At 69.3% G+C, this 42,924-nt stretch carries 48 protein-coding genes, 1 tRNA gene and 1 pseudogene; 21 read left to right on the plus strand and 29 right to left on the minus strand.

Annotated elements, in window-relative coordinates; translation table 11 throughout:
* The 5 genes from QMK34_RS33270 to dusB all read right to left on the minus strand — a co-directional run.
* Window positions 1–507, minus strand: a 507-nt coding sequence (locus QMK34_RS33270; protein ID WP_326418639.1) for a cytosine permease, incomplete at its 3' end; no start/stop codon positions are given.
* Window positions 508–567: 60 nt separating this feature from the next.
* Window positions 568–1,491 carry a PfkB family carbohydrate kinase gene (locus QMK34_RS33275; RefSeq protein WP_326418640.1) on the minus strand — a complete coding sequence of 308 codons (924 nt, stop codon included), beginning with the start codon at window positions 1,489–1,491 and terminating at the stop codon, window positions 568–570.
* The gene (locus tag QMK34_RS33280) at window positions 1,488–2,510 is read right to left on the minus strand and encodes an ADP-ribosylglycohydrolase family protein (protein WP_326418641.1); all 1,023 of its coding nucleotides are present in this window, start codon (window positions 2,508–2,510) and stop codon (window positions 1,488–1,490) included. The genes QMK34_RS33275 and QMK34_RS33280 overlap by 4 nt, the downstream gene beginning before the upstream one ends.
* Window positions 2,507–3,220 (minus strand): GntR family transcriptional regulator, encoded by a 714-nt coding sequence (locus QMK34_RS33285; RefSeq protein ID WP_326418642.1) that lies wholly within the window; start codon window positions 3,218–3,220, stop codon window positions 2,507–2,509. The genes QMK34_RS33280 and QMK34_RS33285 overlap by 4 nt, the downstream gene beginning before the upstream one ends.
* Before the next feature lie 279 nt (window positions 3,221–3,499).
* Window positions 3,500–4,636 carry a tRNA dihydrouridine synthase DusB gene (gene dusB, locus QMK34_RS33290; RefSeq protein ID WP_326418643.1) on the minus strand — a complete coding sequence of 379 codons (1,137 nt, stop codon included), beginning with the start codon at window positions 4,634–4,636 and terminating at the stop codon, window positions 3,500–3,502.
* 290 nt (window positions 4,637–4,926) lie between these two features.
* Here dusB and QMK34_RS33295 point away from each other — a divergent pair, with 290 nt between their 5' ends.
* Together QMK34_RS33295 and uppS are read left to right on the plus strand one after the other, a co-directional pair.
* The gene (locus QMK34_RS33295) at window positions 4,927–6,705 is read left to right on the plus strand and encodes a DUF2339 domain-containing protein (protein WP_326418644.1); all 1,779 of its coding nucleotides are present in this window, start codon (window positions 4,927–4,929) and stop codon (window positions 6,703–6,705) included.
* A gap of 90 nt (window positions 6,706–6,795) precedes the next feature.
* Window positions 6,796–7,563: a polyprenyl diphosphate synthase gene (gene uppS, locus QMK34_RS33300; RefSeq protein WP_326418645.1), complete on the plus strand. Its 768-nt coding sequence runs from the start codon at window positions 6,796–6,798 to the stop codon at window positions 7,561–7,563.
* On the opposite strand, the gene QMK34_RS33305 is transcribed toward uppS, so the two are convergent.
* Window positions 7,547–8,125 (minus strand): superoxide dismutase, encoded by a 579-nt coding sequence (locus QMK34_RS33305; protein WP_326418646.1) that lies wholly within the window; start codon window positions 8,123–8,125, stop codon window positions 7,547–7,549. The genes uppS and QMK34_RS33305 overlap by 17 nt on opposite strands.
* Window positions 8,126–8,210: 85 nt before the next feature.
* Between QMK34_RS33305 and QMK34_RS33310 the strand changes: the two genes are divergently transcribed.
* Window positions 8,211–9,149, plus strand: coding sequence for a DMT family transporter (locus QMK34_RS33310; RefSeq protein ID WP_326418647.1), 939 nt, complete (start codon window positions 8,211–8,213; stop codon window positions 9,147–9,149).
* A complete protein-coding gene (locus QMK34_RS33315; RefSeq protein WP_326418649.1) occupies window positions 9,146–9,604 on the plus strand; it encodes a DUF6328 family protein in 459 nt (152 codons plus the stop codon). The genes QMK34_RS33310 and QMK34_RS33315 overlap by 4 nt, the downstream gene beginning before the upstream one ends.
* On the opposite strand, the gene QMK34_RS33320 is transcribed toward QMK34_RS33315, so the two are convergent.
* Window positions 9,594–9,803, minus strand: coding sequence for a hypothetical protein (locus QMK34_RS33320; protein ID WP_326418650.1), 210 nt, complete (start codon window positions 9,801–9,803; stop codon window positions 9,594–9,596). The genes QMK34_RS33315 and QMK34_RS33320 overlap by 11 nt on opposite strands.
* A 43-nt stretch (window positions 9,804–9,846) precedes the next feature.
* A complete protein-coding gene (locus tag QMK34_RS33325) occupies window positions 9,847–10,011 on the minus strand; it encodes a hypothetical protein (RefSeq protein WP_326418651.1) in 165 nt (54 codons plus the stop codon).
* A gap of 87 nt (window positions 10,012–10,098) precedes the next feature.
* Here QMK34_RS33325 and QMK34_RS33330 point away from each other — a divergent pair, with 87 nt between their 5' ends.
* Both QMK34_RS33330 and helR read left to right on the plus strand, forming a co-directional pair.
* Window positions 10,099–11,931, plus strand: a complete 1,833-nt coding sequence (locus QMK34_RS33330; protein ID WP_326418652.1) for a LamG-like jellyroll fold domain-containing protein — start codon at window positions 10,099–10,101, stop codon at window positions 11,929–11,931.
* Window positions 11,932–12,024: 93 nt separating this feature from the next.
* Complete coding sequence (gene helR, locus QMK34_RS33335) at window positions 12,025–14,205, plus strand: RNA polymerase recycling motor ATPase HelR (RefSeq protein ID WP_326418653.1); 2,181 nt, start codon at window positions 12,025–12,027, stop codon at window positions 14,203–14,205.
* Window positions 14,206–14,268: 63 nt separating this feature from the next.
* Here the strand turns inward: helR and QMK34_RS33340 are convergent, their stop codons facing one another.
* Window positions 14,269–14,766, minus strand: a complete 498-nt coding sequence (locus QMK34_RS33340; RefSeq protein ID WP_326418654.1) for an Lrp/AsnC family transcriptional regulator — start codon at window positions 14,764–14,766, stop codon at window positions 14,269–14,271.
* Window positions 14,767–14,954: 188 nt separating this feature from the next.
* The gene (gene lysA, locus QMK34_RS33345) at window positions 14,955–16,298 is read right to left on the minus strand and encodes a diaminopimelate decarboxylase (RefSeq protein WP_326418655.1); all 1,344 of its coding nucleotides are present in this window, start codon (window positions 16,296–16,298) and stop codon (window positions 14,955–14,957) included.
* 229 nt (window positions 16,299–16,527) lie between these two features.
* On the opposite strand from lysA, the gene QMK34_RS33350 reads away from it, so the two are divergent.
* The gene (locus QMK34_RS33350) at window positions 16,528–17,589 is read left to right on the plus strand and encodes an RNA polymerase subunit sigma-70 (RefSeq protein ID WP_326418656.1); all 1,062 of its coding nucleotides are present in this window, start codon (window positions 16,528–16,530) and stop codon (window positions 17,587–17,589) included.
* Window positions 17,590–17,711: 122 nt separating this feature from the next.
* Here QMK34_RS33350 and QMK34_RS33355 read toward each other — a convergent pair whose 3' ends face one another.
* From QMK34_RS33355 to QMK34_RS33365, 3 genes are read right to left on the minus strand one after another with little or no spacing between them, the layout of a single operon-like run.
* Window positions 17,712–17,870 carry a DUF6307 family protein gene (locus tag QMK34_RS33355; RefSeq protein WP_326418657.1) on the minus strand — a complete coding sequence of 53 codons (159 nt, stop codon included), beginning with the start codon at window positions 17,868–17,870 and terminating at the stop codon, window positions 17,712–17,714.
* Entirely contained in the window at window positions 17,867–18,061 is a 195-nt protein-coding gene (locus QMK34_RS33360; RefSeq protein ID WP_326418658.1) for an RGCVC family protein, read from the minus strand. The genes QMK34_RS33355 and QMK34_RS33360 overlap by 4 nt, the downstream gene beginning before the upstream one ends.
* 12 nt (window positions 18,062–18,073) lie before the next feature.
* Window positions 18,074–19,123 (minus strand): fatty acid desaturase family protein, encoded by a 1,050-nt coding sequence (locus QMK34_RS33365; protein WP_326418659.1) that lies wholly within the window; start codon window positions 19,121–19,123, stop codon window positions 18,074–18,076.
* Window positions 19,124–19,640: 517 nt separating this feature from the next.
* On the opposite strand from QMK34_RS33365, the gene QMK34_RS33370 reads away from it, so the two are divergent.
* Window positions 19,641–20,546 carry an SAM-dependent methyltransferase gene (locus QMK34_RS33370; protein WP_326418660.1) on the plus strand — a complete coding sequence of 302 codons (906 nt, stop codon included), beginning with the start codon at window positions 19,641–19,643 and terminating at the stop codon, window positions 20,544–20,546.
* 178 nt (window positions 20,547–20,724) lie between these two features.
* Here QMK34_RS33370 and QMK34_RS33375 read toward each other — a convergent pair whose 3' ends face one another.
* Window positions 20,725–21,630 carry a dihydrodipicolinate synthase family protein gene (locus QMK34_RS33375; protein ID WP_326418662.1) on the minus strand — a complete coding sequence of 302 codons (906 nt, stop codon included), beginning with the start codon at window positions 21,628–21,630 and terminating at the stop codon, window positions 20,725–20,727.
* Between the two features lie 230 nt (window positions 21,631–21,860).
* Here QMK34_RS33375 and QMK34_RS33380 point away from each other — a divergent pair, with 230 nt between their 5' ends.
* A complete protein-coding gene (locus QMK34_RS33380; RefSeq protein ID WP_326418663.1) occupies window positions 21,861–22,586 on the plus strand; it encodes a DUF5753 domain-containing protein in 726 nt (241 codons plus the stop codon).
* Window positions 22,559–22,804, plus strand: a complete 246-nt coding sequence (locus QMK34_RS33385; RefSeq protein WP_326418664.1) for a DUF397 domain-containing protein — start codon at window positions 22,559–22,561, stop codon at window positions 22,802–22,804. The genes QMK34_RS33380 and QMK34_RS33385 overlap by 28 nt, the downstream gene beginning before the upstream one ends.
* 117 nt (window positions 22,805–22,921) lie before the next feature.
* Here QMK34_RS33385 and QMK34_RS33390 read toward each other — a convergent pair whose 3' ends face one another.
* Together QMK34_RS33390 and QMK34_RS33395 are read right to left on the minus strand one after the other, a co-directional pair.
* Complete coding sequence (locus QMK34_RS33390; protein ID WP_326418665.1) at window positions 22,922–23,692, minus strand: CoA-transferase subunit beta; 771 nt, start codon at window positions 23,690–23,692, stop codon at window positions 22,922–22,924.
* Window positions 23,689–24,609: a CoA transferase subunit A gene (locus tag QMK34_RS33395; RefSeq protein WP_326418666.1), complete on the minus strand. Its 921-nt coding sequence runs from the start codon at window positions 24,607–24,609 to the stop codon at window positions 23,689–23,691. Before QMK34_RS33395 ends, QMK34_RS33390 begins: the two co-directional genes overlap by 4 nt.
* 88 nt (window positions 24,610–24,697) lie before the next feature.
* Here QMK34_RS33395 and QMK34_RS33400 point away from each other — a divergent pair, with 88 nt between their 5' ends.
* On the plus strand, window positions 24,698–25,591 hold the full coding sequence (locus tag QMK34_RS33400; protein WP_326418667.1) for a LysR substrate-binding domain-containing protein: 894 nt from the start codon (window positions 24,698–24,700) through the stop codon (window positions 25,589–25,591).
* Window positions 25,592–25,772: 181 nt separating this feature from the next.
* Here QMK34_RS33400 and QMK34_RS48010 read toward each other — a convergent pair whose 3' ends face one another.
* Window positions 25,773–25,901, minus strand: coding sequence for a hypothetical protein (locus QMK34_RS48010; protein ID WP_442785266.1), 129 nt, complete (start codon window positions 25,899–25,901; stop codon window positions 25,773–25,775).
* Between the two features lie 59 nt (window positions 25,902–25,960).
* Here QMK34_RS48010 and QMK34_RS48015 point away from each other — a divergent pair, with 59 nt between their 5' ends.
* Together QMK34_RS48015 and QMK34_RS48020 are read left to right on the plus strand one after the other, a co-directional pair.
* Window positions 25,961–26,251: an MFS transporter gene (locus QMK34_RS48015; RefSeq protein WP_442785267.1), complete on the plus strand. Its 291-nt coding sequence runs from the start codon at window positions 25,961–25,963 to the stop codon at window positions 26,249–26,251.
* The gene (locus QMK34_RS48020) at window positions 26,185–26,841 is read left to right on the plus strand and encodes a hypothetical protein (protein ID WP_442785268.1); all 657 of its coding nucleotides are present in this window, start codon (window positions 26,185–26,187) and stop codon (window positions 26,839–26,841) included. Before QMK34_RS48015 ends, QMK34_RS48020 begins: the two co-directional genes overlap by 67 nt.
* Here QMK34_RS48020 and QMK34_RS33410 read toward each other — a convergent pair.
* Together QMK34_RS33410 and QMK34_RS33415 are read right to left on the minus strand one after the other, a co-directional pair.
* Window positions 26,773–27,249, minus strand: coding sequence for a heme-degrading domain-containing protein (locus QMK34_RS33410; protein WP_326418668.1), 477 nt, complete (start codon window positions 27,247–27,249; stop codon window positions 26,773–26,775). The genes QMK34_RS48020 and QMK34_RS33410 overlap by 69 nt on opposite strands.
* A gap of 115 nt (window positions 27,250–27,364) precedes the next feature.
* On the minus strand, window positions 27,365–28,597 hold the full coding sequence (locus QMK34_RS33415) for a M20 metallopeptidase family protein (RefSeq protein WP_326418669.1): 1,233 nt from the start codon (window positions 28,595–28,597) through the stop codon (window positions 27,365–27,367).
* 76 nt (window positions 28,598–28,673) lie between these two features.
* On the opposite strand from QMK34_RS33415, the gene QMK34_RS33420 reads away from it, so the two are divergent.
* From QMK34_RS33420 to QMK34_RS33435, 4 genes are all read left to right on the plus strand, one after another.
* Window positions 28,674–29,156: a tRNA adenosine deaminase-associated protein gene (locus tag QMK34_RS33420; RefSeq protein WP_326418670.1), complete on the plus strand. Its 483-nt coding sequence runs from the start codon at window positions 28,674–28,676 to the stop codon at window positions 29,154–29,156.
* Window positions 29,157–29,161: 5 nt separating this feature from the next.
* On the plus strand, window positions 29,162–29,623 hold the full coding sequence (locus QMK34_RS33425) for a nucleoside deaminase (protein WP_442785269.1): 462 nt from the start codon (window positions 29,162–29,164) through the stop codon (window positions 29,621–29,623).
* A 98-nt stretch (window positions 29,624–29,721) separates the two neighbouring features.
* Window positions 29,722–29,928 carry a CsbD family protein gene (locus tag QMK34_RS33430; RefSeq protein ID WP_326418671.1) on the plus strand — a complete coding sequence of 69 codons (207 nt, stop codon included), beginning with the start codon at window positions 29,722–29,724 and terminating at the stop codon, window positions 29,926–29,928.
* 61 nt (window positions 29,929–29,989) lie between these two features.
* Window positions 29,990–30,080 (plus strand) — tRNA-Ser (locus QMK34_RS33435).
* 132 nt (window positions 30,081–30,212) lie between these two features.
* Here the strand turns inward: QMK34_RS33435 and QMK34_RS33440 are convergent.
* The 3 genes from QMK34_RS33440 to QMK34_RS33450 form a co-directional block, all read right to left on the minus strand.
* Window positions 30,213–30,437, minus strand: a complete 225-nt coding sequence (locus QMK34_RS33440) for a type II toxin-antitoxin system HicA family toxin (RefSeq protein WP_326418672.1) — start codon at window positions 30,435–30,437, stop codon at window positions 30,213–30,215.
* Window positions 30,434–30,646, minus strand: coding sequence for a type II toxin-antitoxin system HicB family antitoxin (locus QMK34_RS33445; RefSeq protein WP_326418673.1), 213 nt, complete (start codon window positions 30,644–30,646; stop codon window positions 30,434–30,436). The genes QMK34_RS33440 and QMK34_RS33445 overlap by 4 nt, the downstream gene beginning before the upstream one ends.
* Before the next feature lie 298 nt (window positions 30,647–30,944).
* Window positions 30,945–31,136, minus strand: a complete 192-nt coding sequence (locus QMK34_RS33450) for a hypothetical protein (protein WP_326418674.1) — start codon at window positions 31,134–31,136, stop codon at window positions 30,945–30,947.
* 131 nt (window positions 31,137–31,267) lie between these two features.
* Here QMK34_RS33450 and QMK34_RS33455 point away from each other — a divergent pair, with 131 nt between their 5' ends.
* The 3 genes from QMK34_RS33455 (at window position 31,268) to QMK34_RS33465 (ending at window position 32,924) form a co-directional block, all read left to right on the plus strand.
* On the plus strand, window positions 31,268–31,390 hold the full coding sequence (locus QMK34_RS33455) for a hypothetical protein (RefSeq protein ID WP_326418675.1): 123 nt from the start codon (window positions 31,268–31,270) through the stop codon (window positions 31,388–31,390).
* Window positions 31,391–31,463: 73 nt separating this feature from the next.
* On the plus strand, window positions 31,464–32,390 hold the full coding sequence (locus tag QMK34_RS33460) for a TauD/TfdA dioxygenase family protein (protein WP_326418676.1): 927 nt from the start codon (window positions 31,464–31,466) through the stop codon (window positions 32,388–32,390).
* Between the two features lie 93 nt (window positions 32,391–32,483).
* Window positions 32,484–32,924, plus strand: a complete 441-nt coding sequence (locus QMK34_RS33465; protein ID WP_326418677.1) for a limonene-1,2-epoxide hydrolase family protein — start codon at window positions 32,484–32,486, stop codon at window positions 32,922–32,924.
* Here QMK34_RS33465 and QMK34_RS33470 read toward each other — a convergent pair.
* From QMK34_RS33470 to QMK34_RS33480, 3 genes and pseudogenes are all read right to left on the minus strand, one after another.
* Window positions 32,921–33,142 carry a hypothetical protein gene (locus QMK34_RS33470; RefSeq protein ID WP_326418678.1) on the minus strand — a complete coding sequence of 74 codons (222 nt, stop codon included), beginning with the start codon at window positions 33,140–33,142 and terminating at the stop codon, window positions 32,921–32,923. The two genes, QMK34_RS33465 and QMK34_RS33470, sit on opposite strands and share 4 nt — an antisense overlap.
* A gap of 303 nt (window positions 33,143–33,445) precedes the next feature.
* On the minus strand, window positions 33,446–34,777 hold the full coding sequence (locus QMK34_RS33475; RefSeq protein WP_326418679.1) for a BNR-4 repeat-containing protein: 1,332 nt from the start codon (window positions 34,775–34,777) through the stop codon (window positions 33,446–33,448).
* A 37-nt stretch (window positions 34,778–34,814) separates the two neighbouring features.
* Window positions 34,815–35,860 (minus strand): annotated as a pseudogene (locus QMK34_RS33480) (CapA family protein).
* A gap of 126 nt (window positions 35,861–35,986) precedes the next feature.
* On the opposite strand from QMK34_RS33480, the gene QMK34_RS33490 reads away from it, so the two are divergent.
* On the plus strand, window positions 35,987–38,485 hold the full coding sequence (locus tag QMK34_RS33490) for an endonuclease/exonuclease/phosphatase family protein (RefSeq protein ID WP_326418682.1): 2,499 nt from the start codon (window positions 35,987–35,989) through the stop codon (window positions 38,483–38,485).
* Window positions 38,486–38,565: 80 nt separating this feature from the next.
* Here the strand turns inward: QMK34_RS33490 and QMK34_RS33495 are convergent, their stop codons facing one another.
* From QMK34_RS33495 to QMK34_RS33510, 4 genes are all read right to left on the minus strand, one after another.
* Window positions 38,566–39,831 (minus strand): MFS transporter, encoded by a 1,266-nt coding sequence (locus QMK34_RS33495; RefSeq protein ID WP_326418683.1) that lies wholly within the window; start codon window positions 39,829–39,831, stop codon window positions 38,566–38,568.
* Window positions 39,831–40,511, minus strand: coding sequence for a TfuA-like protein (locus QMK34_RS33500; RefSeq protein WP_326418684.1), 681 nt, complete (start codon window positions 40,509–40,511; stop codon window positions 39,831–39,833). The genes QMK34_RS33495 and QMK34_RS33500 overlap by 1 nt, the downstream gene beginning before the upstream one ends.
* On the minus strand, window positions 40,508–41,719 hold the full coding sequence (locus QMK34_RS33505) for a YcaO-like family protein (protein ID WP_326418685.1): 1,212 nt from the start codon (window positions 41,717–41,719) through the stop codon (window positions 40,508–40,510). The genes QMK34_RS33500 and QMK34_RS33505 overlap by 4 nt, the downstream gene beginning before the upstream one ends.
* 16 nt (window positions 41,720–41,735) lie before the next feature.
* Window positions 41,736–42,924 (minus strand): TfuA-like protein (locus tag QMK34_RS33510; RefSeq protein ID WP_326418686.1); only part of this gene is annotated, 1,189 nt, incomplete at its 5' end.

Consider the following 42,924-nt stretch of genomic DNA (forward strand, 5'->3'; position numbering starts at 1 on the left):
GACGATCAGCGCGGCCACCACGACCAGCGCGATCACCTTGGTCGAGGTGCCGCCGCCCCAGCCGAGCCGGTCGAACACCGTCGCGGTGGCCATGGTCGCCAGCGCGGTCAGCACGGTCTCCCAGCCGACGGTCAGCATCCAGGAGATGGCCGAGGGCAGGTGGTTGCCGCGCACGCCGAACGCCGCGCGGCTGAGCACCATCGTCGGGGCGGAGCCGCGTTTGCCGGACACCGCGATGAAACCGCAGAGCAGGAACGAGAAGACGATGCCGATCGTGCCGGCGACGAGCGCCTGCCAGAACGAGATGCCGAAGCCGAGCGCGAACGAGCCGTAGCTCAGGCCGAGGATCGACACGTTCGCGCCGAACCAGGGCCAGAACAGGTCACGGGGGCGGCCGCGCCGGTCGGCGTCGCTGATGACCTCGATGCCCTGCGTCTCCACCTTGAGCTGCTTGCGTGCCGGGGTCGTCGCGGGTCCGGCCACCGGCTTCTGACGCGTCTCGGTCATGACGCCGCCTTTCTGAACCTGTTCATACCTGTTCACTCAGACGTTAGGTTGCCCGAGTGGCTACGTCAACGCTTTGACGAGCTCATCGATTTCCTCGCGGCCCGGTGCGGTGGCCGGCCCGTGCCTGGTCACCGAAAGGGCGGCGGCCGCGTTGGCCCGCAGCGCCGCGTGCTCGACGTCCGCGCCGCGCAGCAGTTCGGCGGCGAGGACGCCGCAGTGGGTGTCGCCCGCGCCGTTGGTGTCGACGGCGACGACCGGGAATCCCGGGATCGTGACGGTGCTGTGCTCGCGATGCAGGAGGCAACCCGCCGGTCCGTCCCTGATGACCACGGTGGCGGCCGCGGGCAGCATCGTGGCCAGCGCCCTGATGGCGGAGTTCGTCGTCCGGGTTCTGGTGATTTCCGTCGCTTCGCGGGCATTGCAGCTCAGAATGTCCACTGTGGACATGACAACGCGGAAGGTCTCGAGGTCGATCTCGCTTGCCAGCGGGCCGGGGTCGAACAGCACCGGGGAGCCCGGCAGCCGGGGCAGCCAGGACAGCAGGGCTGCCCGGTTCGACTCGTGCAGCAGGCTGTAACCCGTCACGTAGACGAGATCCCCGGCGGTCGCTTCGACGGCGTCGAGCTGGTCCTCGCGCAGCTGTCCTTCCGCGCCCGCGCCGGTGACGAAGGTGCGTTCGCCGCTCGCGTCGACGAGCGCGACGACGACACCGGTGTCCATCCCGCCGCTGGGTTCGTGGGCGACCGCGACGCCCTCGGCGGCCAGCGCGGCGCGGACCGTGTCGCCGAAGCCGCCGATGCCGTGGACACCCGCGTACAGCACGTCGGCGCCGGAGCGGGCGGCCGCGGACATGACGTTGAAACCACCACCGGGCAGCAGGTTTGTCGAGGTCGCCAGTACGTCGCCGCCCGCCGGGGGCAGCGCCGGGACGGTCATCACCAGGTCGAGCACGGCCTGGCCGGTGTGCACGAGACGGCCGGTCATGGGCGTGGCCTCGTGTTCGCGTTCGTGCTCGCGTTCGCCCGGAGGGCGAGGAGGCCGTCGACGAGCGGTTCGAGCTCCAGGCCGTTCACCTTCACCACGGTCTCGGCGAGTTCGGCCGGGATGCCGTCGATCCCGTGGCAGGCGCCGAGCATCGCCCCGCACATCGCGGCCACGGTGTCGGTGTCGCCGCCGATCTCGGCCGCCAGCCGCAGCGCTTCCCGGGGATCGTCGCCGAGGGCCTCGGCCAGCGCGAACGCGGCGACCACCGATTCCTGCGCCGCCACCGAGGTGCCGATGACCAGGTCGACGGCGTCCGCGAGAGTGGACCTGTCCATACCTGTCACCCAGCCGCGGGCCCAGTGGATCCGGGCCGCGATGTCGCCTCCGGCGCTCCAGTAGCCGCGCCGCGCGCCGATCGCCGCGGCGCGCTCACCCGCGTCGAGGGCTTCGGTGAGGCTCGCGCCTTCGATCCCCGCCGAGACCGCCGCCGCGACAGCTGACGCGGCGGCGATGCCCAGGCTCGTGTTGTGGGTGACGCGCGCGGTCGCCACCACGGCGTCGACCAGCGCGTCCAGGTCGCTGGCGGGGGTGGCGACTCCGATCGGCGTGACGCGCATAGCCGCACCGTTGGTGGTTCCGGTCCGCCCGGCCTCCTCCGGCGGGACCCCGGCTTCGAGCAGCGAGAGCGCGCGTTTCGTCGACGGGCCCAGCAGGTCCGCCGAGCCGCGGCGGACCATGTCCGCTTCCCAAGCGACCAGCGCGTCGGCGAACTCGCGTGGGTCCACGACGCCGTCGCTGTCGATCAGCAGGTGAGCGAGCAGAATCGCCTGCTCGGTGTCGTCGGTGATGGACCCGGCGGGCATCGATGGAGCGATGGGCTGGTCCGCGATCGCGTCGACCAGTCCTAGTACCTGTCCGTACCTGTTCGCAATCTGGGCCCGGGACATCGACTGGGTGGGCATCCCGAGCGCGTCCCCCACGGCGAGGCCGATGAAGGCGCCGAGCGCGCGGGCCCTCACGGGGTGCCGAACGTGAGGTGAAACTGGAACCGGGCCGGGTCGAGCAAGCTGATGACGTGCTCGACCAGTTCGCCCTGTGCGTCGACCGAGGTCCGGACCGAGCGCAGGAACTGCTCGCGGGGACCCCGGCCGAGCAGCTGGGCCGCCTCGTCGTCGAGCTGCTCGGTGGAAATCCACTGGTAGCCGCTCACGGCGTGCCGCCCGGCGACTCGCAGGGTTTCGGTGAGGGAGTCGTCGACCAGGCCCCGCGTGGGCAGATCCGCCAGCTCGCCGAGGCCGGGGACGAGTGCTTCTTCTAGCGAGATGCCCACGCCTACCTCGTCGCGGCGCAGCCTGCGCACGGAGATGAACCCGCGCACGCCATATCGGTCGGACAACAGCTCGTCCACGACCTTGCTGATGCTGATCAGCTCGGTGGTCACCTGCGAGCCGCTGTCGGCGAGGGCGCGGGCCCAGCCAGTCTGCTGGTCGAGGGTCACGCCGTCGAAGGTGACGAACGAGCCGACGCCGGTCTGGGTGTCGATCAGCTCCTGGCGCTGGAGCTCCGACAGTGCGCTGCGGACGGTGCCGCGGCTGACCTGGTACCGCTCGGCCAGCTGGTTCTCACCGGGCAGCCGGTCACCGTTGGCGAGCCGCCCGGTGTGGATGAGCTCGGTGAGGTCACCCACGAGCCGCTGTTTCTTCCCGCCCACTTTCTGGTACATGTACATACCTGTACACCCAAGTTTGGGCGTATGCAAGATGATCAGGATGTCGATTTGGGGAGCCCGCGTGGCACCGAACGGAAGGTCAGGGTCCTCGTGTTCGACGGGACCAGGCAGGAGAACATCCTTTCCTGCGTCGAAAAAACGGTGGCCGAGTTCGATCTCGAGCGGTCCGTTCGCTTCGGTGCCAAACGCACTGTGTTCACCAGCGGCGGCACTACCGCACCACCTCAGCGCGGGAGCAAGGGACCTTTACTGCCGCCGCCGCCATGCCGCGGAAGCCGCTCAGCCGCCGGAGTGCATGTCCTCGGTCTCGGGGACGCAGTCGTCGTCGGGGTCGTTGAGCCAGCCGTGCGGCAGCGTGACCTTGCCGGGCGAGCCCTGGCGGCCGCGTGGCCCGTCCGCACCGGCGGGGAAGGGTGCGTCGTGATCGAGCCTGGCGAGCAGGTCGTCGAGCTCGGTGAGGCTGGAGATCATCGCGAAGGCGCGGCGCAGCTCGGAGCCGACGGGGAAGCCCATTAAGTACCAGGCCATGTGTTTACGCAGGTCACGCAGGGCCTTGTCGGCACCGTCGTGCTCGACGAGCAGCTCGGCGTGGCGCCGCAGCACCCGCGCGACCTCGCCCAGCTTCGGCCCGGCGGGCACCGGACGTCCGGCGAACGCGGCCTCGAGCTCGCCGAACAGCCACGGCCTGCCGAGGCAACCGCGCCCGACGACCACGCCGTCGCAGCCGGTCTCGGCGACCATGCGCAGGGCGTCGTCGGCGCTGAAGATGTCACCGTTGCCCAGCACCGGGATGCTGGTGACGGCTTCCTTGAGCGCTGCGATCTTCGACCAGTCCGCCTGGCCGGAGTAGCGCTGGGCGGCCGTGCGCGCGTGCAGCGACACCGCGGCGGCGCCCTCGGCTTCGGCTATCCGGCCCGCGTCGAGGTACGTCAGGTGGTCGTCGTCGATCCCGACCCGGAACTTGACCGTGAACGGCACGCCCGCCTCGGCCGCGGCGGCGGCGGACTCGCGCACGATGTCGGCGAACAACCGCCGCTTGAACGGCAGCGCCGCGCCCCCGCCCTTGCGGGTGACCTTACTGACCGGGCAGCCGAAGTTGGAGTCGATGTGGTCGGCGATGTTCTCGCCGATGATGATTTTGACGGCTTCGCGCATGGTCTTCGGGTCTACGCCGTAGAGCTGCATTGACCTGGGCTTTTCATTCGCCGCGAAGGTCATCATGTGCATGGTCCCGGGATGCCGTTCGACGACGGCGCGGGCGGTGATCATCTCGCAGACGTAGATCCCGGCGCCGTACTCCGCGCAGAGCTGCCGGAAGGCGACGTTGGTGATCCCGGCCATGGGCGCGAGCACGACCGGCGGATCGACCTCGTACGGGCCGATCTTCAGGATGGGCTTGCTCAGCGTGGCGGTCACGACTCCATTGTCCCTGGTGGTGCCGGTCACGTCGACCAGGGGCTCACCGAGGCCGCATCGTCACGGAGAAGGCCTGCGCCCTGTTCTTGCAGGTCGGCGCGTCGTCACACTGGGCGCCTTCCAGTCGTCGAGGCTGATCTTGAAGGTCGCGTTGCTGTCCAGCACGGTCTTGTCTCGACGAGGGCAGGCACGTCTCCGGGGTGCGTTTCGGCTGGCCGGGACCGGATTGTCACCTGGGTTGAGTAGTGCTACGGATCCGTTCTGGGCCCGCCGCGGCCCATGCTGGGCGCATGCCCACCGATGGAGATGTGCTCCTCAAGCTTGCCGGGGAGATCGACGACCTCGGGCGCCGCCTCGGACAGGTCGGCGCCGAACTGCGGACGTTCCGGTCCGGGCAGCAGCCTGAACAGGCCGCGCCGGCACCGATGCCCCAGCCGATGCCCCAGCCCGGATACGGGTGGCAGCAGCCGCCGGTCCAGCAGTGGCACCCGCCGCAGCAGCAGTGGGCCCCGATGCCCGCGCCGATCCCGCCCGTCCCGCGCCGGTCGCTCGCCGAGAAGCTGGGGCAGGAGGGCGCGGGCAGCAGGCTGCTCGCGTGGGTCGGAGGGGCGGTCACGCTGCTCGGCGTCGTGCTTTTCCTGGTGCTGGCGATCCAGCGGGGCTGGCTCGGTCCGCTGCCGCGGGTGCTCGTCGGCGCCGGGCTCGGCGTCGGCATGATCGGGACCGGGCTGTGGCTGCACCGCAATCCGGCCGGGCGGACGGGGGCCTTCGCGCTGGCCGCCACCGGTATCGCGGTGCTCTACCTGGACGCGATCGCGGCGACGACGCTCTACGACTTCCTACCGTCGGTCGCCGGTCTCGCGGTCGGCCTGGTGGTCGCTGTCGGCGGGCTGTTGCTGGCTTCGCGGTGGGATTCGGCCCTGCTGGCGACGGCGGTGGTGATCGGGTGCGCGGTGTGCGCGCCGATGATCACGCCGGGCTTCACGCCGGAGCTGGTCACCTTCCTGCTGATGGTCCAGCTTGCCACGATTCCCTTGCAGTTACGCAAGGAATGGACGTCGGTCGCGATCGCGGCGGGTATCCCGCCGGTGCTCGCGTCCGTGATCAGCACGGCGGTGGCTGGGCTTCCCGGCAACTGGGCGAACACGGCCGCCGCGTTGGGCGCCGGTGTCGCCGGCGTGGGTGTCGCGCTGATCGTGACGCGTCGCCGTCCCACGGATCTGGCCGCGTTGTCGCTGCTCGCGATCGCTGTCGTGCCGTCGTTGTTCGCCGCGTTGCTGCTGCCGAAGGCGCAGGCCGTGCCGGTTGCGGCGGGGGTGGGCGTGGTCCTGCTCGGGGTGTGGGCGGTGAGCCGGTGGTTGCCGGGACACGCGGGTGACGTCGCCGGGGCGGCCGGGCTGATCGCCGTGCTGCAGGCGACCGTCGTCCAGTTCGATGGTTCGGCCCGGTCGGCAATTCTGCTCGGTGAGGCGGTTCTGCTGGCGGTCGTGGCGTTGCGGACCCGGCGGAAGGTCGCCATGCGCGGCTCCCTGGGTTTCGCGGTGCTCGGCGCGGTGTTCGCGCTGGCAGGGGATCTCCCGCCGGTGCTGCTGCTGGTGTTCCGGAGCCGCCCGACCGGTGAGATCGCCGGTGCCTGCCTGGTCGCCGCGCTGCTGCTGGTCGTGTCGGTGACGCTGCCTTGGGTGGCTTCCCGGCTCGGCGCGCTGCGTCAGCCTTCGGCGAACGTCGTGCCCTGGCTCGCCGCCGGGATCGCCGCGCTCTACGGTGCCGCCGGGGTCGTGCTGTGCGGTTCGCTGCTGGTCCAGCCGGGGCGGTCCGGGTTCCTGCTGGGCCACGTGCTGATCACTATGTCGTGGACGGTGGTCGCGCTGGTGCTGCTGATCCGTGGGATCGGTGTGGTGGCGCTGAGGGTGATCGGCCTGGTGCTCGTCGGCGCGGCCGTGGTCAAGCTGGTCCTGTTCGACCTCTCGGCGCTGGACGGGATGGCCAGGGTCGCCGCGTTCCTCGGCGCCGGACTCATCCTGCTCGCCGCGGGCACCCGCTACGCACGGTTGGTGTCCTCACGCTAGGACGCGGTTGCCCCTGAAGGCCACCATGACGGCGTTAGACGCCGTCATGGTGGCCTTCAGGGGCAGTTAGGCCGCGCTACGTTGGGCTGTATGGGTGTCAAGAATCTGGTGCTCCGGGCCTATCAACGGCGACTTCGGGCGCGGGTGCTGCGCGGCGCGGTGCCTGGTCACGTCGCCGTCATCGTCGACGGCAACCGCCGCTGGGCGCGCGGGATGGGGTTCGAGGACGTGCGGCTGGGGCACAAGCACGGCGCCGAGCACATCCTGCGGCTGATGAGCTGGTGTGAGGACCTCGGAATCGGGCGGGTGACGGTCTTCCTCGCCTCGGTCGACAACCTGTCCAAGCGCGCGTCGCCCGAGATGACCTACCTCATGCAGGTGATCGAAGACCTCGTCACCGAGCGGCTCTCCGGCCCTTCGGCACGCTGGCGGGTCCGCCCGGCGGGACGGCTGGACCTGCTTCCCGCGTCGACCGCTGCCGCACTGAAGAACGCGGCGGAGGACACCCGCGGGCTGTCCGGCCCCGAGTTGACGTTCGCGATCGGCTACGGCGGACGGGAGGAGGTCGTCGACGCGGTTCGCTCGCTACTGATCGACGGAGCCGTCGCCGGGCGGTCGATGGCGGAGATCGCCGAAACCGTGTCGACGGAGGAGATCTCGGGGTACCTGTACATACCTGATCAGCCTGATCCCGACCTGATCATCCGCACCAGCGGGGAGCAGCGGCTGTCCGGTTTCCTGCTGTGGCAGTCGCCCAAGTCCGAGCTGTACTTCTCCGACGTCTACTGGCCCGGTTTCCGTTACGTCGACCTGCTCCGGGCCGTTCGCGCGTACGGGGGTTCTAGAAGCCGACGTTGACGCAGGCCAGCCGCCCGCCGGCGGTTCCGGCGTGGCCGGGATCGGTGTGCGTGTGCATCTCGTGGATCACCACGGAGTGCGCGCGCCGCTCGCCGAACGCCCAGTCCACTTTGGACAGCGCGAAGCCGCTGCCGGCGCGGTCGGTGGTGAAGTCCAGCCAGATCTCGTTGTCCGGGTTCGCGTACGCGGGGTCGACCGAGGGCTTCACCGGGTCCGGTGTGTGCTGGAAGTGCGGCCCGGCCGCGTCGCCGAGCACGCCGCACGGCTGTGCGTGCGCGTGGGCGCCGTACTCGTGCTTGGGGAGCAGGCCCGAGACGACGAGCGCGGTGGCCGTGCCCACGGCCGCGCCGGAAACGCCGAACACCTGCACGCGCGCGCCGGTGGGCACCAGTGCGGGGTTGTAGGTGACGGCCGTGGTGCCGGGGGTGTACGCGGCGGCGAACCTGCCGTGCGCGGTGGTCACGTGCAGGGGCGACTCGGCGGCCTGGCCCGTCCCGGCGGCGGCGAATGTCGCGGCGGAGGCGAACAGCAGTGCGGAAAGGACCGTGGGGACGATGCGCATGATCGTTGTCTAGTCAGCTTGACGTGGATCACGCCAGACCCGTCACCCCAAAGAGTGAAATCTTCCCAGATCGTAGGCTGATCGAGTGACTTCCAAGACCGCAGACCGTACCTGGCTGGTCGCCGCGGCCGCCGCACTCTGGGGCACCGACGGCCTGCTCCGGCTCCCGCTTGCGGAGGCCCTCCCGGCGGCCACGGTCGTGTTCTGGGAGCACCTCCTGGTGGTCGCCGCGCTGAGCCCGTTCATCCCGCGCGCGGTGCGGGCGCTGCGCCGCTGCGGGCCGCGCGAGTGGCTGGCGGTGCTGGTGATCGGCGGTGGTTCGTCCGCGCTGGCCACGGCGTTGTTCACCGCGGCGTTCCAGCTCGGCGACCCGGTGACCCCGCTGGTCCTGCAGAAGCTTCAGCCCATTTTCGCGGTGATCGCGGCGTTCTTCGTGCTGGGCGAACGGATCCGGCCGGGATACGCCCTGTTCGCGCTGCCCGCACTGGCCGGGGCCTGGCTGCTGGCGTTCGCCGATCCGCTGCACATCCAGGTAGCGGCGGTGAAGGCCGCGCTGCTCGCCATCGGCGCCGCGGTGCTGTGGGCCGCGGGCACCGTACTCGGCCGGTTCGTCTCCACGGAACTGGAGCCGCGCGACGTCACCGTCCTGCGGTTCACGGTCGGGCTGCCGGTCGCCGCCGGGATCGTCGGTGTCCAGGGCGTGTCGTTCGCCGTCGGCTGGAGCAACGCGCCGGGCCTGGTGCTGCTCGCGTTCGTGCCGGGGCTGCTCGCGCTGAGCCTGTACTACGTCGGCCTGCGGTCGACACCCGCCGCGCGAGCGACGCTGGCCGAGCTCGCGTTCCCGGTCACGGCCGCGGTGATCGGCGTATCTTTCCTGGGCGCGCAGCTGTCCGGCACGCAGTGGCTCGGGCTGGCGATCGTGGTCGCTTCGGTGACCGCGCTCGGCTGGCACGAGAAGGTCCGAGGTGTCCCGATGGTCCTGGAGCCCGCGATGAACCCACCCGCCGTCGAGTCCGGCCGATGAGCGAAAACACCGGCGAGACCGAGAACCAGCGCCTGACCCGCAACGTGAGCGAGCTGCTTCAGGAGCTTCGCGTCGCGCAGGCCGGGGTACAGATTCTGTTCGGGTTCCTGCTCTCGGTGGTGTTCACCGAGCAGTTCCGTGCCGCCAGCGGGTTCGAGAAGGCCCTGCACCTGACGGCCGTGTTGCTCGCGGTGGCGGCGACGGCGCTGCTCACCGCGCCCGCCGCGTGGCACCGGCTGCTGTTTCGCACCGGGCGTCGCGAGGAGATCCTGGTCGCCGGGAACCGTACGGTGCTGGCCGGGCTGGGCTGCCTGGCCGCCGCGATCACCGCGACCGTCACGCTCATCGCCAACGTCGTCTACGGCCCGATCGCGATGATCGTGGCCGGTGTGCTGACTGCGGCGCTCTTCGGCGGGCTCTGGTACTTCGTGCCGAAGCGGCTGCTCAAGGGCTGATCGGCGCGCTGTCCGTGAGGCCGAACGCCGCCCTGTCCACCGAGTCCGGGTCGTCCGGTGAAAAGCCCCGCAGCACGGCGGCGGCGCCTGGCGCGGTGAACAGCCGGTTGACCGACGCCTGCAGTCCGGCGCCGTCTTCCGCGTAGTCGATGTGGGTGACCCGGTAGCCCTCAGTCGCGGGCGAAAGGATGAACACCATCGGGTCGTAGCGGACGCAGGACGCGGTGATGCCGACGACCAGGTCAGTAGCCCGCCGAGGGCAGCCGCGCGTCGATGATCGGCACTGCCTTGTCCTCCAGCGCGCTGTCGACGTGTGGCGCGGTGAGCGGCCAGAGCAGGTACCAGCCGAGCGAGCCCGCGACCACCGTCCCGATCGCGGTGTACACCAGCACCCGGCGTCTCCCCATGGGACCAAGCTACCGAGCGGGGCGAAGTTCATCAGCGGTTTCGCCGCCGTTGCCCGCCGGGCCGCCGGACGCCCGTAGCTTGCGCCCGTGACTGACTCTTCCCGCCGGACCTTCCTGCGCGGCGCCGGGCTGCTCGGCGCGGGCGCCGCGGTGTCCGCACTGCCCGCCGTGCTCGCCGCTCCCGGTGCCGCCGCCTCCGGCCACCACCACGATCCCGACGTCGACGACCCCCGGTTCACGGTCGTCGTCCTGCCGGACACCCAGTACCTGTTCGACACCGACCGTGGTGACTCCGCGCCGCTCGACGCTTCGCTGCGGTACGTCCTCGACGAGTGCGATGACAACGTTGTCTTCCTCTCTCACCTGGGAGATCTCACCGAGCACGGGCTGCCGGGCGAGTTCGCCGGGATCAGCCGGTCGTTCCAGGCGCTCGACCGCCGCCGCTTCCCGTACAGCACGCTCGCTGGCAACCACGACATCGACTCGTCGACCGATGACCAGCGCGGCCGCACGCCGTACCTCGACGCGTTCGGCCCGCAGCGGTTCCGTAACTCGCCGTCCTATCGTGGCTCCACAAAGGACGGTTACAACAGCTACCACCTGTTCCGCGCGGGCGGCCGGGAATGGCTCGTGCTGGCGCTGGACTGGCGGCCCTCGGCGGGTGGCCTGGCCTGGGCGCGGTCGGTGCTCGCGCAGCACCCGCACACCCCGGCGATCCTCACCATCCACGAGCTGGTGGATTCCGACGGCCAGGGACAGGCGCACCTGTCCGCGTTCGGGCAGCAGGTCTGGGACCAGCTGATCGCGGGCAGCGACCAGATCTTCCTGAGCCTCAACGGGCATTACTGGCCACCGGGTCGCACGGTCGAGAAGAACACCGCCGGGCACGACGTCCACCTGCACCTGACGAACTACCAGGACCGGTACTACGGCGGCAGCGCGATGATCCGGCTGTACCGGTTCGACCTGGCGCGCGGCGTGATCGACGTCCGGACGTTCTCGCCGTGGCTGGCCGAGCGTGAGCCGCGGCTCAGCGAGCTGGAGCGCCAGGAGGTCGAGCGCACCGGCTCGGCGGACTACTTCAGCCTGGAGATCGACTTCGACCAGCGGTTCGCCGCTTTCGCACCGATCCCGGTGCCGCCCGCGCGGCCGGTCGGCCGCCAGCTCGTGCCGGGCACCGTCGCCTACTGGCGGTTCGAGGGCGGCAAGGACGGCGTCCCGGTGCCCGAGGGCAAACCTGTACAGGACCTGTCTGGACAGGGCAACCACCTGACCCGCGTCACCTTGCCGGGTAGCGGCGCGGCCACTCTGACGTTCTCGTCGGAGTTCTCGCCCCGACAGCCGTCCAGGGCGAGCCTGCGGTTCGACGGTGGCAAGAAGCCCGCGCGTGGCGCGTATCTGCGCACGGTGGACTCGGCGCCGCTCAACGTCGCGACCTTCCCCCGCGGGTACACGATCGAAGCGTTCGTGAAGCTGCCCGCGGACTTCAAGGGTGACCAGCACGCGTGGTGCGGCCTGTTCGGCAGGCTCGGCACCGGTGGGCAGGCGGGCAAGACCGGCGACGATCCGAGTGAACCGGCCGCGACGCTGTCGCTGACCGACGGCGCCGGGTTCCAGTGGGCGGTGTTTCCGGTGAACCAGCAGGGGATCTCCACCAACTGGGGCCACGAGATGGCCGTGGGCCGGTGGTGGCACGTGGCCGTGGTGAACGACGGCCGTCACACCACGATGTACGTCGACGGCTGCCCGGTGCTGCGGAATCCGGCGACCCCGGCGACCGGCATCGCGAATCCCGGCGGCAGCTGGGCGCTGGGCGCCTACGCGTACGGCAAGGTGGTCGAACAGGGCTTCTACGGCAGCCTCGGCGATGTCCGCGTTGTCGAACGCGCGCTTTCCCCGCGGGAATTCATGCTCGACTGAGCTTGACACGTCCCGCATAATAGAAAATCGGCCTGTTTCCCGAAATGGAAACAAAGCCGATTATGCTGGCAGTCTAACAGCCGTGAGGGGCGCTTGTCAAATAACGGGGAATTGCGGGCAGAACGGGCGTACGTCGACGCTCTCTACGAAAAATTGGAGACCGAGCGGAGCGGCGCCGCGGCCATGCTGGCGCGGTCCGCCAAGGGTGCCGACACCCTGCTGGAGCGGGACGCGGCGATCGACTTCTGGTCGAAATCCTTGTCCCGCTTGAATATCGCGGACAACGGCCTGTGCTTCGGCAGGCTCGACCACGAGTCGGGGGAGCGGGTGTACGTCGGCAGGGTCGGGCTCTTCGACGACGATGGGGACGGCGAGGCGCTGCTGATCGATTGGCGTGCGCCGGTGGCCAGGCCGTTTTACTGCGCGACCGCGGTGAATCCGCTGGGAATGGCCCGGCGCCGCCGGTTTCGCACGCTCGGCAGGCGGCTGGTGGATTTCACCGACGACCTGGCGGCGGCGCACGGGGAAAACGCGGGTGATGCCGCGTTGCTCGCCGCGGTGAACGCGCCGCGCGGTGCCGGAATGCGCGATATCGTCGCCACCATCCAGGCGGAACAGGACGAGATCATCCGGCTGGACCACGACGGGGTCGTGGTCATTGAGGGCGGGCCGGGCACCGGCAAGACCGTGGTCGCCCTGCACCGGGTCGCGTACCTGCTCTACACGCGACGCGAGCGGCTGGCCCGGCGCGGTGTGCTGGTCGTCGGCCCGCATCCGGGATTCCTCGACCACATCGCGCGGGTGCTGCCGTCGCTGGGGGAGACCGACGTCGTGTTCGCGACGGTCGGCGACCTGGTACCGGGCCTGTGCGCCGAAGCCGAGGAGGATCCCGAGGTCCAGCGGGCGAAAGGCGCCCTGGCGATGCTCGACGTGCTCGCCAAGGCCGTCGCGGATCGCCAGGAGTTGCCGCCGGACCCGATTCCGGTCGCGCTCTCGGACGTCCCGGTCGAGCTCGACGCCGAGCTCGCCGGTGCGGCCAGGGAGCGTGCTCGTGCCACGGGGCTCCCGCACAACGAGGCCTGCGAAGTCTTCCGCCGGGAGGTCGCGCACGGGCTCGCCGAGCGGGCGGTCGACCAGATCGGCGAGGGCTGGCTGGAGGCCGGGGACACGCAAATGCGCGCTGAGCTGCTGGCAGACGTCCTCGAAGAGCTGGGCGAGGGCTCGGAGCTCGACGCCGAGATCGACCGCCTGTGGCCGCGCCTGACTCCGGGGCAGCTGCTCGCGGACCTGTTCGGTTCGGTCGCGCGGCTCGCCTCGGCTGGCGGCGATCCGGTGCTGTTCCGCGCGGACGGCGACGCGTGGACGGTGTCCGACGTGCCGTTGCTCGATGAGGCCGTCGAGCTGCTGGGCGTCGACCGCTCCGCCGAACGCCTGGCGGAGCTGCGGAGGCAGGCGGTGGCCGAGTACGCGGCCGGGGTGATGGACGTGCTGAACACCGACGCGATGGACGACGACGATGAGACGCTCCGCGCGATCGACCTGATCGACGCGGGTGAGCTGTCCGAACGGCACGTCGAACGCGACCACCGCGAACTCGCCGAGCGGGCGGCGGGCGATCGCGAATGGACCTACGGGCACGTGGTGGTTGACGAGGCGCAGGAACTGTCCGAAATGGACTGGCGGGTACTGATGCGGCGGTGCCCCAGCCGTTCGTTCACGATCGTCGGCGATCTGGCGCAACGACGTTCGGCGGCCGGTGCCACCGCCTGGGGCCCGATGCTTTCGCCCTACACCGGCGACCGCTGGGCCTCTCGCGCGCTGACCGTCAACTACCGGACGCCCGCCGAGATCATGACCGTCGCGGGCGCGGTGCTGGGTGAGTTCGCGCCGGACGTCCGGCCGCCCGAGTCGGTGCGGGCGTGCGGCGTCCTGCCGTGGGCTCGGCGCGTGTCCGGGCGGAATCTCGCGGGGGCGTTCGTGGACTTCGACCGCGACGAAGGGGGCCGCGAAGGGACCTTCGCGGTCATCGGGCCCGAGGGGATGGCTGGCGTGCTCACCCCGGCAGCCACCAAGGGGCTTGAGTTCGACGCCGTCCTGATCGTCGAGCCGGACCGGATCCTCGCCAAGGGCCCGCGCGGCGCTTCGGAGCTCTACGTGGCCCTCACCAGGGCCACCCAGCGACTCGGCGTGCTGCACGCGGCTCCGCTGCCGTCCGTGCTCGCCGGGCTCAAAGCGGGGCGGCGGGTTCCGGACTCGTTCCTGCGCTGTGTGTGAATGTCCCTGAAGGCCACCTTCACGGCGTAAAACGCTGTGAAGGTGGCCTTCAGGGACAGTGTTCTAGGTCGTGAGGCTGTCCCAGACGTAACTCTGTTTGGCGAGCTTGAGGTAGACGAACGTCTCTGTGCTCACCACCCCGGGAATGGTCCGGACCTCGTCGTTGAGCACCCGCAGCAGGTGCTGGTCGTCCCGGCAGATCAGTTCGACGAGTACGTCGAAACTGCCGGCGCACAGGACGACGTAGTGCACGTCGGCCAGCGCGGACAGCCTTTCGGCCACCACGTGCAGGTCGCCGCGGACGGTGATGCCGACCATCGCCTGCCGGGCGAGGTCGACGTCGAGTGGATCGGTGACCGCGACGATCTGCATGGTTTCGTCGCGCAGTAAGCGTTGTACCCGTTGGCGTACCGCTCCCTCGGACAGCCCGACAGCCTTGGCCAGCGCGGTGAACGAGGCCCGCCCGTCACGTTGCAGCAGCGAGATCAGCGTTCGATCCGTGCCGTCGAGCAGTCTTGGGGTGCGTTGTTCCTCGGTTCTGGCGCGTGGTTCAACCTCCATGCCGTCCCTCCCTGTGTTTCGGCATGTGATTACTAGCTGCGCAGCGTATCCACCCTCCCCGACAAAACCACTGGTTAAAATCCACGTCCGCTTGATCCACTGCACAGACCACGTCTGACAGTGGAATCAGTGGTCAGAGGCCCGTCCGGCGGATCTTTCCGAGGTCGCCAGCAGTGAAGACGCCGAGGTCAGCCCAGGTCGCGGGCGAGGAGGTCCTCCTCGGTCTCGCGGCGCACCAGCAGGGTGGCGACGCCGTCGCGCACGCCGACCAGCGGGGGACGGCCGATCAGGTTGTAGTTCGACGCCAGCGAGTGGTGGTAGGCACCCGTGCACGGGACGGCCAGCAGGTCGCCGACGTGGAGGTCGTCCGGCAGCTGGAGGTCGTCGGCGAGGATGTCGCCCGATTCGCAGTGCCGTCCGACGACCGTCATCGGCCGCCGGGCCGCTCGCGAATGACGCCCGACCAGCCGCGCGGTGTACTTCGCGCCGTACAGCGAGGGGCGCGCGTTGTCGCTCATGCCGCCGTCCACCGCGACGAACGTGCGGCTGCCGCGTTTGACCGCGCAGACCCGGTAGACGGTGATCCCGGCCGGGCCGACGATCGCGCGGCCTGGCTCGATCGTCAAGCGGGGCAAGGGAAATCCGCGCGAGGAGCATTCGTAGCCCAGCGCCACCCGCAGCCTGCGGACGTAGCCGTCGAGGTCGAATCCGGCATCCACGGGCAGGTAGCGGACCGCGTGCCCGCCGCCGAGGTCCAGCTCCCGCAGCGTGACGCCGTAGGTGTCACGCACATGGGCGAGCACCTCGACCATTTTCCGGGCAGCCTGTTCATACCTGTCCACCCTCGTGACCTGCGAACCGAGGTGACAGTGCAGCCCGACGAGGGAGAGGCTCGGCTGCGTGAGCACGGCCGCCACCGCCCGGTCGAGGTTGTCGCGGACGCCGTCCACCAGGGAGAAACCGAACTTCTGGCCCTCGGTGCCGGTCGTGATCGCCGCGTGCGTGTCGCCCGTGACGCCGGGGGTCACGCGGATCAGCACCTGCTGCCGGTGGTGCGCGAGCGCGCCGAGCTGCTCGATCTCGTCGAGCGAGTCCAGCACGATCCGGCGGACGCCGTACTCGAGTGCCGCTTTGAGGTCCTCCGGGGTTTTCGCGTTGCCGTGCAACAGGATTCGTTCGGCCGGGAAGCCGATCGACCTGGCCACCGCGATCTCGCCCGCCGAGCAGGTGTCGAGTGACATGCCCTCCTCGGCGACCCAGCGCAGCACGGAACGTGTGCACAGCGCCTTGCTCGCGAAGGCGACTTCGGCGTCTGGCAGCGCGTGGCGGTACGCGCGGGCCTGGGCGCGGACCTCGGCCTCGTCGATCAGGTAGGCCGGGGTCCCGAAGCGGGCGGCGAGGTGGCTCACCGGCGCACCCGCGAACATCAGCTCACCGTCCCGGCCGAGACAGGTGCTCCTCGGCCAGACACCCGGTTCGAGGTGGTCGGCGGCTTCGCAGCCGAGGCTGGGAAGGAGCTCGCTGAGCGTCACGGTTACCTCCGTGCTTCACGGTTGTTTCGGACACTGTCAGCACAGCGCGGTTTCGCCGTCCCGGCCGCCGCGGAAACGTCCTCCTGACGTTTCCGCCCAGCGCGCTGACGTCTTATTTACGGGCGGGTAACCTCCGCCACACCCCGGTTGACCTGCACGGTGATGAGTTTTCCGGCGACCGCCCGTCATATCGGTCATGGTGAACACAGCGATAGTCGGAGGTCCGGTCATGCAGAGCGCCGAAGCTGAGGACAAGGCGGTGGTCGAGGCGGCCCGCGCCGGGGACGAGGCGGCGTTCGCCGGGCTCACCGAGCGGTACCGGCGTGAACTGCGGGTCCACTGCTACCGGATGCTGGGCTCGTTCGACGAGTCCGAAGACCTGGTCCAGGAGACCTTGCTGCGGGCTTGGCGAGGACGGGAGACCTATCAGGCGCGGGCCACGTTCCGGGCCTGGCTCTACCGGATCGCGACCAACGCGTGCCTCGACTTCCTCGACCACACCGTCCGCAAGCCGTTACCGACCGAGTTGACCCCGGCCGCGAGCGGGTATCTCGCGCCGCTGCCCGCGGTGGCCGTTCCGTGGCTGCAGCCGTACCCGGACAAGCTCCTGGAGCCCGCCGCGGCCCACGACCAGGAGCCGCCCGCGCTGGCTGTCGCGCGCGAGACGATCGAGCTGGCGTTCCTCGCCGCGATCCAGTACCTGCCGCCGCGGCCGCGCGCCGCGCTGATCCTGCGTGACGTGCTCGGCTGGTCGGCCAAGGAGACGGCGCTCCTGCTGGAGACGACGACGGCTTCGGCCAACAGCGCTCTGCAGCGGGCCCGTGCCCAGCTGAAGGAGCACCTGCCCGCGCGCCGGGCGGACTGGGGACCGGCGACCGATCCCAGCGAGGAGGAACGCGTGATCCTGCAGCGCTACATGACGGCCGTCACCTCAGCCGACGACGCCGCGATCGGCGCGTTGCTGCGCGACGACGTCCGGTGCAGCCACCAGCCCGGCGCCGGTGGGCACGACGGCCCCGAACCGACCTGGTACAGCGGCCTCGACACGGTCCTCGCCGGATGGGAGCCCGCGTTGCACGGCCCGCACGCGCTCGCGTTCCGGATGCTGCCGACCCGCGCGAACGGCCATCCCGCGGTCGCGACCTACATCAAGTGGCCGTCCGAGTCGGGCGAGTTCGCGGCCTTCACGCTCAACGCGCTGCTCGTCGTGGAGGGCAAGATCGCCGAGGTGGTCAACTTCGTGCCCGCGGTCTTCGAGTCCTTCGGCCTGCCGAAGACCCTGCCCGCCTGACCCTGCCCGCCCTGAACTGCCCCTGAAGGCCACCATCACGGCGTAACACGCCGTGATGGTGGCCTTCAGGGGCAGTCGAGGTCGGGCCTGTTGCCGGAGGCCCTGTTGTGGAGAAAAGTGGATCAGCGAACGGATTCGGGGACCGTGTCGATGGCGTGCACCATGTGCACGGCCAGCGCGTGGGCCGCCTCCTTGTCGAGCTTCGAGTGCTCCATGACGATGGCTTCGACCTTGTCGACCCGCATTTCGTAGCGGGAGACGTGGTGGGTGTCGGCTGTCATTTCTGTCCTTCGGTCGGGTCTGAGAAGACCTTCCCCGCGCCACACACGCAGCCACGGCTGAAGCCGCCTGCTGAGGTCGCGGTACAGAACCGCTGTGCGATCACGTCATGGGAAGACCGGGTGTGGGGACAGCTGGGGCACTGGTCCTCGGCGACCGGGGTGGTCGCCGGGCTGGTCTCGGCAAGGTTCATGTCGTTCCCCTTTCAGGGGGAAGCGGTGGCGCCGGCACGCAGGGGCGCGCCCACGGAGTGCAGGTGCTCCAGTACGTAGCCGTACGAGCGCATCCAGCCGCATTCGGCGTAGTCGATCTGGTGCCGCGCGCAGAACTCGCGGACGATCACCTGCGCGTGCTTGAGGTTGGGGCGGGCCATACCGGGGAACAGGTGGTGCTCGATCTGGTAGTTCAGGCCGCCCAGCGCGAAGTCCGTGACCGGACCGCCGCGCACGTTGCGGGAGGTCAGGACCTGCTTGCGCAGGAAGTCGAGACCGTGGCCGTCGGACAGCATCGGCATGCCCTTGTGGTTGGGCGCGAACGAGCTGCCCATGTACACGCCCCAGAGGCCCTGGTGCACCGCGATGAACGCGATCCCGGTCAGCGGTGAGAGCACGACGAACACCGCGGTGAGGTAGGCGGTGACGTGGGCCAGCAGCAGCGCCGACTCCAGGATCCGGTGCTTGACGTCGCGCTTCATGATCGCCTGGATGCCGGAAACGTGCAGATTCAGGCCTTCGAGCAGCAGCAGCGGGAAGAAGATGAACGCCTGGTACTTCGCCATCCAGCGCAGGAAACCGCGTTTGCCGTGACCCTGCGCGCGGCTGAAGGCCAGCGCGGCGATGTCGACGTCAGGGTCGGAGTCCTCGTGGTTCGGGTTGGCGTGGTGCTTGGTGTGGACGCTGACCCACGAGCCGTAGCTCATCCCGACGAGCCCGCCGTGGAGGAAACCGGTCGCGTTGTTGGCGCGGTGGCTGCGGAAGATCTGCTTGTGGCCCGCGTCATGGCCGATGAACGAAAGCTGCGTGAACATCATGGCGAAGAACGCCGCGAGGAGCAGCTGCCACCAAGAGTTTCCCAGATGGACGAAAGCTACCCAGCCACCCGCGAAGGCGAGTAGATTTAGCGAGATCCTCACCAGGTAGTAAACCCGCCTTCGCTTCAGAAGGCCCGCTTCCTTGATCAACTTGGTCAGCTCGGCGAACTCTGTGCTGTGTCGCAGCGGTGTAGCCACCGTGTCGGAGGGTCTGGTTGAGGTCATGGGTTACCCCGCTCTGGTTCGTACGAGAGGCTTGTCCAGCAAGGGGAAATCCGGCCACCGACGGGGTCCGGTTTCGGCGGAGAGAGGCACTGGGGCCGCAAGACGTCGCGGTAACTCCGCGATCTGCCTCTAGGGTCTCATTGGTCTGCTGGGAAGGCAAACCTCACCATGACGCCGGATCCGGCGTAGAGTCGCACGCATCGAGGGAAACAGCGTCGGCCAGCGGGTCGGCGTACCCCCGGTTCCGTCCGGTCGCGTTGTCCGATCGGAGACAGGAGCACCGGCCCGACTCCGGGCCAGCTTCGTCGTACGTGGTCCTACCGGCCAGTTCGGCCGGCGAGCCGCTGCCGGCCTCGTCCTTGACGACGCCCGAGGCGCCCACGTGGGCCGTGCCGAAGCGAACCCGGTGGCCTCGACCCATGATTCTGTCAACCGGGCCGATCACTCCGTAGCAGGAGTGGTCGGCCCGGCTTGGTTTCCGTCCCCGTCGCGGTGGTCGCTGTGCGAAGATCCACTGATGGAACAGGCTGGCCCGGGGGTCACCGAAGGTGTGGGGCTGACGGCGCTGATGGTGGCCTCGGCCCGGGCCATCGAGACCCACCATCGTGACAGTCTCGTGGCCGATCCCTACGCCGAGCACTTCGTCCGTGCCGCCCAGGTGAGCACCCCGCTGCCCACGCGTATCGAGGATGTCCCCGGCGGCGACGCCGATCCGGTGTGGGGCCGCGGTGGCCGTTACTACGGGCTGCGGACGCGGGTGTTCGACGAGTTCCTGCTCCGGTCCGCGCACGCGGGCGCGCGGCAGATCGTCCTTTTCGGAGCCGGTTTGGACACGCGGGCGTTCCGGCTCGACTGGCCTGTGGGCACGGTCGTGTTCGAGCTCGACCTGCCGAGCGTGCTGGCGTTCAAGCAAAGCGTCTTGGCTGGGCTGGACGCCGTTGCGAAGGTGGCGAATCACCGCCTCGGCGTGGATCTGCGCGAAGGCTGGGTGAGTGAGCTGACGGCCGCCGGGTTCGACCCGGCCCTTCCGACCGCCTGGCTGGCCGAAGGGCTGTTGACCTACCTCCCAGCCGCCGTCGAGGAGCGGCTGCTGGCGAGTGTGGACAGCCTGTCGGCCGCGGGAAGCGCCCTGTCGTTCGAGATTCTCCTTGACCAGGACACTGCCGAAATCCGTGAGGACACGATCTACGAGAACACCGAGGACGAGCTCGGCGTCAACCTGCCGAGTCTGTTCGACCCCGACCCCCGGCCGGATTCCGTGGCAGCGGTGGCCGCGCGCGGCTGGTCGGTGACGAGCCACACCGCGTTCGAATTCACACGGCAGTACGGACGCGGCCCGGAACCCGAGGTGCGGGACGCCCTCGCGAACTCGCGCTGGATTTTCGCGACCAAGCCCCAGACCGACCGGCTTGGTTGCCTCTGAAGGCCACCATGAGGGCGTCTAGGTCCCTCATGGTGGCCTTCAGCGCACGCTGAAATCGGGGACGGAGGATGCACCAAGGTGACCCTTCGCTTATTAGAGGTCCCTGAAGGCCACCATCACGGCGTTAGACGCTGTCATGGTGGCCTTCAGGGGCAGCTGTGCGGGTTCGGGAGGTTTGTCAGGGAAGGCCCCAGGAGCTGAGTAGGGCGAAGAGTTGTTCGCGCTGTGGGCCTGTCAGCAGCGTGCTGGGCGGGCGCACGTTGGGTAGGCAGAGGCCCAGTTGTGCCAGCGCGTCCTTCACCACGCTGACGTTGTTCGCGTTGCCGTTCGCCGCGCGCATTTCCTCGAACGGCCTGATCAGCTCCCAGACCGTCATCGCCCCGGCGAAGTCGCCGGTGGAGAGCGAGCGGAACAGACTCAGCGAGAGCTCCGGCGAGACGTTGACCAGACCCGACGTGAAGCCGGTGGCCCCCAAGGCGAAGTAGCCGGGGGCGGACAGCTCGGCCAGCCCGGCGATCCAGACGAACCTGTCCATACCGGTATCCCGAGCGACCGAGCCGAACCGCACCGGATCCGCCACCGCGTACTTGACCCCGACGACGTTGGGGCTCTCGTCGCCGAGCCGGGCGAGCTGCTCGCCGCCGATCGCCGAATTCCGCACATAAAGCACGACGCCGAGCTCCGGCACCGAGTCCGCGATCGCGCGGTGGTAGTCGACCCAGCCGTCGGCGGAGAGGTACGGGTGCACTGGCTGGTGGATCATGATCATGTCCGCACCTGCTTCCCGCGCGTGCCGTGCCGCGCGGATCGCCGTGCCGACGTCATGGCCCACCCCCGCGAGCACACTCGCGCGCCCCGCGACGGCCTCGACGGTCACTTCGAGGCAGAGCCGCGCCTCCTGCTCGTCGAGCGCGTAGAACTCGCCGGTGTTGCCGTTGGGCGTGACGACCTCGATGCCGCCGGTGACCAGCCGGTCCACCAGCTTGCCGCAGGTGCCGGGGTCCACGACCCCGGTCGAGTCGAACGGGGTGATCGGGATGGCCACGACCCCGGAGAGCCGCCGGGCCTGTTCATCGAAGCTCATCGCGTTGGTCCGATCTGATATACGATGTTTCATACGAACTTATCACTGTGGACCGGTGACGTCGTGCGTGCTCGCACGGGGTGAGTCCTTTGCGGTGAAACCGCCGTGGCGTGACTGTGCGCGGTCGCGTCGGCGTTCTAGCGTGAAGGCATGAGCGGACAGGCCCGACCGGTGTTCACGGCGCGAGCACGCGAAATGGGCGAGGAACTCAGGCGACGACGGAGGTGGACGTGGCGGCGTACCTCGCCGCGTGCGGCCCGCTGCGGCATCCGGACTACGAGCGACTGGTGGCGCTGGCGGCCGAGCCCAACGACGGCTACTGGGTACGCCCCCACGGCCTGGACCTGTCGAAAGAGCTTCGATCGTTGATCGTTCAGGAAAGTCTTGCCCGGACGATCACCGAGTACGAACCACTGGTCGTGCCCGGCCTCTTGCAGTGCGACGCATATGTCCGGGCAATGTTTCGTTGGGGTTCCACCCGCCCTGCTGACGAAATTGAGTTGAGGGTGCAGGCGCGGCTGGCCCGCCAAGGCCTGCTGCATCGCGCTGAGCCGCCCATCTGCACCTTCTACCTGCAGGAGCACGCACTGCGGACGGTGATCGGCGACGCTGAGGTGATGGGTGAGCAACTGCTGTATCTGATGCTGACCGGAGCGCAGGAACACTGCACGCTGTGGGTGGTACTCGACTCCGCAGGGCCGTTCGGGGCGTGGGGAGGTGGCTACCGCGTAATGGACTATGAGCGGTACACGCCGTTGGCCTATGCCGAGAGTCTCAACGTCGGAATTTTTCTTGAACAACCCGAAGACGTAGCTACCTATCGCGGCATGTTGTCAAGACTCAACAGAGCGGCCTTGAGTGAGGGAGAATCGCGGGCATGGCTTGCCGACCTGGCAAGTGCCTACGATCGAGCGGAGGCCACACCCGCATGCCCACCCCCGAGCAAACCGGGCTGACCTGGCACAAGAGCAGTCACAGCACGGTCGAAGGCAACAACTGTGTCGAGGTTGCCTGGCACAAGAGCAGCTACAGCAATGCCAATGGCAACGACTGTGTCGAGGTCGCGACTGACCTGGCCGTCACGGCGGTCCGAGACTCGAAGGCTCCCGAAGCCGGGCATCTCACCGTTGCCCCGTCAGCCTGGCGAGAGTTCCTGGCGGCTGTGACGCCCTGATTTCCAGTCCCGGGTGGGCAGATGCGCGTGCAGATGGCTATGCCGGTGCAAAGTCCCTTGGGGCGAAAGGAAGTTGTCCACAGGAGTTGTCCACACGTGGACAACTCCTGTGGAAGGTCAACGCAAGTACACCCGGCCCGGGTCGACCTCGTGGCGAAGCCGGTCGAGTTCCGCCTCCGTGGGTGGCGCGATGACGGCGATCTCGGCCGCCGTTTCCAGCTCCCAGCCGGTAGCTGTTCGTACCTGTTCAACCGTTACCCCGGGATGGGTCGCGACCAGGCGCAATGGCTCGCCGACGCCGTCCCTGGCGAGGATGCCGAGGTCGGTGATCACTCGGGTCACGCCGATGCCGAGCGGGCGGATGCCCTCGGCCAGCGCGCGGTCCGGACCGGGTGACGTGCAGAAGTCCAAAGTGTCCACAAAGGACCTTGGATCGTGGCGGCGCATCACCACGAAGACCTCGCGGGCATTTGCCATCACCTCCATCGCGCCACCGGGCCCCGGCAGCCGCACCGCGGGGTTCTCCCAGTCGCCGATCACCGACGAGTTGAGGTTGCCCCAGCGGTCGATCTGGGCCGCGCCAAGGAAACCGACGTCGATGTGCCCGCCCTGGAGCACGTAACCGAACAGCGCGGGCATCGAGAGCACGGCTTCGGCGCCGGTGATCAGCACGGCGTCGGCGATGGTCTCCGGCAGGTGTGACGGATGTGCCCCGCAGACCCCGGACTCGTAGACGATCTCCAGCCCCGGCGCGACCGTCAGGTGCGCGAGCGAGGCCGCCAGCGTCGGCAGGCCGATCCCGGCGAACACCGTCCGCTTGCCCGCCAGCTCCCGCGAGGCGACGACCGACAGCAGCTCCGACGAGGTAGTGACAGATGTGCTGGTCACAGCCGCCTCCCGTAGTTCACCGGTTCGCTGTACGCGTCACCCACGGCTAGACCTGTCCATACCTGTTCACCCTGTTTGTCGACATATTCCGCGTGGTCACGTGTGTCGAGGACCCACTCCGTGAGCCATGTCCGGAGCCGCTCGGGGTCCTTGCTGATCTGCGACCAGGCGCGGTAGAACGCGTTGTCGCGGTCGTAGTAACCCTGGGCGAACGACGGGTGTGCGCCGCGCGGGCAGACGACCACGGCGTCCACCGCGTGGGCCGGGATCACCGTGCGGTTCGGGTCGGAGCGGACGACCTCGTCGCTCACGATCTCCTCGACCACTACGACAGCCCGCTTCGCCGCGTACACGGCTTCGGCCTGGATGCCGGTGAGACCCCAGATCTGCGTGTTGCCGGACCGGTCCGCGCGCTGGGCGTGGACGATCGTCACGTCCGGGTTGACCGGCGGCACGACGTACACCTGCTCGCCGTCTTCGTAGGGGGAGGTGACCTTGCGCAGGCCGGGGTTCACTGACGGCAGGTCGCTTCCGCCGTAGGACCGCAGCGGGTAGAACGGCAGCCGCTGCGCGCCCGCGAGGTAGCGGCAGATCATGCCGTAGTGGCTGTACTCCTCGAACTCCAGCGGCTCGGGGTCGCTGTGCTCGATGCGGCGGCGGAGTTCCCCGAGCGATCCGGCGGACGAGTTGCCGACGAAGGACGAGATCAGCTTCGTCACGCAGCCGCCCGCGAGCAGCTGGTCGGTCACGATGTCCGCGGTCATCCGCACCAGGGTGAGCCCGCGGCGGCGCTGGCGGATGATCTCGTGCCCGGCGGCCGTCGGGATCAGATGGGTGAACCCTTCGAGTGACACGGTGTCGCCGTCGCGGACGAACTCGGCGATCGCGTCCCGCATCGTCGTGGTCTTGTCGGGCATCTGCCCACCGTGCCAGGTGGCATTGATTTCGTACAATACTGAATTAAGGTGACATCAAGACGCCCAGCAGATCAATCGAGGTCAACCGGTGGAACTGCGTTACCTGACGGCCTTCCTCGCGGTCGCCGAAGAGCTCCATTTCGGCCGTGCCGCCAAGCGGCTGCAGATGGCGCAGCCGCCGTTGAGCCAGCAGATTCGCCAGCTCGAGAAGGAGCTCGGTGTCCAGCTCTTCGAGCGCAACACCCGTTCGGTGCGGCTGACCAGCGCGGGGGAGTCGTTCCTAGAGCCCGTGCGCACGGTCCTGGACGACCTCGACCTCGCTGTCCGGTCGGTCAAGGCGGCGGGGCGGGGCGAGTTCGGGCGGGTCACGGTGGGGTTCGCCGGGGCGTCGAGCCATGAGGCGTTGCCGCTGCTCACCAGGGCCGTCCGGGCCGCGCATCCGGATCTCGAGCTGGTCATGCGCGGGCAGACCTACGCCAACGTCGCCCTCGACCGCATCGCCGACGGGTCGCTGGATCTCGGGTTCGTCCGGTTGCCGGTCACCCACCTGGGTGTCCGCGCTCGGGTGATCGGGGAGGAGGAGCTGATCTGTGCGCTGTCCTCGGATCACCCGCTCGCGCGGCTCGATCGGGTGCCGATCGGCGAGCTGGCCGAAGAGGTGTTCGTCAGCTTTCCGGCGAACGCGGGCTCGACCGTGCGGGAGGCGACCGTCCAGGCCTGCGTGGCCGCCGGGTTCACCCCGCGCGTGGTGCAGGAGGCGCCCGACTCGTACACGATCCTCGCGCTGGTCGCGGCCGGTGTCGGCGTCACGCTGACCTTGACCTCCTGTCAGCACATCCAGCAGACCGGGCTGGTCTACCGGCCGCTGGCCGGGCCCGGGATCCGGCTTCAGGCGGCGCTGGCGTGGCGGGCCGACAACCCGTCGGCGGCACTGCGGACCGTGCTCGCGGTCGCCGAAGCCGCGCTGCCCACACCGGGCTGATTGAGACTTCGAACGTCTCACTGGCTCGGGCATTCGGTAGTGGACTTGTCTGGGTCGCGGCTGGCACCCTAACCGCCATCACAGGGGCGTGAGCGCCTCAGGGACCTCGAAGAAGACCAGCGAACCGGGCGGGGATCGGGGCCTTCATCGGCTCCACGATCGAATGGTTCGACTTCTACATCTACGGCACCGCGTCCGCCCTGGTCTTCGACAAGGTCTCATTCCCCGAGCTGGAAGGCGCGATCGGGACGCTCGTGGCGTTCGCGACCTTCTGGGTCGGCTTCCTGGCGCGGCCGATCGGCGGCGTCATCTTCGGGCACATCGGCGATCGGCTCGGCCGGAAGAAGACGCTGCTACGCGACGATCGGCGTGGCCGCGCCGATCCTGCTCGTGGTGATCCGGATGACCCAGGGCATCGGTCTCGGCGGCGAGTCGGGCGGGTCGGTGCTGATCGCCTCCGAGCACGCGCCGAAGGGCCAGTCGATCCTTTATGGAGCGTTCGCGCAGCAGGGCTCGCCGGTCGGGAACACCCTGAGCACGGTCAGTTTCCTTGCCATCAGCCAGCTTCCGGAAGACCAGTTCGTCGCGTGGGGGTGGCGGATCCCGTTCCGCTGTTCAGCCGGCTCAAGGTCACCGAATCGCCCGCGATGGCCGGGCTGATCGCGGGGAAGAAGGTCGCGAAACTGCCGCTCACCGAGGTGCTGCGCAACCATCCGAAACTGATCGTGCTGGGCATCGGCGCTTGCACGATCGGGCTTTCCGCGACCTACTTCAAGTCGACTTTCGCGTTGTCCTTGGCGACTTCGAGCGTCGGCTTCGACCGGAGTTCGTTCCTCACCATCATCCTGATCGCCAACGTCACACAGCTGATGTTCGTCATGATCAGCAGCGGGGACTGCGCCGTCGCGATGGCGGGCGTCGTGGTCGCGACCATCCCGCACTGCCTGTATTACGCGGCGCTGGCGGGGATGCTCGCCAGCCGCTTCCCGGCGCACGTGCGCTACACCGGGATTTCCCTTTGCTACCAGCTTTGCGGCACGATCCTCGGCGGCACCACGCCGATCGCCGGGCAGTTCCTGGTGAACGTCACCGGATCCATCACCGCGGTGATCGTGTTCGCGGTGCTGCGGGTCGTGCTGACGCTGGGCTGCATGCTCGCGCTGCCCAACTACGACGAACGCTCAGTCCCGCTCGGCCAGGAAGAGCGCGAGCTGCTCGACGACGAAAGTGTGGTCGGCCGCCTGCGGTAGCCCGGAAACGCCGACCGTGCCGATCGGGCCGACATCCTTGACGATCACCGGGAACACCCCGCCGTGCGCGGCGTAGACATCCTGGTCGAGCCGTGAGTGCTCCTCGAACGAGCCGCCTTTCGCGCGGAAGCGCGTGCCGATGAGGAACGAGCTGTGGCCGTACCGGTCGACGACTCGGCTCTTGCGCTCGATCCACGCGTCGTTGTCGGCCGCTGTACCGGGCAGCGCGGCGTGGAACAGCCGCTGGCCGTTGCGGCGCACGGAGATCGTCACCGGCAGGCCCTGTTCGCGGGCGGCCTCCAGCAGCTGGATGCCGAGGGCGAGGGCGGTCTCGTTGTCGAAACGGCTGAACTGGAGCCGCTCCTCCTGCTCGGTCAGGACCGCGAGGAGTTCGGTTTCGGTGCTCATGGGGCCATTAAATCAACACTGTTGTCTAATTGCTAGACGCTCAGAAGTCTCTGAAGGCCACCATGAGGGCGTCTGAGTCCCTCATGGTGGCCTTCAGAGCGCACTGAAACGAGCCTTAGCCGCGCAGCGCGTCGAGGGCGAAGGCCGCGTAGAGCGCGACGCCGTGGGCCATCACGTCCTCGTCGAAGACGACCTTGTTCGAGTGGTTCGCGTGGGCGTCCTCCGGGGTGCTGCCGGGCGGGCAGGCGCCGAGGAAGGCGAACGCGCCGGGGACTCGTTGCAGCACATAGGAAAAGTCCTCGGCAGCCATGATCGGGTCGGCCATCTTGACCGAGTTGTGCCCGCCGAGGACCTCCCCGGCCAGCGCCAGGACCTGCTCGGCGACCTCCTCGTCGTTCACTGTCACCGGGTAGCCGGGGTCGATGTCGGCGGCGACGCGGCAGCCGTGCGCGGTGCCGATCGCCTCGCAGACCTTGGGCAGTTCGGCGCGGACGAACGCGCGGGTCTTCTCCGACAGGGTGCGGATCGTGCCCTCGAGCACGGCCATCTCCGGGATGATGTTGGTGGTCGTGCCCGCCTCGATCCGCGTCACCGAGACCACGGCGGGCTCGAACACGCTCACCCGCCGGGTGATCATCGTCTGCAGCGCGGTCACCATCGCGGCGGCGGCGGGCACCGGGTCGATCGCGTTGTGCGGCGACGAGCCGTGGCCGCCCTTGCCGGTGACGCGCACGCTGAAGCTGTCCGCCGAGGCCATGATCGGGCCCGGTCGCGTCTGCACGACCCCGTTCTCGATCTCGGCGAAGATGTGCAGGCCGAAGGCCTTTTCCACGCGCGGTCCAGCGGCGTCCAGGACACCTTCGTGGATCATGTGCCTGGCGCCGTGGAAGCCCTCTTCGCCGGGCTGGAACATGAACACGACCGACCCGGTGAGCTCGCCCGCGTGCGCCGCGAGCAGCTTCGCGGCCGAGACGAGCATCGCGACGTGGGTGTCGTGCCCGCAGGCGTGCATCGTGCCGTCGACGTCGGAGCCGAACTCGAGCCCGCTCTCCTCCTGCAGTGGCAGGGCGTCCATGTCGCCGCGCAGCAGCACCGCCGGACCGGGCTTCGCGCCGTGCAGGACCGCCGTCAGCGAAGTCGTCGATTTTCCCTCCGACAGCTCCAGGGGGAGCCCGTCGAGGGCCTGCCGGATCGACGCCTGTGTTTTCGGCAGCTGGAGGCCCTGCTCCGGATTCCGGTGGAGTTCACGGCGGAGTTCTACGGTTTCCGGCTGCAGCGCCCGCGCTTCGTCGAGTAATCCGGCGAAGCGTGCGTCCGGCAGGGTGGGCAGGTCGGTAGGTCCGGTCATGCCTCGATAGTGGCACTAACCGCGCTTCGGGTGCACCGTGCGTGCGTTCGCGGCAGGGGCGGAATACGGTATGCGCATGGCGGTGCAAGAGCCGATCACGGGCTTCGCGGTGGCTGTGGTGCGGGAGGACGGTCGGTGGCGGTGCAGTGCCCTTGAAGCCGAGGCTCTGGGTGAGCTCGACGCGGCGATCACGGAGCTCGGCAAGTTGCGTTCCACGGGCGCCGCGTTCGGGTTGCTGGCGGTCGACGACGAGTTCTTCGTGATCGTCCGGCCGAGTCCGCGGGGGCCGGCGCTCCTGCTTTCGGACGCGGCCGCGGCGCTCGACTACGACATCGCGGCGGACGTCCTCGACGTCCTGCGCGTCGATCCGCCGGACGAGGACGACGAGTCCGTCTGGCCGGAGGGCGACCTCGAAATCCTCGCTGACCTGGGGCTGCCCGGTGGCGAGCTGCAGGTCATCGTCGGCGAGGTCGACCTGTACCCGGACGAGCAGCTGCAGATGGTCGCGCAGCGCTGCGGGTTCGCCGACGAGTTCGCCAAGTTCCTGGACGAGAGCTGAGCCGGATCGACGACGTCTCCGCCGTCCGCGCCGCGCTGCTGGCGGCGCGGGGAGCCGGTGACGACTTGCCGATCGGCGCTGTCGTGTTCGGCCCGGACGGCACCCCGCTCAGCTCCGCCCGCAACGCGCGGGAAGAGCTCGGCGACCCGACAGCCCACGCCGAGATCCTCGCCCTGCGCGCGGCGGCACTGGTGCACGGCGACGGCTGGCGGCTCGACGGCTGCACGCTGGCGGTGACGCTGGAACCCTGCACGATGTGCGCCGGCGCGCTGGTGCTCGCCCGCGTCGAACGGGTGGTGTTCGGCGCCTGGGAACCCAAGACCGGCGCGGTCGGTTCGCTGTGGGACGTGGTGCGCGATCGGCGGCTCAACCACCGGCCCGAGGTCGTCGGCGGGGTGCTGGAGGACGAGTGCGCTGCCCTGCTGGAGACGTTCTTCGCCGGACGTCGCCGCCCCACGGATGGGTGATCAGGCTCACCGCCAGGTGTCATCGGCGCGACCTCGGGTACCCCTCCGGTAGACGGCCGCACCGCGTGACCGCGCCAGGCGAAAGGATCGTCGTACTCATGAGCATTTTCGACAAGGCCAAGGACAAGGCTCAGCAGGCCGCCGGGACCGCGAAGGAAAAGCTCGGCGAAGCGACGAACAATGAGGACCTCGCGAACTCGGGCCGTGCCGACCAGACCAAGGGCGAGGTCAAGGAGGCGGGGCACGACCTGCGCGACAAGGCCGAGGGCGGCGTCCAGGACCTCAAGGACAAGTTCAACAGCTAGCGCGAGGCAGTCGTGCGGACCCGGCGCGGGGCTGCGCACACCGTCCGGTATCGTTCTTGGCGGTGGCGTGTCCGAGCGGCCGAAGGAGCACGACTCGAAATCGTGTGACGGCTAATCCCCGTCCGTGGGTTCAAATCCCACCGCCACCGCCATAACCAGGCAAAACGCCGGGTGACCCTGAAGCGGGTCACCCGGCGTTTTGCTGTCTCGCGATCAGGCCGTCCTGAGGATCGTGCTCTTCGAGGGTTGGTGCGGCCATGCAAATCCTCGGGCAACGCAGGTAGTTATTTGAGCAGGTCGAGGAATTCCGGTGCCGTGAAACCGGCTTGGCGAAGGATGGAGGCTAGCGTGCCGCGCTTGAGGGTGCGATGCTGCGGGATGACGACGACGCGGCCATCGGCGTGCCGGTAGACAGCGTGACTGCCCTTCGTGCGGATGTAGACGAATCCGACGGACTCCAAGGCGCGGATGACCTTGCGCGCCGGGATGTCGGACAGTGCTGGACTCACGCGGCGCCGGGCACCTGGAAGGACGTCACCAGGGGCGTAGCGGTCGGGTGAGCATCGTCGGCTTCTTCGAGGTACAGCGCAACGGCCTCTGTCAAGTTGGCCAGGGCCTCGCGGACGGTCTCGCCCTGGCTAGCCACATCGACCTCAAGGCACTGCGCTACGTACCAGTCCTCTTCCTGATGGACCGCGGCGGTGAACACGTTCGACATGTACCCAGGGTAGAGCCTCGGGCGGCTCTGGGGACAGCTGAAGCAGTCGGTCTGACTCGGTACCGTCTCAGTCCTGGTCTCAGTTCAGCCCCGTTCACAATGTCGCACCTGTTTCAGCTTTCCTTGCTTGACCAGGTGGGCGACACCAGTAAACCCCCTGAACCGGATGGATCGGAACTCGAAATCGTGTGACGGCTAATCCCCGTCCGTGGGTTCAAATCCCACCGCCACCGCACCGCCGAAGCGCCGGTCTCCCTTCAGGAGACCGGCGCTTCCGCTTTGCCCGAGTGCGGTCAGCTCACGGCTCAGGTCGTCCGGCGGCGCCCTGCCGGTTCCACCACTTCGCCGCGGGGCCCGCTTCGGCGGCGATCATCGTCGACTGCCGTGCGGTTCCGACGGATAGCTCGTCGAGCTGGTCCGCCAGGTGGAAGCCCGCCACCGCCGTCTCATCGGTCGCGGTCAGCGTGTCCGAGTAGTGCTGACCGAGCACCTGTGGAGGAGTCGCCGAGCGGAGGAGCCGGGCGGCTGGCTGGAGCCCGCGTTCGACCTGCCGGACTCCCGGTGACGTTTCACCTGCTGGCCAGCCTTGACCAAACCGCGCTGACCACCGAGTATGGGGCCATGCCAGCAACCCGGGATCTCGTGCTCATCCCGCTGCCCGTCGGCGCGCTCAAGCGCACGATCGGTGAAGGCGTCGCCGCGCTGCTCGTCCGGCGCGGCCGTCTCGGCTCCCCTCCCGCGTAGCGAGTCTCTTCCGCCCTCCGAACCACGCGGCTTGCGTGGTCGTACTCGCACACCCTTTTTCTGGAGCCCCCTCATGTCTGTGGAAATGCCTGTCCGCCTGCGTCCAGCCCTCGTTCCCGCCGACGGTGTCCTCGAAGGCCCGCGCGTGCTGCGCCGCCTGCCCGAAGGTGTGGAGGAGCGTCCGTACGAGCTCTTCGCCCTGCGTCCGCTCGGCCGGGTGATCGGCGCCGAGATCCATGGCGTCGACCTCGGCGAGCCCGTCAGCCCGGTGCTGCGGGCCGAGCTCAACCGCGCGCTGCTGGAGTGGAAGGTGCTTTTCTTCCGTGACCAGCGGATCACCCCGGCGCAGCAGCGCGCGTTCGCCGCGCAGTGGGGTGAGCTCGAGACCAATCCGTTCATCCCGAAGGGGGACACGGACGAGGTCACCCGGTTCTCCCGCAGCGCGTCCATGCCCGGCTACGAGAACATCTGGCACACCGACGTCACCTTCCGGCCGAACCCGGCACTCGGCTCGGTGCTGCGGCTGGTCCAGGTGCCGCCGGTCGGCGGGGACACGATGTGGGCCGACATGGCGGCCGCCTACGACAATCTGCCCGCCGACGTCCGGGAGCGCGTCGACGGGCTGACCGCGGTGCACGACTACCTCCCCGGTTTCGACCGGTTCTCCGATCCGGTGGTGCTCGCCGGGTTCCAGGACGAGTTCCCGCCGACCGAGCACCCGGTGGTGCGGACCCATCCCGAGACCGGGCGGCGCACGCTGTTCGTGAACCAGGCCTTCACCACGCACATCGTCGGCCTGGACCGAGCCGAGAGCGATCGCCTGCTGCGGCTGCTGTTCTTGCAGGCCCACGTGCCGGAGTTCCAGGTGCGCTTCTCGTGGCGGGAGAACTCGGTGGCGTTCTGGGACAACCGCGCGACGCAGCACTACGCCGTCAACGACTACCACCCGCACGTCCGGATCGCCGAGCGCGTCGCCATCGCGGGCGACCGGCCCTTCTGACCCCAGCAACTCGTCGACGAGTTGCGGTCTCTTGCGCGCGAGAAGGTGTGTTTCGTTGACGCGTTGTGGGGTACTGGCGAGTAGCGTGCGGGAATGACGGATCCCAAGGCTGTGGTGACCGCTTTTCTGGCCGCGCTCGGAGACCTCGACATCGACCGCGCGCTGACGTACACGTCGAGCGACGTGAGGTATCAGAACGTGCCCCTGCCGCCCGCGCGCGGCATCGACGCCGTGGCCAAGCAGTTGCGGCTGCTGGCCCGGTTCGGCACCGGCTTCGAGGCGCGGACGCACAACATCGCCGCGGCCGGGCCGATCGTGCTCACCGAGCGCACCGACGTCCTGCGCGCGGGCGCGTGGGACGCGGAGTTCTGGGTGCGCGGCGTCTTCGAGGTCCACAATGGACAGATCACGCTCTGGCGTGACTACTTCGACTGGACCACGGTCTTCGCGGCGTGCGCACGCGGCACGGGCCGGGCCGCCGTCAGCGGTGTCAGGACTCTGGTGGGCCGCTATCGGTCCAGGTCCGGGGGCTAGCGCCGCCGCTCGTCCTCTTCGCGGGGCGAACGGGCCCGGATGTCCAGGTCCTGAATGTCGGTGGGGTTGAACGCCAGCCCCACGTTACGCAGCCGGGCCGAGCGCTTCGGCAGCAGAATCCGCCTGGTGCCACCGCGCTTGCGGTCCAGGAGGTCGGCCGCGGCCGCGATTCCCAGCAGCACAAGGAAAAACGCGCCAATTGCGAGGAAAGGCAACATAGCAGGGCCTCTTTTCGCGCGAGCTCGCCGTTCGGCTTGCCGCGGGTCGGCGCCACCCCCCAGTCCCCCTGGGGCGCCGCCCGCGGTCCAGCCTTTCCGTCGCGCTCCCCAACACGACGTCCACTCCGATCAGGATCCTGCCAGTGTGACCGACCCCCGGTTCCTGAGGTGTGGATGTGGCCGTCCGGGAGGTTCCCCCCTGCCCGGCCGCCCACCAGTAAAGTACTGCGGTTTCCCCGCCCCGGCGGAAAGCTTGAGGTTCATTTAAGGCAATTGCGCCTTCCGGGCGACGCGGGGCTCGTGTTACCGCTCGACGCCCGCCACGTAGATGTCGCCGTCGGCCACCGAGACGTCACGCGCCGTGGACGCGCCGCTGGCGAGGATCCGCGCCGGATCACGGAAACCGGTGATCACCTCGACCCGCTGCACCGGCTTCGGCGTCTTGATAACGCTTTCCGCCTTCCACACGCGGCCGCCCGTGAGCAGGTACGTCTCGATGTCCGGCAGGCCGTCCCTGGTCGCGTAGACCCGCCAGACGTTGTGGCCGAGCGGCTCGATCTCCCGCAGCCGCAGGCCGGTCGCCACCTCGCGGGACTCCCACTTGCGGCCGGTCCAGGCCGCCGCGTGGTCGTGCGGGGCGCCGGCGGTGTCGAACTGGAACCAGGTGACGAACGGCTTGCCGTCGGACTGGCTGCCGACCTGCAGGATGTAGTCCGGCGACTTGACCCCGCCCGGGAGCTCGATCGGGGTGTCGGCGACCTTGAGGTACTGCTCCTGCTCCTGGTCGTCCACCTGGGTGCCGAGGTCGCGCCCGGCCGCGGAGAAGAAGTGCAGGCTGCGCGGGTCGAAGGACAGGTAGTAGACGTCGCGGTGGTAGACGTCGTGCTTGTGCTGGTCCGGGCCGCCACCGGCGAGGGTGTAGACGAACTGGATCCGCCCGGTCTCCCGCTGGTAGCGCAGCTGCCCGACGTAGATCTCGTCCAGGTGGTCCGCACGCCCGGACGAGCCGAACGCCCGCGGTTTCCCGGTGAGCTGCACCGAGTTCTGCCAGGTCTTGCCGCTGTCCTTGGACACGATGTACTTCATCGGCCGGAAGTCGGTGTTGGCCGCCGGGTCCACCTGGTTGGTGGTCTCGCGGTAGAACACGTACAGCGTGCCGTCGGCGAGCTTGACCGGCATCGGGTAACTCGCCGCGTCACCGGCGGCCACCTCGGTCTCGGTCCAGGTGCCGTCGAGCGAATGCGCCCGCGGGGCGCGGCTGATCACGGTGCGGGTGTTGTGCATCCCGCGGATGATCAGCAGGTGGCCGTCGGCGGCCTCGACCATCGTCGGGTAGTTGTGCGAGCCGGACTCCCCGGCCGCGATCCGCTTGGGTGCGGTCCAGGCGCCGGTGCGGTGGTCGTAGGCCTGGACGTAGGTGTCGGCCGCCTGGCCGGACCACGAGATGAACGTCTTGTTCGAGGCCGCGTCGTACAACCCGCCAGCGTCCGGGCGCCGGTCGCTGCGGGACGCCACGGAGCTCGCCGTGGTCGTCACGGAGAAGCCGGGAGCCCGGTGTGCGGCGAGTGCGGGGGCCGCCGAGATCAGCAGACCTGCCGCGGTGAGGGGAATGAGCGCGCGAAGAGCCCTTCGCATAGAACGCCTCCTGTGTGTAGCAGGCGGCGGACCCTGATCATTGCACGAACGGGTGGTGCGATTCCAGTCCGTTCACGGTGGCGAATCCGGCGTCGGCGATGACCATGGTGTCGCGCTCAGCGGACAGCCTCGCGACCTGCTGCAGCAGGTCGTCCGCCTCGGGGCCGGTCAGCGGTTCCGCGTCGTTTTCGGCGTTGCGGCGGACGGGGGTGAGGACGAGCTCCGGGCTTGCGCCGAACGTGTAGGTGGCTACTAGGCCGTCCAGGTGACGGCCGCGCATGGCCTGCCAGTCGAAGACGAGGTTGCCCAGGCTGTAGAGGATCGCGCGGCCGAGGTACACCTCGACCGCCTGGACGCTGTGCGGGCCGTGGCCGACGACGAGGTCGGCGCCCGCCTCGACGGCCGCGTGCGCGTACTCGATCTGGTAGTCGGCGAGCCGGTCGCCGGGGATTCCCCAGTGCATCGACACGACCACGACGTCGTGCTCCGCTCTGGCCCGGCGGAGGTCGGTGATGAGCGTTCCGAGGTGCTCGGGAACAGGCTTCGTCAGGATCGTCGGCGGCCTGCCAGGGACGTCCGAAACGCGGTAGTCCGGCTGGTAGGACGTCAGCGCGAAGGCCTCCGCGACACCGGGGGAGTCCTCCGTCGCGGCCTGCCCGACCGGCCAGCAGATCGAGGTGTACGCCAGGAACGCGATGCGTCGGCCGCCGTGTTCGGCCACGGCCGGGGCGTGCGCGGCGGCGAAATTCTCACCGCTCCGCAGTGGGCGATGCCCGCTTTGTCGAGTACGCCGAGACTCGCCATCGCGGCGGATGGCGGATAGGTGACGTTGTTGGCGCAGGAAACGACGTCGATCCCGGCCGCGGTCAGCGCTGCGACCATCGTGGGATCGGCGTGGGTCCAGTTCGGTTTGTGCGGGATGTCCGCTCCCGGAGTCTGTCCGGCGGAGCCGCTCAGCGGGCCTTCGAGATTGACGAACCGCAGGTCGGCGGCCTGAAAAAGCGGCAGGAGGTGCCGGAACGCGGCCGCGGGGGTGGTGCGGCCCTGAATGTTCACGTCTCCGCCCAGTAGCAGTTTGATCATTACGCCATTGTGACTAAACCTGATGCGGTGGTCGGGTGGCTTCTCCGAATACTTGTCACGAATTGTTGCAGTTTCGTCTTCCTGTTACTCACTTGTTCGGGGGACGATGCCTCGACCGATGACGTGATGAGGGGACTCAGGGTGACCAAACCTGTTAAAAGAGCGACGTTGATCGCTGCCGTCGCATCAGGCCTGGTGCTGGCCGGGGTCGCCGCGCCCGCCGCGCTCGCGACACCGAGTGCCGACGCCGTGATCGCCGAGGTCTACGGCGGTGGCGGCAACTCCGGGGCCACTCTGACGAATGACTTCGTCGAGCTCGCCAACCGTGGTGCGGCCGCCGCGAGCGTGGCCGGGTTCAGCGTGCAGTACCTGCCCGGTTCGCCGAGCGCGTCGAGCACCTGGTCGGTCACGCCGCTGACCGGCAGCGTCGCGCCGGGCGGGCGGTATCTGGTCGCCGAGGGGAAGGGCGCGGGCGGGACCGTCGCGCTGCCTGCTCCCGATGCGACCGGGACGATCGCGCTGTCCGGGACCGCGGGTTCCGTCGCGCTTGTCGACGGCACCGCGCCGCTGACCTGCAAGACCGCCGCCGACTGCGCCGCCGACGTCCGCGTCAAGGACCTGGTCGGCTTCGGCACGGCCACGGTGCGCGAGGGCAACCCGACCGCGGCGACGTCCAACACGACTTCGGCCGCCCGCGCCGCCTCGCTGGCCGACACGGACGACAATGCCGCCGACTTCACCGTCGGTGCGCCGACGCCGACGAACTCCAAGGGGGAGACGACCGGCGGCGGCGATCCCGGCGGCCCGCCAGGGGTGCCCGCGAAGATCCACGACATCCAGGGCACCACGCGGATTTCGCCGTTCAAGGACCAGAAGGTCAGCGAGGTGACCGGCGTGGTCACGGCGCTGCGCACCTTCGGCTCCTCGCGTGGTTTCTGGATCACCGACCCGAAGCCGGACGCCGACCCGCGCACCAGCGAGGGCCTGTTCGTGTACAGCGGTTCGGTCACCCCCGCGGTGGCCGTCGGCGACGCGGTGACCGCCATGGGCACCGTGCGCGAGTTCTACCCGGACGCCCCGGCGACCTCGGTCTACCAGTCGCTCACCGAGCTCAGCAGTGCACAGTGGACGGTCGACTCGAGCGGGAACGCCGTACCAGCGCCGACTGTGGTCACCCCGGACCTCGTCCCGGACGCTCTCGCGCCGATGCCCGGCGGCAATATCGAGGCGCTCCCGCTGGAGCCGTCGAAGTACTCGCTGGACTTCTGGGAGTCGCACGAGAGCGAGAGCGTCAGCATCAGCGACGCCCGCGTCGTCGGCCCGTCGAACTCGTTCAACGAGCTCTACGTGACCACCAAGCCGCAGCAGCACCCGACGACCCGCGGCGGCACGGTCTACCTTGACTACGCCAAGCTCAACACCGGCGTGCTGAAGGTCCAGTCGCTCATCCCGTTCTCGCAGCAGCCGTTCCCGACGGTCAACACCGGCGACGTCATCACCGGCGAGACCGCCGGGCCGGTGGAGTACAGCAGCTTCGGCGGCTACACGCTGTTCGCGACGAAGCTGGGCGCTGCCAAGGACAACGGCCTGCAGCGCGAGACGACCCGTCGTCAGCGCACCGGTGAACTGGCCGTGGCCACGTACAACGTCGAGAACCTTTCGCCGCTGGACACCCAGGCCAAGTTCGACCAGCTCGCGCACGGCATCGTTGACAGCCTCGCGACGCCCGACATCGTGAACCTGGAGGAGATCCAGGACAACACCGGCCCGACGAACGACGGCGTCGTGGCGGCCGACCGGACGCTGCAGAAGTTCACCGACGCGATCGTCGCCGCGGGCGGCCCGCGCTACCAGTGGCGCGAGATCGACCCGCAGGACGGTCAGGACGGCGGGCAGCCGGGCGGCAACATCCGCGTCGGCTTCCTGTTCAACCCGGCCCGGGTGTCCTTTGTGGATCGTCCTGGCGGTGACGCCACCACCGCGGTGGCGGTGCAGAAGGTGCGCGGCAAGGCCCAGCTGACGCTGTCGCCCGGCCGTGTCGAGCCGACCAACGAGGCCTGGGGCTCCAGCCGCAAGCCGCTCGCGGGCGAGTTCGTCTTCCAGGGCCGCACGGTGTTCGTGATCGCCAACCACTTCAACTCCAAGGGCGGCGACCAGCCCACGCACGGCCGTAACCAGCCGCCGGTGCGCAGCTCGGAGATCCAGCGGGCCAAGCAGGCGACGTTGCTTCGCGGCTTCGTCGACCAGCTGCTCGCCGCGGACAAGAACGCGAACGTGATCGTCGCGGGCGACCTCAACGACTACCCGTTCTCGGCGGCGGTGCAGACGTTGACCGCGGGCGGCAAGCTCAAGGACCTCATCGCGGGGCTGCCGGAGAACGAGCGGTACAGCTACGTGTTCGAGGGCCAGTCACAGGTGCTGGACCATCTCTTGGCGTCGAACGCGCCGCGCGGGGTGGACTACGACGTCGTGCACATCAACGCCGAGTTCGCCCAGCAGGCCAGTGACCACGACCCGCAGATCGTCCGGTTCCGGCCCAGCGCGGGGAACATCGTCCAGGACTCGCTGAACGACTTCCTCGACTGGCTCGACCAGCTGCTCGGCAAGTACCTGCCGAAGCCGTAATTCTGATTGCCCCTGAAGGCCACCATCACGGCGTTAAACGCCGTGATGGTGGCCTTCAGGGGCTTTTTGGAGCGGACGGGTCAGGCGGGTAGGGGGACTGGGATGGGGTCTGGGTGGCGGCGGGCCAGTGAGCGGGCCGTCCAGGCCGTGACCGGGCCGAGGGCGGCCGCGGCCACGAGGATGACCAGGCCGAGCGACGTCCAGCCGAGCAGGCCGAAGGTGAGTGTCGCCCAGGTGCCGACCGCCGGGCCGACGATCGACTCCCCGGCCACGCTCATGGTCGACGCGCCAAGGTACTCGGCCTCCGCGTGCTTCGGGGCCAGTGAGTACGACATGCCCCAGGCGCTCGCCGTCTGCATCACTTCGCCGAGGCTGAGCAGGAAGTAGCCGACCAGGATCAGCGCCACCGCGAACAGGGGCGACACCTCGCCGGACAGCCCGAGCAGCAGGCAGGCGGGCAGCAGCACCGCCGCCGACCACCGGGCCTTCCGGACGCTCCCGGCCAGGGTTTCGGTGCCCTTGCTGGCCCTGACCTGCAGCAGGACGCAGGTCAGCGTGTTGACCACCAGCAGGATGCCGATCAGCGCGTGCGGCGCCGACGTCCGCTCCAGCACCCACAGTGGCACCACGACCAGCACCATCGAGCCGTGCAGGCCGACCACGCAGTTGAGCGCGATCGTGCCCAGGAACGGCAGGTTGCGCAGCGCCGCGAACGCGCGGCGGGGGACGTGCGACGCCGACGGCGTGGTCTCGGGCAGCTTGCGGACCAGCAGCGCGCCCGCGAACAACGCCAGCGCGTTGCCGATCGGCAACGCGTAGTACGCGGGCAGGGTGGCGATGGTCATCGCCAGCGCGGACAGCGCCGCGCCCAGCGAGAACCCGAGGTTGAACAGCGATCTCGACTGCGCCCGCAGGCGGACGCGCCCGGCCTCGCCCGCGATCGCCGAGACCAGCGCCGCGCTCGCCGTGCCCTTGCCGAAGCCGATCGCGGCCAGCAGGCTGGTGACCGCGGCGAACAACAGGAACGAGCCGACGAAACAGAACGCGAGATAGCCGAGGCCTTCGAGCGTGTAGAGCAGCAGCATCATCCGGCGGGCGCCGAACCGGTCCGCGAGGCCGCCCATGGTGCCCGCGCCGAGCAGCCCGGCCACGCCAGCCGCGGACAGCGAGAGCCCGACCTCCTGCGCGCTCAGCCCGACCACCTGGGTGCCGAAAACGGCGTTGCCACTGAGGAACAGCCCGGTGCCGATCGAACTGATCAGGCTCACCAGCACGTAACGCCGTTCGACGCCGGTGTCCGGGAGCAGGTCGCGGAACGGCCGGGACAGCAGCGATGCCAGCGCCATCAACGGCTCGCGGCGATCTCGTCGCGCACGGCCGCGAGCCCGTCGAGGCGCTTGCGGTCCCAGCTGTCGATCCGGTCCGGCGCGAGGTATTCGGCGGACAGATCCGCCGCGTGCCGAGGCAGCCGGGCCGCCGAAGCGCGGACCAGCGCGGCCGGAGTCCTTGCGCGGTAATGGATTCCGGCCGCGAGTGCGAACAGCTCGGCGGCGTCCGCGTGACCGAGCTCGCCTTCGGACTCCAGCACGTGTGCGAGCCAGCGGACGTTCACCAGCGGGACCGTCACCGGCTCCAGCGAATCGGGGTCGTAGAGCAGGGCGACCTCGTCGTCGGCGTTCACCGAGCCGTCGAGGTAGCTCGCGGCTACCCAGCCGTGCGCGTGCATGCCGATCGTGCGGCACTCCACCGCGCGCAGCGCGCCCATCGAGGAGCCGCCCGCGAGGTAGCGGCCGCCGCGCAGGTACTCGCGGATCTCGGTGACCGAAACCGAAAGCTGCTGGCCGAATTCGCCGTCGAGCATGAGCACCCTGGTGTCCGGCCCGACTTCGTCCACAAGGGACAGCAGGTCGCGGCGGACGATGGGCGGGCGGACGGAAAGGTCCACCCCGGCTTCCGCCGCGTGCGCGCGCAGGCCGTCGAGGTCGGCCGGGCGCAACGAGGTGCCGACGTAGGTGAGCAGCTTCATGACGCCTCCTGCCGTACCGTGCGCTGCTGCTGGGCCTTGGCGAGGCGGACCCCGACCCGCTCGGGGTCGAGGTGGGCGAACTCGGTGCCCGGAACCACGACCTGGGCCACCGAGAACGGGAAGTCCGGCGGCGAGAGTTCGGTCGCCAGCGCCAGGTCCAGGCCGTCGCGGGCGAGCGCCTTGAGCACCAGTTCGAGGTCGCCGCCGACGGAACCGGTGGTCGCCGAACGGATGTCGTCGAAGGCGCACCACGGCTGCGCGTCGCTCCAGCGCCGGATGGCGTCCTTGACCGTGTCGTAGGACGCGTGCCTGCGGTAGTCCTGCGCGTCCATGTCCTCGCGCGCGCCGCCGATGACCGCCAGCCGCGACTGCGCCGCCTCGGTGATCGCGCGCGTGACGGCGATCTCCGGGTCGAGGTGGCAGCCCGCGCCGCCGTTGAACAGCATCGCGTCCTGGGCGTGGGTGTCCTCGGTCAGCGCGGAGAACGTCGGGATGCCGATGCCGTTGGTGTAGGCGTGCACGGTGACGGTGACCGAGGCGCGCTCGAACATCGCGATCAGCTCGCGGGCCTGCTCGGGCAGGGTGTCGAGGCGGACCCGGTGGCCGATGCTGAGCAGCTCGGCGAACGAGGTGCAGTCGTGCTCGACGACCTCGTAGAGCGCGTGCAGCACGGCCTCGTCGAGGTCGTTGCCCGCGGCGAGGCCGATCGTGTTCGACCGCAGCAGGTTGGCCTCCGGCGGGAACGGGGTGAAGATCGCCAGCGCGGGCACCCACACCTCGAGGTCGCGGTTCAGTTCGGTGGTGGGCCACCAGGTCAGCTGCGTGTCCGGGGTCCATTCGTGTGAGCGCTTGAGGATCAGCCGGCGCGGGTCCAGCGCGAGGCGGTCGGCGCTGAGTTCGGCGTAGGACGCCGTCACCGAAGGCCTGCCTTGCGGCTCGCCGCACCACCGCTCGATCGCCTCCATCACCGCGGACACCCTGGCGGCGCGGGAGGTGGCGCCCTTGCCGCTGGTCACGGTGTTGAGCCCGGGGGCGGCGTCCGGCCGGACCGAATGCCACACCGGCACGCCGAGCACGTCGAGTCCGGTCACGTCACTCACCCGGGTGATGCCCAGCGGCTCCAGCAGCCCCTCGGCGATCCGCTCCACCTCGGCCAGTCCCCGCGAACGCAGGGAAAGGGTGCGGTCGTCCCGCAGGCTGGTGTTCATCGGCACTCCCTTGCAGTCATGCTTCGGCCGCCGCCGAGAGGGCGGTCGCGGCTTTGGCGGCGACGAAGAACGGGCGGGCCTGCACCAGGAAGTCCTCCTGGTCGCGGAAACCCCGGTCGAGCAGGTGGGTGTCGAGGTCCCCGGTGCGCCACAGGGCCCGGAACGTGGCCTCGACCAGGGACGGCGGGAGGTCGGCGGGGTGGAACTGCGGGTTGACTCGGGTCGCCTGCTCGTTGAGCCGCAGCAGTCGCGCGCACGGTCCCACCAGCTCGTCGAGGCCGTCGGGGAGCTGTTCGTAAACGAGCCGACCGGACCGGAGCCGGAACGTGCGCACGAGCACGCGGGTCGCGCGCTCGTCGGCACTCAGCGTGGTCGTTTCCTCTGCTGTCAACAGCTTCCGGCGCGCGAGCTCGCCGGGTGAAAGTGCCGCCAGCCAGCCCTTCTCGGCGACGCGCGGGTGTTCGGCGCGCAGGTTCGCCAGGACGTACGCGGTGTGCCGCTCGGGGAAGTCCGGTTCGAACAGCTGCGCGTAGGTCAGCACCTGGCGTTGCGTCGGGCTGTTCTCGGCGGTCGTGGCCGGGCCGTGGTGCAGCCGCCATTCCCGCAGGTAGGAAGTGTCCGGAATGGACTCGGTGACCACGGCCCTGGTGGGTGTGGTGGCGAGCAGTTCGCGGACGGCGGCCTCGGCGTCGTTGCGTTTGACGTCGCCGCCGGGGCCCGCGAGCGCGGCCAGCATGGTCCCCATCGGGGCGTCGAGACCCTGCTCGCGTGCCACGGATCGCAAGCGGCTGCCGGACCGTTCGCCGAAGTGGACCGACCGCGCGAGCTCGGTCACGGCGGCACCGGCGGCGAGGTCGAGCTCGCCGCCGAGCACGAGGCGGTCGACCACGTCGTGCACGCTGACGAGCGCGTGGGTGAACGCGCGGAAGTCGACGTCCTCGTCACCGTGCATCAGCGCGACGTCGGCGTCGGACTCGATCCGGCCGTCGCGGTACCAGCCGTACACCGTCCCAAGCCCGGTCACGCCGTGCTCGTCGAGTTCGCACGCGCGCAGCGCGCCGATGCTGGCGGCGCCGTAGACCGCGACACCGTCGAGGTGCAGCGAGAGGATTTCCTTGTGCCGCACCGGCGCGCGGTGCTGGTAGACGCCGTCGACGATGAGCACTGCGTCGCCGTTCGCGAGCCGCAGCCGGTAGAGGTCGCCG

The organism is Amycolatopsis sp. H20-H5 (assembly GCF_035828755.1).
GTDB lineage: Bacteria > Actinomycetota > Actinomycetes > Mycobacteriales > Pseudonocardiaceae > Amycolatopsis.

Coding starts and splice junctions, on each gene's coding strand:
- QMK34_RS33495 (WP_326418683.1), bottom strand. CDS start 39,831: ATGGCGCTGGCATCGCTGCTGTCCCGGCCGTTCCGCGACCTGCTCCCG.
- QMK34_RS33315 (WP_326418649.1), top strand. CDS start 9,146: ATGAGCGAAAACACCGGCGAGACCGAGAACCAGCGCCTGACCCGCAAC.
- QMK34_RS33465 (WP_326418677.1), top strand. CDS start 32,484: ATGACGGATCCCAAGGCTGTGGTGACCGCTTTTCTGGCCGCGCTCGGA.
- QMK34_RS33475 (WP_326418679.1), bottom strand. CDS start 34,777: ATGCGAAGGGCTCTTCGCGCGCTCATTCCCCTCACCGCGGCAGGTCTG.
- QMK34_RS33360 (WP_326418658.1), bottom strand. CDS start 18,061: ATGAACCTTGCCGAGACCAGCCCGGCGACCACCCCGGTCGCCGAGGAC.
- QMK34_RS33420 (WP_326418670.1), top strand. CDS start 28,674: ATGGCGGTGCAAGAGCCGATCACGGGCTTCGCGGTGGCTGTGGTGCGG.
- QMK34_RS33320 (WP_326418650.1), bottom strand. CDS start 9,803: ATGGTGTTCATCCTTTCGCCCGCGACTGAGGGCTACCGGGTCACCCAC.
- QMK34_RS33455 (WP_326418675.1), top strand. CDS start 31,268: ATGCCAGCAACCCGGGATCTCGTGCTCATCCCGCTGCCCGTCGGCGCG.
- QMK34_RS33370 (WP_326418660.1), top strand. CDS start 19,641: ATGGAACAGGCTGGCCCGGGGGTCACCGAAGGTGTGGGGCTGACGGCG.
- uppS (WP_326418645.1), top strand. CDS start 6,796: ATGGGTGTCAAGAATCTGGTGCTCCGGGCCTATCAACGGCGACTTCGG.
- QMK34_RS33410 (WP_326418668.1), bottom strand. CDS start 27,249: ATGAGCACCGAAACCGAACTCCTCGCGGTCCTGACCGAGCAGGAGGAG.
- QMK34_RS33490 (WP_326418682.1), top strand. CDS start 35,987: ATGAGGGGACTCAGGGTGACCAAACCTGTTAAAAGAGCGACGTTGATC.
- QMK34_RS33500 (WP_326418684.1), bottom strand. CDS start 40,511: ATGAAGCTGCTCACCTACGTCGGCACCTCGTTGCGCCCGGCCGACCTC.
- QMK34_RS33295 (WP_326418644.1), top strand. CDS start 4,927: ATGCCCACCGATGGAGATGTGCTCCTCAAGCTTGCCGGGGAGATCGAC.
- QMK34_RS33375 (WP_326418662.1), bottom strand. CDS start 21,630: ATGAGCTTCGATGAACAGGCCCGGCGGCTCTCCGGGGTCGTGGCCATC.
- QMK34_RS33385 (WP_326418664.1), top strand. CDS start 22,559: ATGCCCACCCCCGAGCAAACCGGGCTGACCTGGCACAAGAGCAGTCAC.
- QMK34_RS33365 (WP_326418659.1), bottom strand. CDS start 19,123: ATGACCTCAACCAGACCCTCCGACACGGTGGCTACACCGCTGCGACAC.
- QMK34_RS33350 (WP_326418656.1), top strand. CDS start 16,528: ATGCAGAGCGCCGAAGCTGAGGACAAGGCGGTGGTCGAGGCGGCCCGC.
- QMK34_RS33395 (WP_326418666.1), bottom strand. CDS start 24,609: ATGCCCGACAAGACCACGACGATGCGGGACGCGATCGCCGAGTTCGTC.
- QMK34_RS33355 (WP_326418657.1), bottom strand. CDS start 17,870: ATGACAGCCGACACCCACCACGTCTCCCGCTACGAAATGCGGGTCGAC.
- QMK34_RS33430 (WP_326418671.1), top strand. CDS start 29,722: ATGAGCATTTTCGACAAGGCCAAGGACAAGGCTCAGCAGGCCGCCGGG.
- QMK34_RS33460 (WP_326418676.1), top strand. CDS start 31,464: ATGTCTGTGGAAATGCCTGTCCGCCTGCGTCCAGCCCTCGTTCCCGCC.
- QMK34_RS48010 (WP_442785266.1), bottom strand. CDS start 25,901: ATGACGCCGCCGATCGGCCGCGCCAGGAAGCCGACCCAGAAGGTCGCG.
- QMK34_RS33275 (WP_326418640.1), bottom strand. CDS start 1,491: ATGACCGGCCGTCTCGTGCACACCGGCCAGGCCGTGCTCGACCTGGTG.
- QMK34_RS33325 (WP_326418651.1), bottom strand. CDS start 10,011: ATGGGGAGACGCCGGGTGCTGGTGTACACCGCGATCGGGACGGTGGTC.
- QMK34_RS33445 (WP_326418673.1), bottom strand. CDS start 30,646: ATGTCGAACGTGTTCACCGCCGCGGTCCATCAGGAAGAGGACTGGTAC.
- QMK34_RS33470 (WP_326418678.1), bottom strand. CDS start 33,142: ATGTTGCCTTTCCTCGCAATTGGCGCGTTTTTCCTTGTGCTGCTGGGA.
- QMK34_RS33340 (WP_326418654.1), bottom strand. CDS start 14,766: ATGGAGGTTGAACCACGCGCCAGAACCGAGGAACAACGCACCCCAAGA.
- QMK34_RS33505 (WP_326418685.1), bottom strand. CDS start 41,719: ATGAACACCAGCCTGCGGGACGACCGCACCCTTTCCCTGCGTTCGCGG.
- QMK34_RS33305 (WP_326418646.1), bottom strand. CDS start 8,125: ATGCGCATCGTCCCCACGGTCCTTTCCGCACTGCTGTTCGCCTCCGCC.
- QMK34_RS33285 (WP_326418642.1), bottom strand. CDS start 3,220: ATGTACATGTACCAGAAAGTGGGCGGGAAGAAACAGCGGCTCGTGGGT.
- QMK34_RS33415 (WP_326418669.1), bottom strand. CDS start 28,597: ATGACCGGACCTACCGACCTGCCCACCCTGCCGGACGCACGCTTCGCC.